Source organism: Streptomyces sp. NPDC102490 (genome assembly GCF_044765285.1).
Lineage (GTDB): Bacteria > Actinomycetota > Actinomycetes > Streptomycetales > Streptomycetaceae > Streptomyces.
Genome location: NZ_JBIWJU010000013.1, coordinates 113,565 through 170,673, shown reverse-complemented (window position 1 = coordinate 170,673; position 57,109 = coordinate 113,565). Strand labels below are relative to the sequence as shown.

General features: G+C 69.0%; 47 protein-coding genes and 4 pseudogenes (2 of these 51 only partly in view). 26 read left to right on the top strand and 25 right to left on the bottom strand.

The genetic code is table 11. The annotated features are described in order from the left end of the window. Window positions 1-427 carry the 5' portion of a DUF3093 domain-containing protein gene (locus ACIRGB_RS28705; protein WP_403871080.1) on the bottom strand. Its footprint begins 38 nt before the window's first position, so 427 of the gene's 465 nt are visible here — the first part of the coding sequence; the start codon lies at window positions 425-427; its stop codon lies beyond the left edge, outside the window. Between the two features lie 57 nt (window positions 428-484). On the opposite strand from ACIRGB_RS28705, the gene ACIRGB_RS28700 reads away from it, so the two are divergent. The 8 genes from ACIRGB_RS28700 to ACIRGB_RS28665 all read left to right on the top strand — a co-directional run bounded on the left by ACIRGB_RS28700 (window position 485) and on the right by ACIRGB_RS28665 (window position 7,939). After that, window positions 485-1,069, top strand: coding sequence for a PaaI family thioesterase (locus ACIRGB_RS28700; protein WP_189749633.1), 585 nt, complete (start codon window positions 485-487; stop codon window positions 1,067-1,069). Then, entirely contained in the window at window positions 1,066-1,617 is a 552-nt protein-coding gene (gene dut / locus ACIRGB_RS28695; protein WP_403871076.1) for a dUTP diphosphatase, read from the top strand. The genes ACIRGB_RS28700 and dut overlap by 4 nt, the downstream gene beginning before the upstream one ends. Before the next feature lies 1 nt (window position 1,618). After that, on the top strand, window positions 1,619-2,371 hold the full coding sequence (locus tag ACIRGB_RS28690) for a DUF3710 domain-containing protein (RefSeq protein WP_403871073.1): 753 nt from the start codon (window positions 1,619-1,621) through the stop codon (window positions 2,369-2,371). A gap of 182 nt (window positions 2,372-2,553) precedes the next feature. Further along, entirely contained in the window at window positions 2,554-3,246 is a 693-nt protein-coding gene (locus tag ACIRGB_RS28685) for an ABC transporter ATP-binding protein (protein WP_403871070.1), read from the top strand. 121 nt (window positions 3,247-3,367) lie between these two features. Further along, complete coding sequence (locus tag ACIRGB_RS28680; RefSeq protein ID WP_403871067.1) at window positions 3,368-5,950, top strand: ATP-binding protein; 2,583 nt, start codon at window positions 3,368-3,370, stop codon at window positions 5,948-5,950. Next, window positions 5,947-6,630 (top strand): response regulator, encoded by a 684-nt coding sequence (locus tag ACIRGB_RS28675; protein ID WP_356362815.1) that lies wholly within the window; start codon window positions 5,947-5,949, stop codon window positions 6,628-6,630. Before ACIRGB_RS28680 ends, ACIRGB_RS28675 begins: the two co-directional genes overlap by 4 nt. 94 nt (window positions 6,631-6,724) lie before the next feature. Further along, window positions 6,725-7,123, top strand: coding sequence for an OB-fold nucleic acid binding domain-containing protein (locus tag ACIRGB_RS28670; RefSeq protein WP_076976707.1), 399 nt, complete (start codon window positions 6,725-6,727; stop codon window positions 7,121-7,123). 3 nt (window positions 7,124-7,126) lie between these two features. Next, complete coding sequence (locus ACIRGB_RS28665; protein WP_403871058.1) at window positions 7,127-7,939, top strand: DUF3159 domain-containing protein; 813 nt, start codon at window positions 7,127-7,129, stop codon at window positions 7,937-7,939. A gap of 88 nt (window positions 7,940-8,027) precedes the next feature. Here ACIRGB_RS28665 and ACIRGB_RS28660 read toward each other — a convergent pair whose 3' ends face one another. Beyond that, window positions 8,028-8,708, bottom strand: a complete 681-nt coding sequence (locus ACIRGB_RS28660) for a TrkA family potassium uptake protein (protein ID WP_356362819.1) — start codon at window positions 8,706-8,708, stop codon at window positions 8,028-8,030. Further along, window positions 8,708-9,379 carry a potassium channel family protein gene (locus tag ACIRGB_RS28655; RefSeq protein ID WP_403871054.1) on the bottom strand — a complete coding sequence of 224 codons (672 nt, stop codon included), beginning with the start codon at window positions 9,377-9,379 and terminating at the stop codon, window positions 8,708-8,710. The genes ACIRGB_RS28660 and ACIRGB_RS28655 overlap by 1 nt, the downstream gene beginning before the upstream one ends. 550 nt (window positions 9,380-9,929) lie before the next feature. Here ACIRGB_RS28655 and ACIRGB_RS28650 point away from each other — a divergent pair. The 4 genes from ACIRGB_RS28650 (at window position 9,930) to ACIRGB_RS28635 (ending at window position 14,323) form a co-directional block, all read left to right on the top strand. Beyond that, a complete protein-coding gene (locus ACIRGB_RS28650) occupies window positions 9,930-12,002 on the top strand; it encodes an APC family permease (RefSeq protein WP_403871051.1) in 2,073 nt (690 codons plus the stop codon). 69 nt (window positions 12,003-12,071) lie between these two features. Then, window positions 12,072-13,448 carry a class I SAM-dependent RNA methyltransferase gene (locus ACIRGB_RS28645; RefSeq protein ID WP_403871048.1) on the top strand — a complete coding sequence of 459 codons (1,377 nt, stop codon included), beginning with the start codon at window positions 12,072-12,074 and terminating at the stop codon, window positions 13,446-13,448. 291 nt (window positions 13,449-13,739) lie between these two features. Further along, window positions 13,740-13,934 (top strand): ribbon-helix-helix protein, CopG family, encoded by a 195-nt coding sequence (locus tag ACIRGB_RS28640; protein ID WP_007445201.1) that lies wholly within the window; start codon window positions 13,740-13,742, stop codon window positions 13,932-13,934. Beyond that, entirely contained in the window at window positions 13,931-14,323 is a 393-nt protein-coding gene (locus tag ACIRGB_RS28635; protein WP_362761473.1) for a type II toxin-antitoxin system death-on-curing family toxin, read from the top strand. Before ACIRGB_RS28640 ends, ACIRGB_RS28635 begins: the two co-directional genes overlap by 4 nt. Window positions 14,324-15,047: 724 nt before the next feature. Here ACIRGB_RS28635 and ACIRGB_RS28630 read toward each other — a convergent pair. From ACIRGB_RS28630 to ACIRGB_RS28620, 3 genes are all read right to left on the bottom strand, one after another. After that, on the bottom strand, window positions 15,048-15,635 hold the full coding sequence (locus tag ACIRGB_RS28630) for a hypothetical protein (protein ID WP_403871044.1): 588 nt from the start codon (window positions 15,633-15,635) through the stop codon (window positions 15,048-15,050). A gap of 1,113 nt (window positions 15,636-16,748) precedes the next feature. Next, window positions 16,749-17,009, bottom strand: coding sequence for a hypothetical protein (locus ACIRGB_RS28625; RefSeq protein WP_403871041.1), 261 nt, complete (start codon window positions 17,007-17,009; stop codon window positions 16,749-16,751). Beyond that, a complete protein-coding gene (locus ACIRGB_RS28620) occupies window positions 17,009-23,872 on the bottom strand; it encodes a polymorphic toxin-type HINT domain-containing protein (protein ID WP_403871038.1) in 6,864 nt (2,287 codons plus the stop codon). The genes ACIRGB_RS28625 and ACIRGB_RS28620 overlap by 1 nt, the downstream gene beginning before the upstream one ends. Window positions 23,873-24,150: 278 nt before the next feature. Here ACIRGB_RS28620 and ACIRGB_RS28615 point away from each other — a divergent pair, with 278 nt between their 5' ends. Next, window positions 24,151-27,255, top strand: a complete 3,105-nt coding sequence (locus tag ACIRGB_RS28615; RefSeq protein ID WP_403871035.1) for an FG-GAP-like repeat-containing protein — start codon at window positions 24,151-24,153, stop codon at window positions 27,253-27,255. 573 nt (window positions 27,256-27,828) lie between these two features. Here ACIRGB_RS28615 and ACIRGB_RS28610 read toward each other — a convergent pair. Beyond that, window positions 27,829-28,011, bottom strand: a complete 183-nt coding sequence (locus ACIRGB_RS28610) for an HIRAN domain-containing protein (RefSeq protein ID WP_403871387.1) — start codon at window positions 28,009-28,011, stop codon at window positions 27,829-27,831. On the opposite strand from ACIRGB_RS28610, the gene ACIRGB_RS28605 reads away from it, so the two are divergent. Both ACIRGB_RS28605 and ACIRGB_RS28600 read left to right on the top strand, forming a co-directional pair. After that, window positions 27,934-28,092, top strand: coding sequence for a hypothetical protein (locus ACIRGB_RS28605; RefSeq protein WP_403871032.1), 159 nt, complete (start codon window positions 27,934-27,936; stop codon window positions 28,090-28,092). The genes ACIRGB_RS28610 and ACIRGB_RS28605 overlap by 78 nt on opposite strands. Window positions 28,093-28,156: 64 nt before the next feature. Next, window positions 28,157-28,417, top strand: a pseudogene (locus tag ACIRGB_RS28600) (IS5/IS1182 family transposase); the annotation flags it as partial. Window positions 28,418-28,735: 318 nt separating this feature from the next. Here ACIRGB_RS28600 and ACIRGB_RS28595 read toward each other — a convergent pair. Together ACIRGB_RS28595 and ACIRGB_RS28590 are read right to left on the bottom strand one after the other, a co-directional pair. Continuing rightward, window positions 28,736-29,398 carry a response regulator transcription factor gene (locus tag ACIRGB_RS28595; protein WP_003977863.1) on the bottom strand — a complete coding sequence of 221 codons (663 nt, stop codon included), beginning with the start codon at window positions 29,396-29,398 and terminating at the stop codon, window positions 28,736-28,738. A 91-nt stretch (window positions 29,399-29,489) separates the two neighbouring features. Continuing rightward, window positions 29,490-31,208 carry a histidine kinase gene (locus ACIRGB_RS28590; RefSeq protein ID WP_403871028.1) on the bottom strand — a complete coding sequence of 573 codons (1,719 nt, stop codon included), beginning with the start codon at window positions 31,206-31,208 and terminating at the stop codon, window positions 29,490-29,492. A gap of 218 nt (window positions 31,209-31,426) precedes the next feature. Here ACIRGB_RS28590 and ACIRGB_RS28585 point away from each other — a divergent pair, with 218 nt between their 5' ends. Further along, window positions 31,427-32,020, top strand: coding sequence for a hypothetical protein (locus tag ACIRGB_RS28585; RefSeq protein ID WP_403871025.1), 594 nt, complete (start codon window positions 31,427-31,429; stop codon window positions 32,018-32,020). Window positions 32,021-32,125: 105 nt separating this feature from the next. Here ACIRGB_RS28585 and ACIRGB_RS28580 read toward each other — a convergent pair. The 3 genes and pseudogenes from ACIRGB_RS28580 to ACIRGB_RS28570 form a co-directional block, all read right to left on the bottom strand. Beyond that, window positions 32,126-32,488 (bottom strand): annotated as a pseudogene (locus ACIRGB_RS28580) (DUF2461 family protein); the annotation flags it as partial. A 63-nt stretch (window positions 32,489-32,551) separates the two neighbouring features. After that, window positions 32,552-32,776, bottom strand: a pseudogene (locus ACIRGB_RS28575) (aldehyde dehydrogenase family protein); the annotation flags it as partial. 41 nt (window positions 32,777-32,817) lie between these two features. Beyond that, the gene (locus ACIRGB_RS28570) at window positions 32,818-33,450 is read right to left on the bottom strand and encodes a TetR/AcrR family transcriptional regulator (protein ID WP_403871022.1); all 633 of its coding nucleotides are present in this window, start codon (window positions 33,448-33,450) and stop codon (window positions 32,818-32,820) included. A gap of 169 nt (window positions 33,451-33,619) precedes the next feature. On the opposite strand from ACIRGB_RS28570, the gene ACIRGB_RS28565 reads away from it, so the two are divergent. Then, entirely contained in the window at window positions 33,620-34,285 is a 666-nt protein-coding gene (locus ACIRGB_RS28565) for a hemerythrin domain-containing protein (protein ID WP_403871019.1), read from the top strand. Between the two features lie 95 nt (window positions 34,286-34,380). After that, complete coding sequence (locus ACIRGB_RS28560) at window positions 34,381-35,286, top strand: hypothetical protein (RefSeq protein WP_403871016.1); 906 nt, start codon at window positions 34,381-34,383, stop codon at window positions 35,284-35,286. 452 nt (window positions 35,287-35,738) lie between these two features. Here the strand turns inward: ACIRGB_RS28560 and ACIRGB_RS28555 are convergent, their stop codons facing one another. The 3 genes from ACIRGB_RS28555 to ACIRGB_RS28545 form a co-directional block, all read right to left on the bottom strand. Then, window positions 35,739-36,422, bottom strand: a complete 684-nt coding sequence (locus ACIRGB_RS28555; RefSeq protein WP_403871013.1) for a siderophore-interacting protein — start codon at window positions 36,420-36,422, stop codon at window positions 35,739-35,741. Between the two features lie 244 nt (window positions 36,423-36,666). Continuing rightward, complete coding sequence (locus ACIRGB_RS28550; protein WP_403871384.1) at window positions 36,667-37,032, bottom strand: darcynin family protein; 366 nt, start codon at window positions 37,030-37,032, stop codon at window positions 36,667-36,669. Between the two features lie 352 nt (window positions 37,033-37,384). Further along, on the bottom strand, window positions 37,385-38,047 hold the full coding sequence (locus ACIRGB_RS28545) for a TetR/AcrR family transcriptional regulator (RefSeq protein WP_403871010.1): 663 nt from the start codon (window positions 38,045-38,047) through the stop codon (window positions 37,385-37,387). 113 nt (window positions 38,048-38,160) lie between these two features. Here ACIRGB_RS28545 and ACIRGB_RS28540 point away from each other — a divergent pair, with 113 nt between their 5' ends. The 3 genes from ACIRGB_RS28540 to ACIRGB_RS28530 all read left to right on the top strand — a co-directional run bounded on the left by ACIRGB_RS28540 (window position 38,161) and on the right by ACIRGB_RS28530 (window position 40,546). Continuing rightward, a complete protein-coding gene (locus tag ACIRGB_RS28540; protein ID WP_403871007.1) occupies window positions 38,161-38,859 on the top strand; it encodes a hypothetical protein in 699 nt (232 codons plus the stop codon). A 122-nt stretch (window positions 38,860-38,981) separates the two neighbouring features. Further along, window positions 38,982-39,959 (top strand): alpha/beta fold hydrolase, encoded by a 978-nt coding sequence (locus ACIRGB_RS28535; RefSeq protein ID WP_403871004.1) that lies wholly within the window; start codon window positions 38,982-38,984, stop codon window positions 39,957-39,959. Between the two features lie 107 nt (window positions 39,960-40,066). Next, the gene (locus ACIRGB_RS28530; protein ID WP_403871002.1) at window positions 40,067-40,546 is read left to right on the top strand and encodes an alpha/beta hydrolase; all 480 of its coding nucleotides are present in this window, start codon (window positions 40,067-40,069) and stop codon (window positions 40,544-40,546) included. Window positions 40,547-40,660: 114 nt separating this feature from the next. Here ACIRGB_RS28530 and ACIRGB_RS28525 read toward each other — a convergent pair whose 3' ends face one another. The 6 genes from ACIRGB_RS28525 to ACIRGB_RS28500 form a co-directional block, all read right to left on the bottom strand. After that, a complete protein-coding gene (locus ACIRGB_RS28525) occupies window positions 40,661-42,109 on the bottom strand; it encodes an FAD-binding oxidoreductase (RefSeq protein ID WP_403870999.1) in 1,449 nt (482 codons plus the stop codon). 76 nt (window positions 42,110-42,185) lie between these two features. Beyond that, on the bottom strand, window positions 42,186-43,478 hold the full coding sequence (locus ACIRGB_RS28520) for a peptide synthetase (protein WP_403870996.1): 1,293 nt from the start codon (window positions 43,476-43,478) through the stop codon (window positions 42,186-42,188). A 40-nt stretch (window positions 43,479-43,518) separates the two neighbouring features. Further along, complete coding sequence (locus tag ACIRGB_RS28515; protein WP_403870993.1) at window positions 43,519-44,253, bottom strand: DUF3159 domain-containing protein; 735 nt, start codon at window positions 44,251-44,253, stop codon at window positions 43,519-43,521. Between the two features lie 71 nt (window positions 44,254-44,324). Further along, complete coding sequence (locus ACIRGB_RS28510; RefSeq protein ID WP_403870990.1) at window positions 44,325-44,975, bottom strand: GPP34 family phosphoprotein; 651 nt, start codon at window positions 44,973-44,975, stop codon at window positions 44,325-44,327. A gap of 222 nt (window positions 44,976-45,197) precedes the next feature. Continuing rightward, on the bottom strand, window positions 45,198-46,808 hold the full coding sequence (locus tag ACIRGB_RS28505; protein WP_403870987.1) for an alpha/beta hydrolase: 1,611 nt from the start codon (window positions 46,806-46,808) through the stop codon (window positions 45,198-45,200). 113 nt (window positions 46,809-46,921) lie between these two features. Further along, a complete protein-coding gene (locus tag ACIRGB_RS28500; RefSeq protein ID WP_403870984.1) occupies window positions 46,922-47,569 on the bottom strand; it encodes a hypothetical protein in 648 nt (215 codons plus the stop codon). Window positions 47,570-47,699: 130 nt separating this feature from the next. Here ACIRGB_RS28500 and ACIRGB_RS28495 point away from each other — a divergent pair, with 130 nt between their 5' ends. Continuing rightward, on the top strand, window positions 47,700-48,311 hold the full coding sequence (locus ACIRGB_RS28495) for a TetR/AcrR family transcriptional regulator (RefSeq protein WP_403870981.1): 612 nt from the start codon (window positions 47,700-47,702) through the stop codon (window positions 48,309-48,311). A gap of 118 nt (window positions 48,312-48,429) precedes the next feature. Beyond that, window positions 48,430-49,164: a MerR family transcriptional regulator gene (locus ACIRGB_RS28490; RefSeq protein ID WP_403870978.1), complete on the top strand. Its 735-nt coding sequence runs from the start codon at window positions 48,430-48,432 to the stop codon at window positions 49,162-49,164. Between the two features lie 43 nt (window positions 49,165-49,207). Here ACIRGB_RS28490 and ACIRGB_RS28485 read toward each other — a convergent pair whose 3' ends face one another. Then, window positions 49,208-50,719, bottom strand: a complete 1,512-nt coding sequence (locus ACIRGB_RS28485; protein ID WP_403870975.1) for an alpha/beta hydrolase — start codon at window positions 50,717-50,719, stop codon at window positions 49,208-49,210. Between the two features lie 166 nt (window positions 50,720-50,885). Here ACIRGB_RS28485 and ACIRGB_RS28480 point away from each other — a divergent pair, with 166 nt between their 5' ends. Continuing rightward, window positions 50,886-51,656, top strand: a complete 771-nt coding sequence (locus ACIRGB_RS28480) for a MerR family transcriptional regulator (RefSeq protein WP_403870972.1) — start codon at window positions 50,886-50,888, stop codon at window positions 51,654-51,656. A gap of 22 nt (window positions 51,657-51,678) precedes the next feature. Here the strand turns inward: ACIRGB_RS28480 and ACIRGB_RS28475 are convergent, their stop codons facing one another. Further along, window positions 51,679-52,482, bottom strand: coding sequence for an SDR family NAD(P)-dependent oxidoreductase (locus ACIRGB_RS28475; protein WP_403870969.1), 804 nt, complete (start codon window positions 52,480-52,482; stop codon window positions 51,679-51,681). A gap of 298 nt (window positions 52,483-52,780) precedes the next feature. Between ACIRGB_RS28475 and ACIRGB_RS28470 the strand changes: the two genes are divergently transcribed. Beyond that, window positions 52,781-54,580 carry a cellulase family glycosylhydrolase gene (locus tag ACIRGB_RS28470; RefSeq protein WP_403870966.1) on the top strand — a complete coding sequence of 600 codons (1,800 nt, stop codon included), beginning with the start codon at window positions 52,781-52,783 and terminating at the stop codon, window positions 54,578-54,580. A gap of 72 nt (window positions 54,581-54,652) precedes the next feature. Here the strand turns inward: ACIRGB_RS28470 and ACIRGB_RS28465 are convergent. Both ACIRGB_RS28465 and ACIRGB_RS28460 read right to left on the bottom strand, forming a co-directional pair. Further along, window positions 54,653-55,656: pseudogene (locus tag ACIRGB_RS28465) on the bottom strand (NADP-dependent oxidoreductase). A 117-nt stretch (window positions 55,657-55,773) separates the two neighbouring features. Then, window positions 55,774-56,475, bottom strand: a complete 702-nt coding sequence (locus ACIRGB_RS28460) for an SDR family oxidoreductase (protein ID WP_403870963.1) — start codon at window positions 56,473-56,475, stop codon at window positions 55,774-55,776. 114 nt (window positions 56,476-56,589) lie between these two features. Between ACIRGB_RS28460 and ACIRGB_RS28455 the strand changes: the two genes are divergently transcribed. Next, window positions 56,590-57,109, top strand: the 5' portion of a protein-coding gene (locus tag ACIRGB_RS28455; protein WP_403870960.1) for a TetR/AcrR family transcriptional regulator. It continues 41 nt past the right edge of the window; only the first 520 of its 561 coding nucleotides appear in the window; the start codon lies at window positions 56,590-56,592; the stop codon falls past the right edge of the window.

Here is a 57,109-nt window from a genome sequence, read left to right as displayed (position 1 = left end):
CCAGCCGCTCCGGCTCGCGCGTCGACAGGTACAGGTACGGAGTCGGGTCCTGCGGGTCCGTGACCAGCACCCGCACGGCCCGCGGGATGTAGGCGCGCAGCAGCAGGAACGCCCGGGTGTCGGCCTTGTACGTGCGCCAGGCGCGGGCCTCCTCCGGGTCGAGGATCTCCGCCTCGCCCAGCGCCGAGAGCGGCACCTTCGCCTCGCCCGCGATCAGCGAGTCGCCCACGATCCGGATGCGGACCGCGCCGTACGAACTGGCCGCCACCGCGGCCACCGCGGTCCCGCCCGCCAGGCCGCCCAGCATCGGCAGCGTGCCGAACGGCAGCAGGATCAGCGCGAACGCCAGCCCCACCAGGAAGGAGACCAGCCACCAGGAGCGGGGCGCGGTGAGTCGTTCTTCGTACGGGGCCGTGGAGAGCTGCATGAGCCAAGCTTGGCACGGTATCGGTGTTCGGCCGACGCGCGGGTAAGGTCTGCGCCTGTGAGTGGTACATCCCCAGGTCTCCAGCCCCCCGCCGACGCCGTGAAACCCGTACGGCACCCCGACGCGCCCGCCCCCGGCGAGCTGCTCGGCGCCCACTACGGCCAGTGCTTCGGCTGCGGCGGCGACCAGCCCCACGGACTGCACCTCCAGGCGAGGGCGGGCGAAGGCGTGTCGATCACCGCCGAGTTCACCGTCCGCCCCGCCCACCAGGGCGCCCCCGGTCTGGCGCACGGCGGTGTGCTGGCCACCGCCCTGGACGAGACGCTGGGCTCGCTGAACTGGCTGCTGCGCACGATCGCGGTGACCGGACGGCTGGAGACCGACTTCCGGCGCCCGGTGCCCGTGGGCACGACGCTCTACCTGGAGGCCGAGGTCACCGCGGTGGCCGGCCGGAAGATCTACTCCACCGCCACCGGCCGGATCGGCGGACCCGACGGCCCCGTAGCCGTCCGCGCCGACGCCCTCTTCATCGAGGTCAAGGTCGAGCACTTCGTCCAGAACGGCCGCGAGGAGGAGATCCGCGCCGCCATGGACGACCCCGACCAGCTCCGCCGCGCCCGCGCCTTCGAGGTGAACCCGTGAGCCGTGCCGACCTCGAGGTGCTGATCCGCCGCGTCGACCCCGACGTACCGCTGCCCGCGTACGCGCAGCCCGGCGACGCGGGCGCCGACCTGTGCACCACCGTCGGCTGCGAGCTGGCGCCCGGCGAACGCGCCGTTCTGCCCACGGGCGTGTCTGTGGCGCTCCCCGAGGGGTACGCGGCCTTCGTGCACCCACGTTCCGGACTGGCCGCCCGCTGCGGTGTCGCCCTCGTGAATGCCCCGGGGACGATTGATGCCGGGTACCGTGGGGAGATCAAGGTGATCGTGGTGAATCTCGACCCGCGCGAGAGCGTGCGGTTCGAGCGCTTCGACCGGATTGCCCAACTGGTCGTCCAGCAGGTCGAGAGGGTCCGCTTCCGTCAGGTCGCGGAGCTTCCCGACTCGGCGCGGGCCGAGGGGGGCTTCGGGTCCACCGGCGGCCACGCCGGGTTGGACCGGGCAAGCGGCACAAGCGGTCAGGTCGCCGAGGGCGGCCCGACGGGTGGGAATCGATACGCTTCGGTCGTATCCGACCGGGAAGGACAGTGACGTGTTCGGACGTCGCAAGAAGAGGGATGCCGCCGAGGACGCGGCCGGCGAGACCGAGCAGGTCGTCGACAGCGTCGACACCGAGGCGGACGAAGAGCGCGAACGCGTGCGGCTCGAGCCCGAGCCGCGCCCCGACGGGCCCTGGGACAGCACCGAGGTCCGCGACCCGGGCGAGGGCCGGGTCGACCTGGGCGGCCTGTTCATCCCCGGGGTCGACGGCATGGAACTGAGGGTGGAGGTCGCGGGCGACGCGATCGTCGCCGCGACCGTCGTACTGCGCGACAGCGCCATCCAGCTCCAGGGCTTCGCCGCACCCAAGCGCGAGGGCATCTGGGGCGAGGTGCGCGAGGAGATCGGCTCCGGCATCACCCAGCAGGGCGGCATCATCGACGAGGTCGAGGGTCCGCTGGGCTGGGAGCTGCGGGCCCAGGTCCCGGTGCAGCTGCCGGACGGCACGAGCGGCTTCCAGGTCGTGCGGTTCGTCGGCGTGGACGGGCCCCGCTGGTTCCTGCGCGGCGTGATCTCGGGCCAGGGAGCGGTGCAGCCGCAGGCCGCCGGTCTGCTGGAGCAGATCTTCCGGGACACCGTCGTCGTCCGCGGCGAGGGCCCGATGGCCCCCCGCGACCCCATCGTCCTGAAGCTGCCGAACGACGCGCAGATGGTCCCCGAAGGTGTCCAGCAGGAGGAGGGCTCCCGCTTCGCCGGCGGCATGGGCCAGCTCCAGCGCGGCCCGGAGATCACTGAGGTTCGCTAGCGGAGACCCGGCACGGCTCTTCGCCGTACGAGCGCCACGAGGGCCGCGTCCAGGGGGACGCGGCCCTTTCGCGTACGGACCCGGGCCATCGCCTCGGACAATCGGGCCTCGGCCGTTGAATCCGCCGGCCCGCGGTGGTGATACTGGCGCCCGGTCGCGGGCACGACGGGGGAGGGCACCACATGAGCCGGGTGGTCACGGAGACCATGGTGCGCGTCGCGGACGTGCGGAAGTCGTACGGCAGGGACAGCGCCGCCGTGCACGCCCTGCGCGGCGTCTCCTTCGACGTGCCGCGCGGTGAGCTGGTCGCCCTCAAGGGGCGCTCGGGGTCCGGGAAGACCACCCTGCTCAACATCGTCGGGGGCCTCGACACACCGGACGCCGGGCGGGTGGAGGTCGACGGCCGGGACCTCGCGGAGCTGGACGAGGACGGGCTGCTCGCGCTGCGCCGGGACCGGGTCGGCTTCGTCTTCCAGTCCTTCGGGCTCATCCCGATCCTCACCGCCGCCGAGAACGTCGGCGTCCCGCTGCGGTTGCGCCGGACCGCGCCGAAGGAACGCGAGGAACGCGTCGAGCTGCTGCTCTCCCTGGTGGGCCTCGCCGACCACGCCGCCCAGCGCCCCGGCGAGCTGTCCGGCGGGCAGCAGCAGCGGGTCGCCATCGCCCGCGCCCTCGCCAACGAGCCCGCGCTGCTGATCGCCGACGAACCCACCGGTCAGCTGGACGCGGAGACCGGGCACTCCGTGATGGAGCTGCTGCGGGCCGTCGTACGCAGCGAACGGGTCACCGCCCTGGTCGCCACCCACGACGCCACCCTGCTCGACCTCGCCGACCGGGTGCTGGAGCTTCGGGACGGGGAGATCGTCGAGCCCTGACGCCCCGGCGTCAGAGTTCCGTCAAGGACGACCGGCACCCCCGCCCCCGCCCCTTTTGCCGCGCTTGCGGGTCGTAGGGTCGACGCTGCGCACTCAGCGGTGACCGGAAGACAATGAGGCCATGGGACGCGGCAAGCTTCGGATCTACCTCGGTGCGGCACCGGGCGTCGGCAAGACGTACGCGATGCTGTCCGAGGCGCACCGGCGCGTCGAACGGGGCACCGACTGCGTCGTCGCCTTCGTCGAGCACCACGGCAGGGCACGCACCGAGGTGATGCTGCGCGGCCTGGAAGAGGTGCCGCGCCGGGAGATCGAGTACCGGGGCGCGGCCTTCACCGAGCTGGACCTGGACGCGGTGCTGGCCCGCCGCCCCCGGGTGGCCCTGGTGGACGAGCTGGCCCACACCAACGTCCCCGGCGTGCGCAACGCCAAGCGCTGGCAGGACGTCGAGGAACTCCTCGCCGCCGGCATCGACGTCGTCTCCACCGTCAACATCCAGCACCTGGAGTCGCTCGGCGACGTCGTGGAGTCCATCACCGGCGTACGGCAGCGCGAGACGGTGCCGGACGAGGTGGTGCGGCGCGCGGACCAGATCGAACTGGTCGACATGTCGCCGCAGGCGCTGCGCCGGCGCATGGCCCACGGCAACATCTACCAGCCGGACAAGGTCGACGCGGCCCTATCCAACTACTTCCGCCCCGGCAACCTCACCGCCCTGCGCGAGCTGGCCCTGCTGTGGGTCGCGGACCGGGCCGACGCGTACCTCCAGCAGTACCGCAGCGAGCACCGGGTCTCGAAGATCTGGGGCTCGCGCGAACGCATCGTGGTCGGCCTGACCGGCGGCCCCGAGGGCCGGACGCTGATACGGCGGGCCGCGCGCCTCGCCGAGAAGGGCGCCGGCGGCGAGGTGCTGGCCGTCTACATAGCCCGCAGCGACGGGCTGACCTCCGCCTCCCCGAAGGAGCTGGCCGTGCAGCGCACGCTGGTGGAGGACCTCGGCGGCACCTTCCACCACGTGCTCGGCGAGGACATACCGGCCGCCCTGCTCGACTTCGCCCGCGGCGTCAACGCCACCCAGATCGTCCTCGGCTCCTCCCGCCGCAAGACCTGGCAGTACGTCTTCGGGCCCGGCGTCGGCGCCACCGTCGCCCGCGAGTCCGGCTCCGACCTGGACGTCCACATCGTCACCCACGAGGAGGTCGCCAAGGGGCGCGGGCTGCCGGTGGCCAGGGGGGCCCGGCTCGGCCGGTCCCGGAGCGTCTGGGGCTGGCTGGCGGGCCTGGGCGGTCCGGTGCTGCTGACGCTGCTGCTCAACACGGTCCACCTCGGGCTCGCCAACGACGTCCTGCTCTACCTGGCGCTGACCGTCGCGGCCGCCCTGCTCGGCGGCCTGTACCCGGCGCTCGCCTCGGCCGCGGTGGGGTCGCTGCTGCTGAACTGGTTCTTCACGCCCCCCGTCAACCGGATCACCATCGCCGACCCGAGGAACATCCTTGCGCTCGCCATATTCGTCGGCGTCGCGCTCTCCGTCGCCTCGGTCGTCGACGTCGCGGCCCGCCGCACCCACCAGGCCGCCCGGCTGCGCGCCGAGTCGGAGATCCTGTCCTTCCTCGCCGGTGACGTGCTGCGCGGCGAGACCAGCCTGGAGACGCTCCTGGAACGGGTGCGCGAGACCTTCGGCATGGAGTCGGCCGCCCTCCTGGAACGGGAGGGCGACGTGGCGCCCTGGACCTGCGCGGGGCGCGCCGGGTCGGGACCGCCGGTCGACCGCCCGGAGGACGCGGACGTCGACATGCCCGTCGGCGACCACATGGCCCTCGCGCTGACCGGCCGGGTGCTGCCCGCCGAGGACCGCCGGGTCCTCGCCGCCTTCGCCGCCCAGGCCGCCGTCGTCCTGGACCGGCGCCGGCTGCGCGAGGAGGCCGACCGGGCCCGCACCCTGGCCGAGGGCAACCGCATCCGCACGGCGCTGCTGGCCGCCGTCAGCCACGACCTGCGCACCCCGCTGGCCGGGATCAAGGCGGCGGTGACCAGCCTCAGGTCCGACGACGTGGCCTGGTCCGAGGAGGACCGGGCGGAGCTGCTCGAAGGCATCGAGGAGGGCGCCGACCGCCTCGACCACCTGGTGGGCAACCTGCTCGACATGTCCCGCCTCCAGACCGGCACCGTCACCCCGCTGATCCGCGAGATCGACGTGGACGAGGTGGCGCCGATGGCACTCGGCGGGGTGCCCGAGGGCAGCGCGGAGCTGGACATCCCCGAGACGCTGCCCATGGTCGCCGTGGACGCCGGGCTCCTGGAGCGGGCGATGGCCAACCTGGTGGAGAACGCCGTCAAGTACAGTCCGGACGACCGGACCGTCCTGGTCGCCGCCAGTGCCCTCGCCGACCGCGTCGAGGTGCGGGTCGTGGACCGCGGGCCGGGCGTGCCGGACGAGGCCAAGGACCGCATCTTCGAGCCCTTCCAGCGTTACGGCGACGCCCCGCGCGGAGCCGGGGTGGGGCTCGGCCTGGCGGTGGCCCGCGGTTTCGCCGAGGCGATGGGCGGCACCCTGAACGCCGAGGACACCCCCGGCGGCGGCCTCACCATGGTCCTCACCCTCCGCGCGGTGGGCTCCACCGGCACGTCCGGCACGTCCGGCACGTCCGGTGGACCCGGGCCGACCCATCACCTGGCGACAGCAGAAAGGCAGGCAGCCCGATGACCCGGGTGCTCGTCATCGACGACGAACCGCAGATCGTGCGGGCCCTCGTGATCAACCTCAAGGCACGGCACTACGAGGTCGACGCCGCCCACGACGGAGCCACCGCCCTCCAGCTCGCCGCCGCCCGCCACCCCGACGTGGTGGTCCTCGACCTGGGCCTGCCCGACATGGACGGCGTCGAGGTGATCAGGGGACTGCGCGGCTGGACCCGGGTGCCGATCCTGGTGCTGTCCGCCCGGCACTCCTCCGACGAGAAGGTCGAGGCGCTCGACGCGGGCGCCGACGACTACGTCACCAAGCCCTTCGGCATGGACGAGCTGCTGGCCCGGCTGCGGGCCGCCGTCCGCCGGGCCGAACCCGTCCCCGGCGGCGAGGACGAGGTCGTCGTGGACACCGCGGAGTTCACCGTCGACCTGGCCGCGAAGAAGGTCAACCGCGGCGGCAGGGACGTACGCCTGACGCCCACCGAGTGGCACCTGCTGGAGGTGCTGGTGCGCAACACGGGGCGCCTGGTCAGCCAGAAGCAGCTGCTGCGGGAGGTGTGGGGGCCGTCGTACGGGACGGAGACGAACTACCTGCGGGTCTACATGGCCCAGTTGCGCCGCAAGCTCGAGGCGGACCCGGCGCACCCGCGGCACTTCATCACCGAGCCGGGCATGGGGTACCGCTTCGAGAAGTGAGAGGCGGTGCACGGGACGTGAGGGGGGAGTGAGCCTCGCCATCCCGTCCCGGCGGGGGTGCATGGCTGTCGGCGTGCCCCGGTACGCTTCAGATATGAGTGCTGCTCCGCGTTCCGACAAGCCGGTGGGCCGGTTCCGGCGCATGTTCGACCGGCTCTCCTCGTCACAGGAGGACCTGGAGTCGGAGGAACTGCGCGAGGACGCCGACACCGCCGGCTGCACGCGCATCGGAGACTGCCAGGACCGGCAGGTCGTGTCGGTTACTGGTACCTTGCGCACGGTCACCCTGCGGCCGCGTGCGGGCGTTCCGGCCCTGGAGGCCGAGCTGTTCGACGGTTCCGCCGCCCTGGACGTGGTGTGGCTGGGCAGACGCTCCATCGTGGGCATAGAGCCGGGGCGCAAGCTCATCGCATCGGGCCGGATCTCCATGAGCCACGGCCGCCGGGTGCTCTTCAACCCGAAATACGAACTGAGACCCCTCGGACGGGAGTAGCCGGTGACGTCGCTCGACAAGCCGACCGAAGAGACCACAGAGGCCGACGACGCCCGGGCGGTGACGGAGGCCGCGCTGTTCGAGGCGTTCGGCGGCGTGCGGGGCATGATCGAGACGGTGCTGCCGGGCCTGCTCTTCGTCACCATCTTCACCCTCAACAACGACCTGCACATGTCGGCGATCGCGGCCCTGGCCGTGTCGGTGGTGCTGGTCGTCGTCCGGCTGGTGATGAAGGACACCGTCAAGCACGCGTTCAGCGGGGTGTTCGGCGTCGCCTTCGGCGTGGTCTTCGCGATGATGACCGACAACGCCAAGAACTTCTATCTGCCGGGCATGCTCTACACCCTGGGCCTGGCGCTGGCGTACATCGTCACCTCGCTGGCCGGGGTGCCGCTGATCGGCCTGATCCTCGGCCCGGTCTTCAAGGAGAACCTCTCCTGGCGCACCCGCAATCCGGGCCGCAAGAAGGCGTACACCAAGGCCAGCTACGCCTGGGGCCTCATCCTGCTCGCCAAGTCCGCGATCCTCTTCCCGCTGTACTGGTGGGCGGACACCGAGCAGCTCGGCTGGGTCCTGGTCACCCTGAAGATCCCGCCCTTCCTGCTCGCCGTCTGGCTGACCTGGGTCTTCCTGGCCAAGGCGCCGGCGCCCATCGACGTGTTCGCGGAGATGGAGGCGGCGGAGGAGGCCGAGAAGGCGGAGAAGGCCGAGCGGGAACGGAGCGAGCCGGGGGCGGCCGGCCAGACCCTGCCGGGGCCGTCCGAGGCCGACGGGGAGGCCGCGGACCTGCGCGGCGGCAAGCACCGCAAGGCCTGACGGGCGAGACGGGGCAGTACGGCGGTGGGGCGCCCGGGGATTCCGGGCGCCCCACCGCCGTAGACGGGTCCGTCCTGTCGTCCGTCGGTCAGACCAGGCCGTCGGGCCGCCGTCGGGCCGACAGCAGGTCCTCCAGCTGCTCCTCACGGGCCTGCGCGGCGACGAAGAGCAGCTCGTCGCCCGCCTCCAGGGAGTCCTCCCGGGACGGCGTCAGCACCCGGGTGCCGCGAATGATCGTCACCAGCGAGGTGTCCTCGGGCCACTGGACGTCGCCGACCTGGGTACCGGCCAGCGCCGACTCCTCCGGCAGCGTCAGCTCGACCAGGTTGGCGTCGCCGTGGCTGAAGCGCAGCAGCCGGACCAGGTCGCCGACGCTCACCGCCTCCTCGACCAGGGCGGACATCAGGCGCGGGGTGGAGACGGCCACGTCCACGCCCCAGGACTCGTTGAAGAGCCACTCGTTCTTCGGGTTGTTCACCCGGGCGACGACGCGCGGAACGCCGTACTCCGTCTTGGCCAGCAGGGAGACGACGAGGTTGACCTTGTCGTCGCCCGTCGCGGCGATGACGACGTTGCAGCGCTGGAGCGCCGCCTCGTCCAGGGAGGTGATCTCGCACGCGTCGGCGAGCAGCCACTCCGCCATCGGGACGCGCTCGACCGAGATGGCCGTCGGCGCCTTGTCGATGAGCAGGACCTCGTGGCCGTTCTCCAGCAGCTCGCCCGCGATCGAACGGCCGACCGCACCGGCTCCGGCAATGGCGACCCTCATCAGTGACCGTCCTCCTCTTCGGGGCCCTGGGCGAACGCCGCCTCGACCTTGTCGACCTCGTCGGTGCGCATCATCACGTGCACGAGGTCGCCCTCCTGGAGGACGGTCTGCGAGGACGGCAGGATCGCCTCCCCGAGCCGGGTGACGAACGCCACCCGCACGCCCGTCTCCTCCTGGAGCCGGCTGATCTTGTGACCGACCCAGGCCGGGGAGGTGTGCACCTCGGCGAGCTGGACACCGCCGGTGGGGTCGCGCCACAGCGGCTCGGCACCCGAGGGCAGCAGCCGGCGCAGCATCTGGTCGGCCGTCCAGCGGACGGTGGCCACGGTGGGGATGCCCAGGCGCTGGTAGACCTCGGCGCGGCGCGGGTCGTAGATCCGGGCGGCGACATTCTCCACGCCGAACATCTCGCGCGCCACGCGGGCGGCGATGATGTTCGAGTTGTCGCCGCTGGAGACGGCCGCGAAGGCACCGGCCTCCTCGACCCCCGCCTCGCGCAGGGTGTCCTGGTCGAACCCGATGCCGGTGACCCGGCGGCCGCCGAACGAGGAACCGAGGCGTCGGAAGGCGGTGGGGTCCCGGTCGATCACGGCGACCGTGTGACCCTGCTGCTCCAGGGTCTGGGCGAGCGCGGAGCCCACGCGCCCGCAGCCCATGATGACAATATGCATCGCCTCACACCGCGCTTCCTGCGGGCCCGCCGGACTTAGTGAATGTCGTGCTCATGTCTCTCTTTCGGCTCGCCTGGCGACACGTCGCGGCCGGAGTGCGGGCCGCAGGGGAACATCATGCCGGTGCGCACCGACGCTGACGCCGCTAGGGCCCCGGGAGGCCGGGTTCCCCCGTCCGGAGCCGACGTATCGGCGTCCGGACCCAACGTATCGGCAAGCCGCTCGGGCCCGCAGGAGCCGTCTCACCCCCTGGCCGACGACCCCCGGCGGCCGATGCTCCGGATGCTGGCGGCCGTGAGGAATCCGAGGCCGACGAGCGTGGCGGCGCCGCCGATCAGCTCTGCGCTCAGGTGCATGGGACCTCCAGGTGCGGCAACGGCCGGAAACCGGACGGTGCTTGTCGGGTAAGCAGTCATATAGACATGCGAACCCCGTCACCTGCGGAATCCGCAGCCGGAGCACACCCCGAATTCACCCGTAGAGCAGACGGCGGACGGATCGGGGGTGGCGGTTGGGCGGCCGCCCGTTCGAACGCTTACGATCCTCAGTTGTGTCCAAACTGACCGACGTGCCCAAGCGGATCCTGATCGGGCGCGCACTGCGCAGCGACCGGCTGGGCGAAACGCTCCTGCCGAAGCGCATCGCCCTGCCCGTGTTCGCTTCCGACCCGCTGTCCTCCGTGGCGTACGCGCCCGGCGAGGTGCTGCTCGTCCTGTCCATCGCGGGCGTGTCGGCATACCACTTCAGCCCGTGGATCGCGGTCGCGGTCGTGGTGCTGATGTTCACCGTGGTCGCCTCCTACCGACAGAACGTGCACGCCTACCCGAGCGGCGGCGGCGACTACGAGGTGGCCACCACCAACCTCGGCCCCAAGGCCGGCCTGACCGTCGCCAGCGCCCTGCTGGTCGACTACGTCCTGACCGTCGCCGTCTCCATCTCCTCCGGCATCGAGAACCTCGGCTCGGCGATCCCCTTCGTCGTCGAGCACAAGGTCTTGTGCGCGGTCGCCGTGATCCTGCTGCTCACCCTGATGAACCTGCGCGGGGTCAAGGAGTCGGGCAGCCTGTTCGCGATCCCGACGTACGTCTTCGTCGCGGGGGTCTTCATCATGATCGCGTGGGGCGCGTTCCGCGCTCTGGTCATGGGCGACACCATGCGTGCCCCGACGGCGGACTACCAGATCAAGCCGGAGCACGGCGGCCTGGCCGGCTTCGCCCTGGTCTTCCTCCTCCTGCGCGCCTTCTCCTCCGGCTGCGCCGCGCTCACCGGCGTCGAGGCGATCTCCAACGGCGTCCCGGCCTTCCGCAAGCCCAAGTCGAAGAACGCGGGCACCACCCTCGCGATGATGGGCCTGCTCGCCGTCACCATGTTCTGCGGCATCATCGCGCTGGCCTCCGCGACCGACGTGCGCATGTCGGAGAACCCGGCCACCGAGCTGTTCCACGACGGCGTCGCCGTCGGCTCGGACTACGTCCAGCACCCGGTGATCTCCCAGGTCGCCGAGGCGGTCTTCGGCGAGGGCAGCTTCCTGTTCATCGTGCTGGCCGCCGCCACCGCGCTGGTCCTCTTCCTCGCCGCCAACACCGCCTACAACGGCTTCCCGCTGCTCGGCTCGATCCTCGCCCAGGACCGCTACCTGCCGCGCCAGCTGCACACCCGCGGCGACCGGCTGGCCTTCTCCAACGGCATCGTGCTGCTCGCCGGCGCCGCCATGCTCCTGGTCGTCGTCTACGGCGCCGACTCGACCCGGCTGATCCAGCTCTACATCGTCGGCGTCTTCGTCTCCTTCACGCTCAGCCAGATCGGCATGGTCCGCCACTGGAACCGCCACCTGGCCACCGAGCGGGACCAGGCCAAGCGCCGCCACATGGTGCGCTCCCGCGCGATCAACACCTTCGGCGCCTTCTTCACCGGCCTCGTCCTGGTCGTGGTCCTGGCGACCAAGTTCACGCACGGCGCCTGGGTCGCGCTGCTCGGCATGTGCATCTTCTTCGCGACCATGACGGCGATCCGCAAGCACTACGACCGCGTCGCCGAGGAGATCGCCGCCCCGGAGGACCCCGAGGAGGCACAGAGCGACGACATGGTGCGCCCCTCCCGCGTCCACTCGGTGGTCCTGATCTCCAAGATCCACCGCCCCACGCTCCGCGCCCTCGCCTACGCCAAGCTCATGCGCTCCGACAGCCTGGAGGCGCTCAGCGTCAACGTCGACCCGGTCGAGACGAAGGCGCTGCGCGAGGAGTGGGAGCGCCGCGGCATCGAGGTACCGCTGAAGGTCCTGGACTCGCCGTACCGCGAGATCACCCGGCCGGTCATCGAGTACGTCAAGAGCCTGCGCAAGGAGTCCCCGCGCGACGCGGTCTCCGTCATCATCCCCGAGTACGTGGTCGGCCACTGGTACGAGCACCTGCTGCACAACCAGAGCGCGCTGCGCCTCAAGGGCCGCCTGCTGTTCACGCCCGGCGTCATGGTGACGTCCGTCCCGTACCAGCTGGAGTCCTCCGAGGCCGCCCGGCGCCGGGCCCGCAAGCGCCAGGAGTGGAGCGCGCCCGGTGCGGTCCGGCGCGGTCCTGCCCAGCACCAGGACCGTGACCGTACGAAGGACTCCTCCTCGTCCACGTAGACTGGTCGGCTGTTGTCCTTTGTCGTTCCTGTCCTTCCCGTCACCCCCGTTCTCTGGAGTCACCCCGCCATGCAGGCAGAACCGAAGAAGTCGCAGGCGGAGTCCCGGGCGGTAGCGCAGTCGGTCTCGCCGTCGGTCTCGCTCGTGGGGGAGGAGTACGAGGTCGAGGTCGGCCCCGTCGCCCACGGCGGCCACTGCATCGCCCGCACGTCCGAGGGGCAGGTGCTGTTCGTCCGGCACACGCTGCCCGGCGAGCGGGTCGTCGCCCGGGTGACGGAGGGCGAGGAGGGCGCCCGCTTCCTGCGCGCGGACGCGGTCGAGATCCTGGACCCCTCCAAGGACCGCATCGAGGCCCCCTGCCCCTTCTCGGGACCCGGCCGCTGCGGCGGCTGCGACTGGCAGCACGCGAAGCCGGGAGCGCAGCGCCGCCTGAAGGGCGAGGTCGTCGCCGAGCAGCTCCAGCGCCTGGCGGGCCTCACCCCCGAGGAGGCCGGCTGGGACGGCACGGTGATGCCGGCCGAGGGCGACAAGGTGCCCGCCGGGCAGGTCCCGTCGTGGCGTACGCGCGTGCAGTACGCGGTGGACGAGGAGGGCCGCGCGGGCCTGCGCAAGCACCGCTCGCACGAGGTCGAGCCGGTCGACCACTGCATGATCGCGGCGGAGGGCGTCAGCGAGCTGGGCATCGAGCGCCGCGACTGGCCCGGCATGGCGACGGTCGAGGCGATCGCGGCGACCGGCTCCCAGGACCGCCAGGTCATCCTCACCCCGCGCCCCGGTGCTCGCCTGCCCCTCGTCGAGCTCGACCGCCCGGTCTCGGTCATGCGCGTCGGCGAGAAGGACGGCGGCGTCCACCGCGTCCACGGCCGCCCCTTCGTCCGCGAGCGCGCCGACGGCCGCACGTACCGGGTCGGCTCCGGCGGCTTCTGGCAGGTCCACCCGAAGGCCGCCGCCACCCTGGTGACCGCGGTCATGCAGGGCCTGCTGCCCCGCAAGGGCGACATGGCCCTCGACCTCTACTGCGGCGTCGGCCTCTTCGCCGGCGCCCTGGCCGACCGCGTCGGCGACCAGGGCGCGGTCCTCGGCATCGAGTCCGGCAAGCGCGCCGTCGAGGACGCCCGCCACAATCTCGCCGCCTTCGACCGCGTCCGCATCGAGCAGGGCAAGGTCGAGTCCGTCCTGCCCCGCACCGGCATCGACGAGGTCGACCTCATCGTCCTCGACCCGCCCCGCGCGGGCGCCGGCCGCAAGACGGTCGAGCACCTGTCGTCGCTGGGCGCCCGCCGGATCGCCTACGTGGCCTGCGACCCGGCCGCGCTGGCCCGGGACCTGGGGTACTTCCGGGACGGGGGGTACCGAGTGCGGATGCTGCGGGTCTTCGATCTGTTTCCGATGACCCATCATGTGGAGTGCGTGGCGATCCTCGAACCTGCGGGCAAGGGGTCCTGACCTGCGCTTTTGTTGCCCGCGTGGGTTGCTCGACCTCTTACCCTCCGTGCAGCGGTTCGAGCGAGCGGATCGATCTCTATAACCCGCTGATTTGCGGGTTCGTGAGTGAGGTGCCTGCGTGGACGACGCCCTCAGAGGGGCTTTCGGAGATTCTTGACGCTCGGATGACGCCCGAAGCGGAAGTCTCTGCTGCCCCTTCGCAGGCGCTGCGAGCCGCCATCTTCGGCCCACACTGTCAGGGAACGGGACACTCGACCGCGCCGTGTGATACCGGTCAGGTATCATGGCCGTATGGCGATGACACTCCGACTCCCTGACGACCTTGACGCGAAGCTTACGGAGCGGGCCCGTCGGGAGGGCCGCAGTAAGCAGGAACTTGCCATCGAGGCCATCCGTGACGCCCAGGACCGGGCCGAGCTGAAGGTCGATGACGTCCTGGCCGAGCTGATGGACAGCGATGCGGAGATCCTGGACTACCTGAAGTGACTGGTGTGCGCTACCTCCAGCTCGACGAGGTCCTGGCCATCGCCCGCGCGGTCAACGGCACCGAGCACAGCGTGCGTGACATGGGTCTTCTGGTCTCGGCGATCGAGCGGCCCCGGACGAACGTGTTCGGAGCCGAGTTGTATCCCACTCTGCACGAAAAGGCTGCGGCGCTGCTGCACTCCGTGGCGCGCAACCACGCGCTGATCGATGGCAACAAGCGCACTGCATGGCTCGCCATGCGTGTCTTCCTGCGGTTCAACGGCGTGAGCGCGAGTACCGTCCCGCCGCCCGTTTCCGTGGCCGGCCCGTTCGTCGAGGATGTCGCGCAGGACAACGTCGACGTACAGGTCATCGCCAAGCGCCTGGCAGTCTGGTTCCCCGTTTCCTGACGTTTGACGTCGTGCGGTGGGGAGAGTCTGGAAAGCGGTGCTGGCTCCGTGCTTCTGCCTTTCCTGAGATCTGTTCATTCAGTGGATCGGTGCGTTTGCCGTGGCGAGACCGAGTACTGGTTCCGGTGGTGGGAAGTGGCGTCGAGAGCGGGATGGCTGACACGCACCGCGAACCAGACACCTCAGCTGGCTTTCGACCTAAGGGCCTGCTGATGGCCAAGGTATTGCTTTCCGATTTGAGGTGCGTCGGTGTCGTATGCGCATCCTGATATTCGCGGTGTTATTCCGGGATCAGTACGAAGGACGGCTGCTGACGGCCTCGGAGGTGCGAGGGCCGGGGTATGGCGCTATTCGGGCCGTGACCTGGGCCGGCCGGGTGAGGGGGACAGCAGTTGGCAAAGGCTGTCCGACCTGAAGACGGGTCGATTCCCTGGTGGGGAGGGCGGCCGGGCGGTGTACGCAAACGCGTCGTTGACCTCGACCCCGGATTGCGGACTGACCTGCTGAGTCTGGTCGAGTCGGACGGACGTGGTGATCTGGTGTCGCCGTTGTGGTGGACGGTGAAGCTGACCCGCACGCTGGCGGCCCCATCAGGGGCGCCGGACAGGTGCCGATACCGTCGGGCCTGCTGTGGCAGGAGTCTTCCGACGGCAGGCCAATGCCAAAGCGCTCTAAGTTCGGGGGAGGTACGCCTTTTGACGTGCCTCCACCGGAGCCGTTCAGCTCATGCAGATTGAGCTTCTGCGATACAGCGCTGCTGGAAGTCGATCGCTTCAATGCATCGAGCATTTCGGCGTTCTTCTTCAAGGCTCACGAGTGGCAGATCCTCTCTTTCGAGGACCCCCTCGTAGCAGTAGGACAGGACGTCGTAGAGAACTTCTCCCGTGAGTCCACCTGGAGCATCAGCACATGCCAGAAGGGCAGACAGCACGTGAGAGGTGCCAGGCTCGTACGCTTGATCGTCGATCTCGGTGTATGCGTCGAGTATTTCCTCGGGCAACGGGATCTTCTCTTGGCCTGAGCGAACTGCGGTGTGTCCCGCCTCCATGCCTGCATTGATGTAGCTACGTACGGCCTCCACCTCAATGGGACCGATCGCTTGAATGGTCCAGTCCATGACCTTCATTGCTAGGTCCAGCCGTTGAGCGGTAGGAATGTTTGCAAAGCTTTCCCGTAGAGGCTGCATATTGTAGTCCCAAAAAAGCACCCTTTGAGGTTCCTTCCAGGCTGGATTTTGAGTGCGGCGCGGAAAGCGGAATTTTCTCGTACGGCCAGCGGGATTGAGTGCAGGGCTGGCGAGTCCAGCAGCCATGCATGCTGCAGCTGTGCAGTGAGAGGTAATTTTCTAATCGCTCTTTATAGCCTGAAACGAGCTGCCCGCCGTTCGAGACGGCGGGCAGCTCGTTATGGATCGGGTGTTAAGAGCCCACCAGGATAGGACGTTCCGTTTCTCGACCCCAGTCCCGAATTCCTGGCAGACCGCTTGAATAAGCCTCCACGCTCTGAGTGGGGGCCTCGAAGCGAACGGTAAGGCTCTCAGAGATTCCGGGCACAGCAGCTGCCTGCGAAGTGGAAAGAAATCGGATCATCTTGGTATCCCGTTCCATGCGCCGGAGTCCGCCGTAATGACTTCTTCCGCCGCTGACGAGGCAATATGTGCCGAATGCGAGAGAGATGTCCTGTTCGTCAGACTCATAGTCCGATCGCTGAACCAGTAGGCTCGTCGGTCCCCTCCGAAAAGCCAGCCTCACGGACCTCGTCTTCTTCGTCGACTTCGAAACCAACCGACTGCGTCACACCTTCCATCGCTCACATTCGTCTGCGGTTGCTTACAGCTTGCTCCTCAAGCTCGATCCAGCGCTCATCGTCTGCCTGGAAGAAGCCGTCGCTATCGTTATAGCGGTTCCGAGGATAGGGAACCATCTCGCCCCAAGAATGTGATCAGCTGGGTATTCGTCCTGAAGGGAGGCTGCTTCCTCGACCGCTAGTGGTTCGTAACCCGGAACCAATGCCACATCATCCTGTGTTTGGTTCGGGTGGTACGCCACTCCATTGCACCACCCGAACCATAGCGCCACCTCCGGCGGCACGCTCCTGCCGAAGTATTGCTCGAGGGTGTCGATCGACACTCCAGGTTTCCGGTGAGCTACAACGGGTCTGCCGAGTCGTTCGGCTTGAGCCCACAGATCCTGAATTCGTTCCCCGAGCATGACGGCCTCCCCTTTCAGCGAACCCCTACTACGTACCTGTCACCGACAAGCGCGCCAACCACCCTTTAGAACTCCTGTCAGAGGTCAGCCGTGACTCGATTTGATGCGAACCGGGAAAGAGACCAGCCTCACCCACAGGCAGTGGACGAGGCTGGTCAATTGCTGACATGCGGAAATTCTGCTGCGAGCTCAGGGCCGGAGCGGGCCGCGCAGGGTCACTCTTCTTCGAGCAGGCCGATCTCTTCCGGCAGCTCCAGCATCGACCTCTTTCGAGCCGGATCGCTCTCCAGTTCGGAGACCTCGACGATGATCGCGGCCAGCGCCCGGCGGTCATGCTCCGAGAGGTCCCTGAACAGCGCGGCGACCGGTTCAACGATGTCCGAAGCGACGTCCGGATCGATGTCGTCATCATCGGCTAGGTCGATGGACACGGCCAGGCTTGAGAAGGCCCGAACCAAAACGTGTGTGAGTTCCATTAAGGGACAATCCTTACTCTGATGTTGGTGATCAGAAGGCCGCCGAGTAGCTTGCGGGCCCGCCGGGCTTCAGTCGCGTTGGGCACTTCCCACCTGCCCGAATAACCGTTTTGCTCCAGCGCCTGGGACTGGTTCAGGGCTTGTCGGTATGTCTTGTTGCGATGCGTCACGGCGAGCTTTCTGTCGATCAGTACACCGTTCGTAGCATCGAAGCCATCGAACTTGACCTGAGCCAGCTTGCTGCCCGTGGGCTTGTAGTACTGCAAGGCTGGTGCAAGGCCGGCCCGTGATCCCGTGGCACCGCTGTCATAAGCCTGCGCCTGCGGGCTCATGTGGGCGTTCTCCTGAACCCAGTGAACTTCACCGTCGCAATTGTGGACGAGGACAGGAGTTGTGCCTGCGAGCACATAGTACGTGTGCTCGTCGGTGACGGTGAGGTTGTGGACCGTAGCCTTCGTGGCTGTCCATGCCTCGACGGCTGAGACCTGCACCCACGTGCCAGTGGACGTCTGAAGCCACTGGCCCGGCTTCAACTCGCCGGCGTCGATCCACTCCCGTAGTGATGGAACCCAGAAGGGGTGGCCCGCGGTTGCGGTGACCGTAGTGGTCTTCGTGCCATGTCGGTCGGATCCATCGTGCAGGGACAGGGTCACCCTGACCAAGTGTTTGGTGCCCTTGCCAACGATCGTCGCTGTGGCGGTCTGAACGGAGGTGCGGCCGGTCTTCGGGTCGGTGGCTATGACCTTGTCACCGGTCTTGACCTTTTCGATCGGCTTGGTGGAGCCGTCGGCCATCAACACCTTCGTGCCGGGGGCGAAGCTGTTGGTCTCGCAGACTGCGTTCTGCGCTTCTTCCTGGGCGGTTTCCTTGACCTCGTTGCGTGCTTCCTTTGCCGTGTTCTTCGCTGCTCGTTTCACCTGGGACGGCTTGGGGCGCGGCTTGGGCTGAGAGCGGGGCTTGGAGCGGGGCTTGGGACGTGCGGCTGCCTTGCGGGCTGCTGCTCGTCGGGCGGCGGCCTTCTTCGCGGCGGCTCGTGCAGCTCGTGCCCTGGCCTGAGCTGCCGCTCTGCGGGCGGCTGCTCGCTTGGCCGCTGCCTGCGCGGCGGCTCGCTTGGCTGCGGCGCGCTTGGCAGCTGCTGCCTTGCGTGCGGCTTCTCGGCGGGCCTTGGCTGCGGCGCGCTTGGCGGCTTCGATGGCACGCTTGCGGGCCAGTGCGGCGGCGCGTCGGGCGGCGGCCTGGGCTGCCTTGCGGGCGGCGATGATCGCCGCGCGGCGGGCTGCTGCGCGGATGGCGGCCTGGGCCGCGATCCGGACCGCGATACCGATGACGATCGGGAAGAACTCGCCTGAGGGGTCGGAGAAGGTGGCCGGCGCGTTGTTGCTGTAGGCGTAGGGGTTCATCGTGGCGGGGTTGCCGTAGTCGACCATGGGGTCGACGGAGATGAACCGGCCTGTCACGGGGTCGTAGTCACGGGCTCCGAGGCGGGTCAACCCCGTGTCCTGGTCGACGGTGCCGCCGACGAAGCCCCGCTGTCCGGGCCAGGAGGCGGGCTGCTGTCCTCGTTCCTCGCCGAACGGCATCGACTTGCGTCGTGTGACGCCCATGGCCGGGTCGGCCATGTCCACGACCGTGTGGGACGTGCCGTGGTGGTCGGAGATCATGAGCTGGCGGACGCCGCCGGTCGCCCGGACGGTTGTCATGCCGTCGGGGTGGGCGTAGAAGCGCTCAGCCGTCTTCGTCATGTTGTCGGCGCTGACGGTGAGTTCCGCATCGCCCAGGTACAGGGTGCGGCTGCCGTCGGCTCCGGTGCGGATGAGACGTTCGCCGTCCGCGCCGTACAGGTACGACGTGGCCTTCGTTCCGCCGCCTTCGACGGGTTCGGTGACCTTGCGCAGTTCGCCTTCGACGTCCCACTCCAGGGTCTGGGTGGTGCCGCCGTGCTGGCGCTGGGTGGTGTTGCCGGCCTTGTCGTAGGCGAAGGTGTTGAGGCGTTCGCCCTGCGGGCCGACCGACTTGATCTCGGCCAGTGCGTTGGGGCCGCCGACGCCTGTCTTGCCGTAGGTGTAGGTGCGGGTGACGTTCTTGGCCGTGTCGCCGGTGGTGTCGTGTTCGACGAGCTTGGTGCGGTTGCCCGCGGCGTCGAATTCGTACGACTGCCAGTAGGCTTCCGGGCCGCCGACGGTGTCCTTGGACGGTGCGGCCGTGCAGTCGTCCGTCTTCGCCGACCAGGCGGACGTCATCTGCCGCAGTTGGTCGTAGACGAAGCACTGGGTGTCGGTCTTCCCGGCGTCGGGCGCCGCGCCGCCGGGGGTGTCGGAGATCTTGGTGATGTTGCCGGCTTCGTCGTAGCCGTACTTGGTTTCGCTGATCCGGACTGGTGCTATCGAACGGTCGAAGGTGGCTGTCTGGAGCCGGCGGGTGAACTCGTCGTAGATGTACGAGCCGTACACCTTCTTGCCGGCCGGTCCGGCGTCGGTGCGGAGGATCTCGCCGAACGCCGAGTACTGCACGTCGGTCAGGTACGGGGCTGAGCCGCCGATGGCGATGGGCAGGTCGTCGGAGTTGTAGACGAAGACGACCGTCTCGTTGACCAGGCCGCCCACGCCCGGTACTTCGACGTAGTCGAGATTTCCGGTCGGGGTGTAGGCGTACTTGTACGTGTAGGTGCCTGCCAGGCCGGTCTCCGCGTCGGGGATGACCGTCTGGCTCGACTTGACGCGATACGCGTTGTCGTACTCCGTCACCTCCTCGCGGTACTCGCGGCCGTTGTCGTAGCGGATGGCTGCGGTGGGCAGGCCCTTGGCCACGGTGTCGTAAGTCCACTCGATGCGCTTGGGACCGGTCTCGCTGGTTTCCCGCAGTGACGTCGGCCGGCCGCCGGCGTCGTAGGTAGTGACCAGGGTCCGCTCGAGCGGGTCGGTGGTGGATATGACGTTGTCGGCGTTGTCGTAGGTCATCTCCGTCCGGCCGCCGTCGGGGTCGACGACGGCTGTCTGACGGCCGCGCTTGTCGTATTCGAACGAGGTAGCGGCGCCGCCGGGAGCGGTGACCTTTACGAGGTTGTCGAGGTCGTCGTACTCGTAGACGGTGTCACGCCATTTGGTGCGTTCCGTGTTCGTGTACTCGCGCTGCCGCTCGACGCGGCCCTCGGCGTCCTCGAAGGTCGCGGTGACCGTGTCGCCCTTGGGCGGGATGGAGGTGGTGACGTCGCCGTCGCGCTGGGTGGTGGTGCGCAGCTTCTCGGTGCCGCGGTTGTAGGTGATCTCGGTGGTGGGCTGACCCAGGCCGTCGAAGAGGGTGCGGTTTTGGGAGGGGACGTCGTGGTCGCCGACCTGGAGGAGTTTTTCTTCGGGTTCGGACTCGTTGTAGTAGCCGTCGTTCTCCTTCCATTTGCGGCCGGCGCTGTCGTAGAAGGTGTCGTTGACGATCCGGCCGTTGCCGACCGCTTCGTCCTGGGTCTGCCGCTCGCGCAGCAGACCGTCGAGGATCTCGTAGGAGACGGCGTACTGGCCGTTGTCCTTGAGGGTGCGGGTGGTGACGATCGTGGGTCCGTCGCGCCGCAGGGTGTAGTCGTAGGTGGCGGACGGTGTCTGTGTCGCCGCGTTGCGGTCGGTTCCCCAGACTTTCAGGAGTCGTCCCAGCGGGTCGTACTCCATGACGGCCTTCTTGCCGTTGGCGTCCGTCTCGATCAGTGGCAGACCGCGGACGTCGTCGAACTGCGTCGTCTCGGTGTGCTCAAGCGGGTCGGTGGTGACTTGCTTCACCGGGCGCGCGACGGTGGTCGGCGTGTACTGCACCCACGTCTTGCGGTTGTCGGCGTCCCAGGTCGCGGTCTCGCGGCCGTGGATGTCGTATTCGGTGCGGTCGATGGTGACGTAACCGTCGCCGGTGGCGTTCATCTCCTGTACCTGCGTGGGCAGACCCTTGGTGGGTGCCACACCGAACCCTTGGCCGTCGTAGAGCGTGCGTGTGTCTTCGACTACCTCTCCGCCCGTGGTGCCGCAGGCGCCCAGGATTGTCTTCTGGCGGGACTCCGATTCGATCAGGTACGCGTTCGTGTTGCGGACGTAGCTGACCGTGGAGCAGCGCAACTTTCCGCCAAGTGTTTTCTCTTCGACTTGGGTTGGCAGGCCGTAGCTGTCGTACGTCGTTGTCTCTGTCGAGGTGCGCCAGGTTTCGCCCTTGACCCGTTCGCGGGTGGCGACCTTCTCGGGGCGGGTCATCCATGCCTCGAGTGGGGTGGTGCCGGCCCGTGTACGGGTAGCGGTCTTCACGGACCAGGGGGTGGTCACGGTGGCCGAGTCGATGGGACCGCCGTCCGACTCGTAGGTGATCTGTTCCAGCATCTGCCCCTGGTACTGCGGCAGGTCCGGGTGGCTGGTTCCCTGGCTGTCCCGGACGCCGGAGGTGCGGGTACCGGAGGGGAGCTTGTCGCCGTGCAGGCCCCGGAAGTAGCGGTGCTCAGTGAGCTGTTTGACGTCGTCGCCGGAGCCGAGCCGGGTGAGGACCCGCTCGTAGCCGCGGTACTGCGACCAGGTGCGGTGCTTGTTCTCGGTGAACTCGCTGTCGTCATAAGCCCAGGCCGGGCTGCCCGCGTACTCGTAGGACGTGACCTTCGTGGGGCTGTCGGTGACGAGGTCCTGTTCACGGACCTCGGCGACGACGTACTTGTGGAACCAGTCCTTGACCGGCTGCAGCGCGCCCTTGGGTGTCCAGTACTGCGGGTAACAGCGCATGGTGTTGGTTTCGGGCGAGGCCGGCATTTTCCTGGGTTCCAGGGCCTGGCACTCGCGGGGCGAGTAGGTCACCGCGGTGCGGCCACCGGTCTCGTTGTCGACGGCGTAGACGCGGTAGCGGGAGAAGGGCGGCAGCCCTTCCACTCCGTCGACCCGGTTGTCCATCTGTGTGCCGAGGAAGGTGACCTTCGGCATGTCGGCGGTGCTGCCGGCTCCGTGGCCGGAGCGGGTGATGGAGTTCAACCACAGGGCAGGCGATGTCCCGTCGCCCGTGGACGGGAACGAGTGGACCAGCGTGAAGGTGTCGACCGGCTTCAGCGCGGCGCCTGACAGCACACTGGTGCTGATCTTCGTGAGGCGCTTGGTGGTCCAGAACGTCGGTGAGTACTTGTCGGTGCACTTGGCGCCGGACGCACACGCCTGGTCCAGCGGCACGTCCGGCCAGTACTTGGCGTTGGCCGTGGTCCGTTTCGATTCCGCGCAGTCGAACGCCGTGTTCGGTATGCACCGCTCATTGACGTTGAACGAGACGCGCCCGGCGGGCAGCACACCGAACAGCTTGTCGGCGCGCAATCCGTAGTCGATGCGCGAGAGATGGGCGGCGCGGACGTAGGACGCCTGTTGGTCGGCCTTCATGTTCTGGCCGTAGTAGTTGGTGTCCTTGGCCCACCACAGGGTCATGGCATCGCCCAGGGGGTCGACGACGTAGTCCAGATTCCAGCGGTAGACCTGGGTGCAGTCGGAGTCCGTGAACGCTGTGGCGTGGCATGGTTCGCCAGGGTGGTTACCGAAGACAGGTACGGTGAGAGCTGAGTTGGTGACCGTGCCGGCGGGGGCGCCGGGCAGCTTGTTCAGACCGAAGTGGTACTGCGTGCCGTCGGTGGTGGTCAGGATCCAGTACTCGCCGTCCTTGCCGTCATGTGCTGCACCCGTCTTGCGCTGCAGGCGCGAGCCGTCGTCGTCTGCGGGGCGCCACTCGTCGGTGCCGTCCTTCTTGACGAGTTCGGTCGTGTTCCCGCCGAGGGACATCACCACGTGGTCGGAGCCCCAGCACAGGTCGCCGCCGTCGGCGGTGTTGTTGGGCTTCTTTCCGTCGACCGCAGCCTTGTCGTCGGAGCAGGAGCGGAAGCGACGTTCGATGAAGCCGGGGTCGTAGTCCCAGCCTTCAGCGATCCAGGACGACTGGGCGTTGGTGGACGCGGTACGGCCGTCCACGGACTGGGAGGAGTAGGACAGCGCGATCTCCGGCTGCGGTCCGCCGGGCACTTCGGGAGCCTCGACCGGATACGTCCAGGAGAATCCGCCGGATGAGGAGCCGGCCATCCACGAACCGGAAGGTGACAGCGAGGTGGCCTCGTGACTACCACCGGGGCCGGAGGCCGCAGCCGTCGCTGCGAGCACGGTTGGTGCATTGGCCGACGCGAGATCGACGGTGGCGCTTACCGTCTTCGCGGCCGGGTCGTTGGCGCCGGGAAGTTCCGTGACCGCCCGGCAGGCAGCCCTGCCGGGCGACGTGAGCGCACACGCCGGGAGTCGGACCAGGCGGAGTCGAGAGGCCCAGTCACCGCCGTAGGTGTCCTTGAAGGAGGAGTAGTCGAGTTCTAGCTCGACCGAGCCAGCGGCGGCCGGGGCGAGAGCCGTGTCGGCGGGCGTCGCGGTGAGCAGCACACCTTGGAGGCCCACCTTGCGGGCCTCGGACGGTTCTTTGACCTCGACCTCAACCGCACTGCCAGAGGCGGCAGACGGGCGCTGAGGGGTACGAGCTTCGGGGGCCAGCCCCTTCCGGATCTTCCCGGTGTCAACCGGCTTCACCTTGACCAGCGGCTTCTGTACTGCTGCCCCCGTATCAGGCAGCGTGTCACCACCGGAGAGAAGCGGCTCCCGCTTCGACTGCTTGCCGTCCGCGTTGGTCACCAACGTGGTGAACGTCTGGGTGGCTACCTTTGCCGCCGTAGGTCGCCAACTGGTAGCGGTCTCGTCACGGGCACTTGGACGCTTCTTCGTGAAGTCGCGGCCGGGGACCGATGGGTCGCGCTTCACATCGGAGATGCGAGTGCTGCCGTCGGCAGCACTCGCATCAGCCGGTATCAAACCGATGAACAGTGCGAGCCCTACGAATATGGACACGGATCTATGCCAGTGCGCCACATGGCGCAACTGTCTTATGAGTTGGTCCACCAGGGACCTCCCCCCTCACCCCGGGCCGGCCGGCATCTGAGCGTGGCCGAGCGATAACGATCAGACAGTAGATTGAGTCGATCATGTCGGCAAGCAAAGGGGAGGCAATCAGACAACCATGATGCTGTGTGCGTCTGGAAAAGATGCTTTCAAGGTCATGTACTGTTCGGGCGATACCACCCACCTCAATAAAGGCTGATATAGCAGCGATCCGGGGGGATTTGCGCATGCACGACATACCACGAAGACGACGCCGCGGCGCGGGCTTCCTGCGGTGTGCGCTGGCGGCCTCGCTCGCCGCCGCCACGCTCGGAGTGACACCGCTGGCAGTGTCGGCGGCGCCGGCGGCAGACGCTGCGACGACCGTCACGGACGCCGAGGAACAGGCTCTCCGGCAAGCAGCCAGTACCGGTGAACCCGTTGAAATCGAGACCGCCCGTACCGAAGCCAGCGAGACGCATGCCCTGCCCAACGGCAACCTTCGCCACACCCAGCACACTCTTCCCGTCCGAGTGAAGCGAAACGGCACGTGGTCCCCGGTGGACACCACGCTCGCGGAGGTCGCCGACCGTGTGGCTCCGAGAGCAGCCGCCGGCAACGTGACCTTCTCCGCCGGGGGTGACAACCGCCTGGTGACACTCGTTGACCAGGGGCGCACACTCTCGCTGACCTGGCCGCAACCCCTGCCGAAACCAGCACTGGACGGGCCGGTCGCGACGTACCACGACGTCCTCCCGGATGTGGACCTGTCCGTACAGGCCGGCGTGGACGGGTTCAGTCAGGCGCTCATCGTGAAGACCCCTGAAGCCGCGAGCCACCCTGAACTGGAACGGATCGACTTCGGACTGCGCACCGAGGGCCTTGAGCTGCGCCAGGACGCGGGCACCGGCTCGCTCCGGGCCGTCAACCCGGCCGGTCAGACACTCTTCGCATCCTCAACCGCACGGATGTGGGACTCTTCCGGCACTGCGCCATCAGATGCTCCCGCCCAGCAGCCAGCTGCCGCCCGTGCGGCCGAGGGCACCAGCGGCACAGGAACCGACCCACTCGGCTCCGGCGCGAAAAGCAGCCAGGTCGACGTCCAGGTCGCAGACGGCCGCCTCAGCCTGACCCCCGACCAAGGGCTGCTGGGCGCCCCGGACACCACGTATCCCGTCTACATCGATCCGCGGATGACCGGTACCCGGGAAGCGTGGACCATCGCCTACAAGCCGCACCCGAACGACAGCTACTGGAACGGCACCGGCTGGAGCGGCGGAACCACCAGCGAGGCGCGTGTCGGTTACGAATCATCCACGAAGGGCACGGCCCGCTCCTTCTTCCGCATCAGTTCCAAGTTCCTCGCGGGCGGTGTGAAGGTCGAAGACGCGCAGTTCCAGATCACCGAGACCCACTCGTGGTCCTGCACAGCCAAGCCAGTGGAGCTGTACCTCACCGGCGGGATCAACTCCTCCACCACGTGGAACAACCAGCCGGGTTGGTCCACGCGCCAGGACAAGCGGGACTACGCCCACGGCAACGAGTCCTACGGTTGCCCCGACAAGGCCGTCGACTTCGTAGCCACGGACGCCGCGGTCAAGGCGGCAGCCGGGGAATGGACCAACATCACTTTCGGCCTGCGTGCGCCGCAGAGCGCGGAGGACAACAGAGATGTCTACAGCTGGAAGAAGTTCAAGCCGGACGCCAAGCTGATCGTTGAGTTCAACCGTCCTCCGAAGGCACCCTGGTCGCTCGACACCATTCCCAGCACCAAAGTGAGCAGCACCGCATGCGGCAATGGCTCGACCTACGTGACTGTCGGCAACACCGACGTGACACTGACGGCTCAGGTGTGGGACCCGGACGGAGGCGACGTGAACGTCCAGTTCCTCCTGTGGGCCACCGGCAAGAGCGACGTGGCGCCCGGCGTCCTCTTCGACAAACGGGTGAAGGTCGCTGTCAGCAAGAGCAACACCAAGGGCGCACAAGCGCGGATTACCGTGCCGAAGAGCCTTCTGAGCCAATACAAGGGCGCCAGCAACGGTCAGTTCTCATGGAAGGCCCAGGCCGAAGACGTCGCCAGCCCATCTCTGGCCTCCGACTGGACTCCAACGGTGGGAGCGGCCGGCTGCCGCTTCGGCTTCGACCCCGTGGCTCCGGCAGTGACACCAAAGGTCGCCTCAGCTGACAGTCTGTACCCCGAGGCGCTGGCAGGAGAGGCAGTTGAAGGGGCGCTGGCACGTACCGAGGGGGAGTTCGAGTTCGGCGCCAACGGCGTGACCGACACCATGGAATACCGGTGGGGTCTCGACCGCACCCCACCGAACAACTCGGTCAAACCTGCGGCCAAGGGCGGCACAGCCAAGCAGAAGATCACTCCCATGACTCCAGGGCCCCACACGCTCTATGTGCGGGCCTATGACGCGGGAGGCAACGCCGGCCCTATCTATCCCTACCGCTTTTACGTCAAGAGCCCCGAAGTCGCCGACAAGCCCAGCGACCTGAACGGCGACGGACTGCCCGACATGCTCGCCATCGATGACACCAGCAACCTGCTCATCTATGGAGGCACCGGGGACGGTGCAGTGGCCACTAAGGTGCCACTGTCCGAGGAGGGCGAGTGGGACGCCGCCCTTCTGACGCACCGTGGTGACTGGACCTACGACCCCTACGAGGATCTGATCGCCCGCCACGCCGACGGCACATTGTGGCTCTACCCCAACAACGGACTAGGAGAATTCACCGATACCACGCGCCAACCGCTGACCGTATTGGCAGACCCGGAAACCGGCGTCCCGACCGATACGACAGGAATCAGGCAAATTGTCTCTGTTGGTGACATCAGTGACGATGGCTATCCTGATGTCGTGGCAGTAATCGGCGACCAACTCTGGTTCCTGCCGGGGTGGTTCGGGAATAAACTGCAGTCCGGGTACCTTATCGGCACCGGTGGCTGGTCCCGTATGCAGATCACTTCGTCCGGGGACATCGACGGTGACGGATTCACTGACCTCATCGCCCGGGACACCTCCAGTGGTGAACTCTGGATATACCACGGTCGCAGCAGTGGTGACGCTGACGGAGACGGTACTCCCGACACCACCGGCACCGAACCGGCATCCCTGGGAACCATGGCGAACCGCACGGCATACGCCACCGGTTGGACAACGGCCGCCCGGCCGTTGATCACCGCGACAGGAGACTCGAACAGCGACGGTATCCCCGACCTGTGGACCACGACCTCCAACTCCGCAGCCGGGCTCCACTTCGTACCTGGCCGCAGGACTGGGCAGGTCGGCCCACCCGCAGTCGTCGGGACCGGCGGGTGGAGTGTAATGAAGTTCATCTCCTGAAATTCCCACGTGAGGCGACCAGTCTGACCATGCTGGTTGCCTCACGTCGCCGTCTGCGTGGTACACGATGGTCGTAAAACGGTAGGTGCGCGGATAGTGCTGACCGCACACTGCAGGCCCGCCGATTGCCGCATCCTCAGCGCCTTGTGCCCGCAAGTCTTCAGGCACGCACTGCCTCTCTATGACATGCCTCTCGTGCGCACTGGGCACGGCGACGTGTCTCCACCGACCCGACGCCGAGGGAGGCGCCGCGCGGGTAGTCATGACGCGACAGATCGCTGATGCCGAACTCTCGTAGGGCCGTGACGCTCGTTTGACGCTCTGGGCTTCCGGCGGCTCTCATCCGGAACCCCAAAACTTCTCTGACCTGCTGCTTTCCTGCCTGCGTCCAGGCCGACATCTTTCCGATGACGCATCATGTGGAGTGCGTGGCGATCCTCGAACCGGCCGCGAAGGGCTCCTGACCTGCGGTTTATGCGTGCGCATGATGCGCGGTGTGGGCGTTGCGGGCGATATCTTGTCAGAGGGCGTCAAGGCTGCGAGTGATGAGGCAACGCCGAGGGCTGATGACGCTCAAAGCGGAGTCGTCGGGTCCTGCAGATCAGATGTCGCGGCCCTGGTCGAGAGCGAGGGCGAGCGGGCGATCTCTCGGGCGATCCAGCCGAGGAAGACGCCCTGGTGCTGGACCTGGATGGCGTTCGGGTCGGCCTCGTCCTCAGGGTCGCGAACGAGGTGGAGGGGAGCGCCAGTCGGCAGCTGCGCGAGGGTTACGTCGTTGCCGCCCGGCTCTGCGGGCCGATGATCAGCGTGAACGGCAGGCGGGGCGGCCGGCTGTGACCGCTAGAGCGTGTCTCTTTGAGCGGGTGGTCAGTCCAGACCGCTCACAAACGCCTGATCAGGAGTGCGGCGACGCGGAATCCGCGCTGTCATCCCCCAGCCGTCCGACCAGATCGGCCACCGTCTGCGGCGCGGTCGCGCCGGCGGTCGCCCACCGGCTTTCGACGCCGAGGCTTATCGGCAACGCAACGCACTCGAACGATGCATCAACCCGCTCAAACAATGGCGCGGCCTGGCCATGCGAACGGACAAGCTCGCCATCGCCTACCAGGCCGCACTCCACCTCGCCGCCATCTTGATCTGGGCCCGGCGACAGACCGCTCAGCGATCGACCACCCAACGTGCGTCCTTCGGCCAGGCCCCCGTCCCTACGATCTGCTTCCCGATCCTGAACGTGCTCGCCGGGATCGCCTTCCTCTTCGAGCAGCACCACCATCGCGCGCTCGGTATTCGTCACGAAGGCCAGCGATCGTCCAGACGAACTGGTCAGCCATGTCTCACGCTGCCCGCGGTACGGCGTCCGTCGCGGTCGACGTAATGGACCGGGACCGGTCGGCAATGGCGTACCGCATTGACGATGGTGAGCAGGACCTCGGAATCCGGATAGATCCGTTCCACGTACGGTTTGCCGGAGCGCTGAGGTTCACTCTGCGCACGGCTCCAGGCCCGCGTCGCGGGCCAGGAGCGCCGCTTGGACCCGGTTGTCGCAGTCGAGCTTGGTGAGGACGCGGCTGACGTAGGTTTTTACCGTCGCCTCGCTCATATGCAGGCGGGCGCCGGCGGCCGCGTTGGACAGTCCTTCGCCGAGCAGGGCCAGCACCTCGCGTTCGCGACCGGTCAGCCCGGCCAGGCGGCGGCGCGCCTCCTCGCCACGCACGGTGGCGGCGGGGGAGGCGAGGGTGTCCACCACGTGGCGGGTGGCGGCCGGGGACAGGTAAGCGTTGCCGGCCGCCGCCGCGCGGACTGCGTGGATCAGCTCCTGCGGGGCGGTGTCCTTCAGCAGGAAGCCCGCACTGCCGTGGCCGAGCGCCCGCAGGACGTTGTCGCGTTCCCCGAACGTCGTCAGGATCAGCACCCGTACCCCCGGCGCGGCACGGCCCAGTTCGGCCAGCGCGGTCAGCCCGTCCATCACGGGCATCTGGATGTCCAGCAGGGCCACGTCGACCGCGGTGCTCCGGGCGGTGTCCACCGCCTCCCGGCCGTCCCGTGCCTCGGCGACGACCTCGATGTCCCCGGCGGAGGTGAGGATCATTCTGATGCCTGCTCTGATGAGCGGCTCGTCGTCGGCGATGAGAACCCGGATCATGAGATCTCCTGCGCGGGATCGGTGTGACAGGCGGACCACAGCCCAGCTCATCATGCCCGATCCGGCCGGGAGCGTGGTCACAGACCTCCGGTCACGGGCTCCATGCGTAGGACACCTTGGAGGCGAGCTTCCCGTCGCGGAAGCAGAATCGGTAGACGATGTCCTTCTCGTCGTCCACGAAGTGTTCGCAGGCCGCGTCATCGGGCAGCGCAGGCCCCTGCTTCTCCACACCGTCGGTGAGCAACGAGCCGCCCTCCGGCAACTTCCCGCGCAGGTCCGCCTCGGCCTCGCCGACTCGAGCCGACTCGTACACGCTCGCCGGTATGGCCCCCTTCTCCAACTCGTCGATCCCTTTGAACACCCCCCACACCAGAAGGGCGCCGACGCCCACGACGAGGACCACGGCGGTGGCGGCGCAGCCCAGGGCGGCGTTCTTCTTGCTGCTCATGATGGCGGTGAACTCCTTGTGCGGTACGGCGCGTTCGAGGACGCCACCACCATTTCCCGCCGAGGCCCCGCCGGTCTGCCCTCGGAAGTCGTCGTCCGCAGCCACCGAAGTCGCGCCGCCCGGAGGGGACTGCCGCTCGCCACCGGCGTACGGCAGCACACCGGCGAGGCGGAAGCCCCCGCCGGGGGTGAGGCCGGTGTGCACCATGCCGCCGACCAGACGGGCCCGCTCCCGCAGGCCCGTCAGCCCCTGTTGGCCGCCGATCGCGGGGGGTGAGGCCGGAACCCCGGCCGGTACCGGGCCATTCGCCACCTCGACTACGAGGCTGTCCGGTTCGTAACGCAGCGCGACCGTGATCGGGGCGCCGGGTGCGTGCTTGTGTGCATTGGTCAGTCCCTCCTGAACGATGCGGTACGCCGCCCGGTCGGCAGCGGGGGTGAGGGTCCGCTGGGTGCCGGAGCGGTGCAGTTCCACTGTCGCGCCCGCCGCCCGCGACGACGCGACCAGCTCGTCGATGGAGGCCGCCGCACGGTCCGAGGAGGGCCCGGCTCCCTCCGGACCCGGCCCGGACATCTCCGCGTCGTTGCGCAGGATGCCCACGGCTTCGCGCAGCTCCCGCATCGCCGATCTGGATGCCTCCCGCAGGACGCCCACACCTTCCCGCTGGCGGCCGTTGAGCTCCGGGTCCACCTCCAGTGCCCCGGTGTGCACGGCGATCAGGGCTAGTTGGTGGCCAAGGCTGTCGTGCATGTCCTGGGCGATGCGCTGCCGCTCCAGCAGCCGGGCCTGGCGCGCCACCATCGCCCGTTCGCGCACCAGTTGGGCGTTGTGCCGCCGCAGGGCGTCCAGCAGGGCGTGCCGCTGGGCACGGTACCGGGCGGCGAAACCGGGCACCACCGCCAGCACCAGGAACGGACCCCCGGTCAGTGCGACGGTCACCAGCGCCGACAGTCCGAGGTCTTCATCTGGTGCGGTGGCCACGCCGGCGACAAGGTGGAGGACGAAACCGGCCGTGAACGCGGCCAGTGCCCGCGCCGGGCGCTCGATGCGGCTGCCGGCGGACCAGCCGGCGCAGACCAGCAGGACGAACGTACCGGGAAAGGTGGCGGCCAGGGCTGACGCGGCCAGCAGTACCGACGCCGGCAGGGCGCGACGCGCCAGGGACAGTACGGCGACGACCAGGGCCAGTGCGCCGCCCTGCACCAGGGAGCCGGTCTCCGCCGTGCGGAGGATGCCTGCGATCCCGGAGAGCACGGGGGTGAGCACGGCCTCGCCGACGATCCGCCGCCGGGGCCAGGGGGAGGCGGCGGCGAGACGGAAGCGGAACGACGGTGCGGTACGAGGAGTTTCTGCAGCATCCACGTGCAGACGATAGACGGCTGCCCTCTGACGCCCGCATCCCTCCTTCGGTGCGGTCGCGCGCGACGAAGGGGGGCCTCGGTTCCTGGGATTCCTGCCCTCTTTGGTCGTTCCGGGTGACGACTTATGGAGACTGCCGCAGGCCGGGCGGTCCGGTGACGATGGCTCGGCCGGACGCACTCAGCGGCGGCACAGGGAACGACGGCTTCGGGAGCGGAACAGTGGACAGTGCGGGACAGTGGACCGGCAGACGTTTCACCGTCCGGCAGGAGAACCGTCTCAAGGCCGGCCGTTACACCGTGAGCGAGCTGATGCCGGACGGCTCGGAGGGCGAGGTCCTGGCCTGCGCCGAGGTGAAGCGATTCTCGCTCAAGGAGAAGATCACCTTCCACACCGGCCTGTCCGGGACCCGCGTGCTGTTCACCATCGAGGAGCGCGGCCTTCGCGGCGCCGGTGATGGCTACGACGTGTGGGACGCGGAAGGCAACCTTGTCGGCGGTTTCGAGGAGAAGGACTTCGCCTCCCTGGTGCGTTCGACCTGGGTGCTGGACCAGCCCGGATCCCCGGCCGCCGTCGGCCGGGAGCGTAACCGGTTCGTGGCTGTGCTCCGCCGCGCCTGGGACTTCCTGCCGCTGGACCTGCCGTTCCTGTGGCCGTACCACTTCGACTTCGAGACGGGGGGCAAGCAGGTGATGAAGGTGGACAGGAAGTGGGGTCTGCGGGACCGTTACGTGGTCGACATCCTCACCCCCGGACTGGACCCCCGCCTGGCCGTCGCCCAGGCCGTGGCCCTGGACACGTTCCAGGACCGTTGACCCGAAGAGACTGGCGCCGGCGGCGGGCAGGTGGGCTGTGTCGCCGGTGGGAGAGCTCCAGGCCCTGACCGGAGACCTCCGGACCGGCCCTCGCTCGTTCAGGTCTCAGAGGGGCTTCTGGGGCTGCGGGCCGGGCCCGACTTCGACACAGCCGAGGGGGCGGGCGGCGATCAGCGAACGGTGGCGAAGCAGGTCTGTACGGGAGTGGTCTGCCGGACAGCCACGCGGCGGGCGTTTCATCAGGTCCCCGGAGGTGTCGTCACCCCTATTTCGCAAGTCCTCGACGGTGGCGGACAGTTCGCGGCCGCTCCCCTCGGAGGCCACGGCTTTGCGGAACATGTCCACCTGGCCGGGATCGGGGTACCACCAGGCGCCCTGGACCCGCAGGCCGTCCAGGGCGAACCGGAGACCGATCTCGATCTTGCGGCCGAGTCGGATCACCGCGCCCTGGTGCCGCCACCACCAGGAGTTGGTGCGGTAGTGCCAGACGGAGAAGTCCTCATACCGGGCGTCGGTGTCGGCGCCCTCGTTGACGGTCTGGGCTTCGGTGTACTTGAGCAGCCCCTCGGCGCCGTGACGGCGACCGAGGCCCGAGTCGCCCATGTCGCCGATGGGGGCGTCGATGCTGCCCCAGGCGGCAGCGGACGCCTCGTTGACGTTGACGTTGACGTTGACGTTGAGGGTGCCGGCGTGCAGTCGTCCCGCGACCTTTCGGGCCTCGGCGCCGTTGCGGCCCCAGACGCTCCCGTTGAGGCCCTAGCCCACCTGTGCGGCAGCTCGACGGGCCCCCGTCCCGCCTATGCCGGGCCGGGGTCTTCGAGCATGCTCACCGCCTGGCGGGCGAGCAGGCGTTCCGCGTCGTCATAGCTCCAGCCGCAGTCGGCGACAAGCGATCGCCAAGCCGACAGCCCGAAGCAGAGCCACAGGCGGTCCGCCGCACCGTCCACGTCGAGATGAGGAGCCACCATACCGAGGGCGACCAGGTGCTGCGCGATGTCGCGCAGCGCTTGGCGGTACTGCGCGACGACGTACTCCCACACCTGCCGCGCTTTGTCATCGCTGGCCATGGAGGAGTGGAGCAGGTCTATGGATGCGGCAAAGCGTTCGGTGTTGCCGCGGATTCCATGCGCCAGGCAGGTCATCGCGGAGGCGAGGTCCTTGCTTCGGCGTACCTCGTCATGCAGCCCGGTGGTCTTCGAATCCGCCACGTCCACGGCCAGAAGAGCGTGCAGCAGCTGAGTCTTGGTGCCCACGCTCGCATAGAGCGTCTTGGTCGCGACCCCGGCCGAGCGAGCGATCTGCCCCATCGTCACCTGCGCATAGCCATGCATGGTGAAAAGGTCGCGCGCGGTCTCCAGGATGTCCTGTCGGGTCTGCGCCGCGCTCTGCTCACGCCGTGCTGACTGATACCTCCGAGTCCGATCGGGCATGTCGGCAGCCTACCCGACGACAGAGTGGATAACTTCATTGCAGAGCATGTAACTTGAAATGGAGACCGGACGGACAACCGAAGTCTCTTCCCCTCGTCCCGCCGGAGCGGTTCAGGGTCTTGGGGCCTGCCCGGAAGACCGTGCACTCCTACGCGAAGGTTCCGCACACATGACCATGCAAGCCGAGTCCGACGCGCAAGCCATCGTGGAAACGCGGCTCGCCCATGAGACACACAGACTGGCTACCGGACTGCTCGTCGACGCCGTCGGCCGATCCTCCGTGCCGCGTCAAGCACTCGCGCAGCTACGGGACTTCATCGTGGCGAACCTGCGTCACCACCACGAGACCGAAGACGCGTGGCTGTGGCCGCTCATCCTGGCAGCGGCGCCGGACACGAAGGGCGCACTCGACGAACTCAGCGAAGAACACGACCACCTGGACAGGGCACTCGACCGCCTCGCTTCCGTCAACCTGACCGGTACGGAAGGCCCCGGCGACGAGAGCCTGAGCGGCGACAGCCGGCACGCGCTGCGCGAGGCGGCCGTCGCGGTGCGCGACAGCGTGCGTGACCACCTGGCTCACGAGGAACCACTGTTGTTCCCCGCCCTGCAGCGCATCACACCCGCGCAGTGGGAGGAGTTCGCCCAGCGAGTCATCGCCAGCACACCCCCGGTGGCCGGGCAACTGATGATCGGATTCCTCGATGAAGCCGGCACGCCGGCCGAGGTGGAGTCGGTGCTCGTGAACATGCCGCCCCCGGTGAAGTCGTTGCTGCCCGCCCTGCGCAGCCAAGCCGCCGCCGACCTGCGAGTCCTGCGAGGCGACGGCTCGTGAGCTCCACTCGGCTCCCGTGGCCGGACACGGCGTACGAGGCATTCAAGGGTGACCTGACCGTCGCCGCCGCCTACCTCACCCCGGCCGGAGGCGCGGTGGTCACCAGCGTCTCACCGGTGGGGCTCGCGGACCGGGCGGCCAACGAGGTCAGCTTCACCACCTCGCTGGGCTTCCCGAAGAAGCTGGAACACATCCTGCGCAACCCACGCGTCTGTCTCGCCTATCACACGCGCGAGCACGGGTTCGCCACCCACAGCCACTACGTCCTCGCCCAGGGCCGAGCAGAGGTGGACCTTCAGCCCTCGGTGCAGCGACTGGCGGGGCTGATGGAAGCCTCCGAGCCGTTCCTCGGGCGGACCAGGCGGGGAGGCGTATGGGACTGGCTGCTTCGCGAGTACCACCAAAACCGGGTCTTCGTCGATGTCCACCCGGACCGCATCGCCGTCTGGCCCGATCTCTCGGCGAGTGGACGTGCAACCGTGACGGGCGCCTCCTGGCCGGGGCATCCCGCCGAACAGGAACCGCCGAGGAACGGCACGACCCCGCGGACACCCGTCGCCAAGCTCGCCCGGCAGATCGCCGCGCTTCCTCATCGCCTGCTGGCTTACCAGGGTGCTGATGGCCACCCCGTCATCCTCCCGGTGACGGTCACCGGACACGACGAGACCGGCCTGCGCCTCGCGGCATCGTCCGAACTGCTGCCACCGGGCGGACGCCGAGCGGGATTCCTCGCCCACAGCTTCCAACCGCAGTGCGTCGGTGTGAGCATGCGCACCGTCACCGGCTGGTTGACCGTCGAGGACGGACGGGCGCTCTACGCACCCCACACATCGACGGGCATGACGGCGCCGCCGAACAGGATGGTCATGACCGTGGCCAACGGCCTGCTGGCCAAACAGGGCCTGCGCCGTGCACAGCGCGACGGCACAAACGCGCGCCTGCGCGACCTCGCCGCCCGGGACCGGGCGCAAGAATCCGAGAGGCAATCCGACGACATGTGAAGACACCCCGGCCCAGAGGGCCCGAACCGCGGCGATGAGTGTCCTGTCGCGCACGGGCGGGATGAACCCGACACCCTGGACTTCGCACCGCAGCCGTTGTTCTTCGTGGCTCTGGCTCCGCCCCCGGGCGGCATGCAATAGGCGGGCGAGCCTCTCAGGCCCGGAGCGGCCTCATCATCGATTTTTCGATCACGTTGCCTCTGCGACCACGGGACTCTTGCACGCACTGGGCGCACCGACGTGACGCCACCGGCGTGAGACTCCGTACCGGTGGAGGCACCCCCCCACGGGGGCCACGACGGACCGAGTTCTGGTGCCGACCGACGCAGGGCAACGCCGGTCCGCTCGCGGTGAAGAATCCCGTCGGTCACCTGGCGGTGACTAGGAAGTAGTCGCGTGATCGGCTGGATGCGTGCTGGTCGAGGGGCGGGCGGAGGAGTACGTCCTGGCCGTTACTCCATGCCCTTCTTGCCCGGTGTCCAGAACGGCTTGGTCAGGATCGCGCGCCGGTCCCAGCCTGCTTCCCGGAGCACCTGCCGCACTGCTTGCACGTCCCGTGCCTCTCCGGCGACATATGCGATGCCGCCGGGTGCGGGGGCGAGTCGTCGTACCGCGTCCGGCAGGGACGTCTCGTCTCGGAGTATCCAGTCCAGTCGGTCGCCGCCCGGCAGGGGCAGCCGGTCCGTGGCCGTCGCCGTCTCGATGCACCCGGAGACCGGGGCGTCCCCGGGCAGTGCCGCGAGCATCGCACCGAACGCGACCGAGGCCGTCTCGTCGCCGACGAAGAGGTGGTGGGCGGCGTCGGGGCGCAGCGTGAAGGTCCCTTCGGGGCGCCGCAGCCGCACCTGCTCGCCCGGTGCGACGGTGTGGCCCCACCGGGCGCCCGGTCCACCCGCGGGGTGGTCCAGTACGCACAACTCGACGGCGCCGGACGGGTCGTAGTGCCAGATCGAGTACGTACGGAGGGTGAGTCCGCCCACCAGGACACGCACCTGCTGGCCCGGCTGGACCTCCAGGCCGGCCAGTTGTCCGCTCTCGATGCGCAGCCGACGTATCCGGGCGGTGAGCTGATCGGCCTCGGTGACGGTGCCGCGTACGGTCAGAAGATCGAGGACAGGATTCAGGACAGCGGGCATGAAGGCTCCTCAACGGGGCGGGGTGTCGTACTCGGCGGGAGGCGAAACGCGATATTACTCGTCTGTGAGAGGTCGCGATAGTACGCGTTTGGGTGGCATCCCCGTAATCGGCGAGTACGGCCAGACAGGTGCCGGCCGAGACGGTCGGGAGGCGGCAGGCGTGCCTCCAGTGCGGGGTTCGCCTCGGTACCGAATCACGGTTCGCCGGACGGTCGCCTGTCGCGCCGCACCGGCGGGCGGGCACTCAGGCGTTGACGGTCGCCAGGATGCCGGGGTCGTAGTTCTTGGCGTACGCGTTCTCGACGCCCACAAGGATTTCGACGACCTCGAAGTAGTGGTCCCAGAACGGCGTCTCGCGCAATGCCTCGACGACCAACTGGAAGGACTGGTGGTCGCGTGCCTCCCAGGCCCAGATGTCGGTGACGCGGGCCGTGTAGAACTCGGTGTCGAAGTAGCGCCAACGTACGTCCTTCGCCTTGTCCTTGACGGCGGGCGGAACGCTTTCCTGGAAGGCGGCGACGGGCTCCGGTACGGACAGGTCCAACCAGGCTCGATTGGTCTTGAGGAGGATGAACGCCGTTACGGCGGGCTCGAAGTCGGACATGGGGATTCTCCTCGCGGGGTGCTGGATGGGGGTCACGATGAGCCTCGACCAGGCGGGGAAGGGTCGGATTCCGGAATGGTCAATTTGGCTGCGATTTGGTTCTCCAGCGGCACCACGGGGACGGTCCTGCTCGTCATTGCCCTCTAAACGGCGAAACAGGCCCAACTCCTAGCAGGCCGGTCACGGTCCTGTGGCGGCGCGGTCCCTCCGACCCTGTCAGCCGCCCAGGTTGACGATGAGAGCGCGCCGCCCCCACTCGGGGCGACGCACGCTCGCCGTGTGGTGGCGCTGTCGGCCGCTGTGCGCCTCTCGCTCGCCGCACAATCCGCGCCCGCTGCGCATCAGTAGACGAAACTGCTTAGCGGTGGCTTCGTGACCTCTCGGTGGCTCCGGGAGTTTCAGTCGCTCCCTCGGCGGCTTTCCCGGGAGGCGGGAAGGCGTCGTGGAGGCGTTGCAGGGTTGTGGTCACGATGGCGCGGACGTCTGCCTCGCGCAATGGGGCGGAGAACAGGGCCGAACTGAACGAGAAGCCCTCGACCAGGGTGAACAGCAGGAGCGCCTCACGGTGGAGGGCCTCCTCGTCGACCGAGCGGTCGGCCAGCGCATCGCGCAGCAGCGAGCGGATCACCTCTGCGCCCGCATGGGACGTGGCGGCGATGTCGGCCGCGAGTTCCGCGTCCGTGCGGGCCAGGACGCGGTATTCGACGAGAGCGATGTTCTCCCGGCGTTCCTGCTCCGTGGTCGGAGCGGCGAACGCGATCACATCCACGAGCCGTGCGACCGGATCGGCGGACATCGTCTCGGCGCGGCGCGCGGCGCGCTGCATGAGGACGCCCAGGGTGAAGCGCATGACCTCGCGGAGGGTGTCGCCGAAGTAGTGCCGGATGCTCCCGATGGCCAGGCCGGTGCGGGCGGAGATCCGGGCGAGGGTCACCGAGCGGATGCCGTGCGCGGCGATCTCCTCGATCACGGCCTCGGCGACCTGCTCCCGGCGGACATCCGGGTTGGCTCTTTTGGGCATGATCCCCATCCTAGTCGCTTCTGGCATGCCCGTGCTACTTTCTTAGCACGGGGATGCTAGAAAGGGGTCGTGGCGGTGCCTTGCGTGGCCACGAACCCCGGGACAGGGGAGACATGAACGACCGGCACGATCCCTGGACCGGTGCGGCGCGGGACGGTCCTTACGGCTTCGACGGGCTCAAGGGCCTCGACGGTGGTGCGGGGGCGTGGTCGGAGCCCGCCCCGGAGCCGGGCGCGCCCTTGCCGCCGTTCCGCCCCTCCCTCTCGTTGCAGCGCACACGGTTCGCGATGAGCCTTCCCGACGCGTCGACGGCAACGGTCGATGTCGACCACCTGTCGGGCCGGGCCTCGCTCTACTGGGACGACCGGCACGTGCAGACCGCCGACATGCCGGTCCGGTTCCCGCTCGGACCGCACCGCATCGAGGTCGCCGCGAGCAGGTACGGCATGCGGCGGATCCACCTGATCAGCGCGGACGGCAGCCGGCGGCGTCTCGATCCCGCGCCGGGGACGCCCGAGCACGGGCGCGCCCAGCTCTCCCGCCGGCACCCCGGAGTCGGACGCGTCCTCGCCGCCTGCGCCGTCATCGTGCTGATGACGAATCTGCTGCTCCTCGTCCCGCAGCTGCTCGACCTGGTCACCCACCAGCCACTCTGGGCCGATCGTTTCACCCCGTTCGCCTCGCTCGTCGACCTGCCGGCCTGGGCGAACACCGTTCTCACCGTCGCGGCCGGCCTCGCGGGGATCGAACGAGCGCTCACCTTCCGCCAGCACCGGCTCCTGGACGCCGAGACCGACGGAATCGAGAGCTGAGACCGCGTACCGACCGGGCACGTTGCCCGCGCCGTCGGCCACCTCGGCGCACCGACCGAGAACAGTCCGTCAACCGCCGCCGCGCCCTTGCGCACGACCGCGGCTCGACACAGGAGAAACGCATGCGCCCAGACCCTCGATCCGCACGCCGCAGGACCGTGCTCGGCGCGGCCGCCGCGGCTTCACTCCTTCTGCTCGCCGGATGCACGCCCGCCGCTTCTCCACCGGGCTCCGGCGCGGACGCGGACCTCGACGCCTACCTCGGGCAAGAGCTCGACTGGGTCACGTGCGAGGACACCGCGACGAACACCAAGGACGCCGAGCTGTTCGCGAACCCGGCGCTCCAGTGCGCCTCGGTCGAGGTCCCGCTCGACTACGACGAGCCGGAGGGGAAGAAGGCGCACATCGCACTCACCCGCCTCCCCGCCGCGGGCGACGCCGAGGGCTCCCTGCTGCTCAACCCGGGCGGACCCGGAGGGTCCGGCACCAGCTTCGTCGCGGCCACCCTGCCGCAGTGGCGGGCGAGTTCCGTCGCCGAACGCTTCGACATCGTCGGCTTCGATCCGCGGGGGGTCGGGTTGTCGACTCCGGCCCTCGACTGTTACACCGACGAGGAGTACGACGCGGGCGACGTGCCGCGGTTCGGCGCGGTGTACGACATCACGAGCGCCGAGGAGGCGGGCGAGCTCGCGGAGCGCTGCGCAGCCGGCTCCGGCGGCATCGCGAACCTCGTGAACGCCGGGTCCGCCGACGTCGTGCGCGACATGGACATCATGCGACAGGCACTCGGTGACGACCGGCTGACCTACCTCGGCTACAGCTACGGCTCCGAACTCGGAGCCATGTACGCCGCGGCCCACCCCCGAAAGGTCCGCGCGATCGTGCTGGACGGAGCCGTCTCGCCGGATCTGACGGCGAGCGAGTTCCGCCTCTCCTCCTTCACCGGACTCCAGGCACGCTTCGACGACCTCGCCGCACTCTGCGCACAATCGCCCGACTGCGTTCTCGGCCCGACCCGGCGGCCGCGAACGACCGCCTGCACGAGATCGTCCAGCCGCTCGTCGAGACACCGGCACCGACCACCGGCGGCCGGGACCTGAGCGTCTGGGACGTCTACCTCGGCATCAGCGGCGGACTGTACTCCGAAGCGAAGTGGCCCGACGTCATCTCCGCCCTGACCGCGCTCCAAGCGGGCAACACCGCCGAGATGCTCGCCCTGCGCGACGCCTTCTACGCCCGCACGGCGGACGGCGCCTACGGCAACGACTTAGACACGAACATCGCTGTGCGCTGCATGGACTCACCCCGTCCGACGCCGGAGGAACAGACCGCGCTCGCACGGAAGATCGGGGAGGCCGCCCCGATGTTCGCCCTCGACGCGTTCACGGCAGGCACGTACCACAGCGAATGCGAGGCGTGGCCGGCGCCGCCGACACGCGACGAGCCCTGGCTCTCCGCTGTCGAAGGCGTCCCCGAGACGCTCGTCGTGTCGGTCACCGGTGATCCGGTGACGCCGCACGAGGGCGGCATCGCGATGGCGAAAGCCCTCGGCGGAAGCCTGCTCACCGTGGACGGCAAGCAGCACGGCGCCTACCTCCTCGGCGGCAGCAAGTGCGTCGACGACGCGGTCAGCAGCTACCTCCTCGACCTCGAAACCCCGCCCGCCGACGCCCGTTGCAGGCTGTGACGCGCTCGACTCCGGCGTAGCGGTCCCGGCGGAAGGAAGACATCCACGATGGGCGCCGGCTCGGGGGACTGTCCGCCCGATCACGCCTCCGACTGGCCGGAGCAGCGATGCCGCCTACGCCTCACGCGGCGGGGAACCGGCGTCGGCGGTCCCGACGGGGAGCGGTGTGGCGGCGAAGACGAAGTCCGGGTCGACGGCGGATTTCACGGCGAGCAAGCGTTCGGTGTTCGGCCCGTAGGAGTCCGCGATCTGGTCGGGAGTCTCCGGACCCAGGAAGTTCACGTAGCCGCCCGGCAACGAGAAGGGCTCGAGCGCCGCGTGAAGCTCCTCCAGCCAGCGCAGGTGCGGTGTCCCGCCGTCGCCACTGCCCGCGTTGCCGGTGCCGTCGCCGCCCTCCCACAGGGAGATCAGCTCGATCATCAGGTGCGGTTCGCGTCGGCCGAAAGCCGTGGAGGCGAGCGGCGGACGGGTGGCGGCGCCATGGAACTGGTGCCACACGATCGCGGAGAACGGTGAGGTGAACTCCTGGGCAGCCCGGTCCAGGACGGTCGCGATGGGGCCGGAGACACTCCGGACGGTCCGCGTGCGGATCGCGCCCATCCGCCCGGGTGGGAACATGCCGTCGGTCGCGGCCAGCGTCGCGGAACGGGCGACCGGTCCCACCTCGGCGAGCACGGGCGTGCCGAGTCCGGCCAGGGCACGCACCGGACCGTTCTCGGCGTTCCCCACCTCGAGATCCCCCGACCAGGTCGGCGCGACGTACACCGTCGGTTCGCCGTCCGGGCCGGGAAGGAACCCGACGTCCACCGTCAGCTCGTCCGGACAGTCCTGAAGCATCCCACCGAGGTCGGTGAGGACCCGGGCGCTCTGGGCGATCGGGTACAGGATGGTCCCCGACACCGTCGTCGGCACGGGGTGCAGCCGGATCCGTGCCGAGGTCACGACACCGAAGTTGCCGCCCCCACCGCGCAGCGCCCAGAAGAGGTCCGGATGATTTTCCGCGTCGGCGGTCACCCGCGAACCGTCGGCCAGCACGACTTCGGCGCCGAGCAGGTTGTCGGCTGCGAGCCCGAACTGCCCGATCAACGGGCCGTACCCGCCGCCGAGCGTGAGGCCGACCATCCCGACGGCGCCCGCGGTTCCGGTGACGGCGGTCAGGCCCACCCGCTCGGCAGCGGACACGACGTCGGACGAGAGCGCTCCGCCACCCACCGTCGCGACACGGTGGTCGGTGTCGACCTGGACTTCCCGCATGTGCGTCAGGTCGAGAACCAGTCCACCGGGGCGGAACGCCCGGCCCCAGAAGTCATGGCCTCCGCCCCGCACGGAGAGCGGTACTCCGTGATGGCGGGACGCGCGTACTCCCGCCTGCACGTCGGCGGTGGTCGCGCACCTCACGACGACGGAGGGGCGGACGTCGACCGCTGCGTTGAACAACGCCACCGCGCGTATGTACTCCGGTCCGCTGGTGAGCACGCGGTCCGCGGGGATATGGGACCGCAGCTCAGCCAGCAGGGCCGTGCTGACCGCGTCGCCTGCGTGGACGTCGGTGAAGGACTGCATGGTCACTCCTGTGTGTCGCTCATCGGGTGCGGCCGTCGAGGGCGCGGCGGGACGCAGAGATCGGGTGGTCGGCGAGTCATCGGAGAGGGCGTTCGACGTCCTGAACGGATCGGGAGGACGGGGAGCCGGACTCGGCGCAACTCTGGGCCAGCACGGTTGCCAGGTCGGGCAGCAGACCGGCCACCGGGTCGTGGGTCAGCTCCGTCAGGCGCAGGCGCCCTCCGAGCGTGGCAACACCCAGGACGTGCTCACCGCGCAGTTGCGTGGTCTGCGCCGGCCCCCACAGAGCCGTGAGACGGGTGCGGCCGTGTGCCGGCGCCTCCACCAGCCCGAGATTGGTGATCTGGATGTCGGCGGCGGTGACGGCGGTCATCAACGCCTCGGCCTCTTCAGGGGTGGCCGGCGGATGCCCATGCAGGGCCTCCGAGCCGGCCTTGAGCACCCCCGGTGCGCGCTGGTGTTCCAGAGCCCGGTGATGGTGCCGGGCCAGTTCCCAGAAGTCCCCGGCCCGGGACGCCTCGCTCGCCGTGCGCGCCCCCGCGAACCGGTTCGCGACAGCGTCGGGCAGACCTGCGGCACGGCGCAGGTCGATCGGGCTCAGCACCCTCACCCGGGTGCGGCCCGCGTGGTGGAAGACCGTGCTGGCGGCGGCACACAGCGCTGCGTGCACGGACACGCCCTCCGCGCGGCAACGGCTCACGAGCCGTGCGGTCAGACCGCGTTGCAGGGCCAGGGCCGACACGTGCGGTGCCCGACCCGAGAACCGCGCCAGCTCACCGGACGCGTCCGTCAGCTCGTCCCGGGGTGGTCCCACGGTGGGCGCCGCAGCGTCGAGAGCGCCCAGCAGAGCCTCCTGGGAGGGCGGCACCTCCCCCTCCGACGTCGGCTCGCCGCCCCCGCCGCCCTCCTCGTCGCCGTCGAGGGCGGCGACCAGGTCCGCCACCACCCGCATGCCGCCGATCCCGTCGGTGATCTGGTGCGCGAAGGTCAGCACGATGACGCTGCCGGTCTCCGCGGGAATGAGTACGGTCCGCAGCAGCGGGCCGGGCTCCGGAGCGATGGGGCGCGTCTGCTCTCCGGCGACAACCGCCTGCCAGGGAGTCCCCTCGGCGGCGGTTTCCACCCCGACCGGCCTCTCTGCCCAGCGGTACCGGGCCCGGGGAGCCCGGCGGTCGACCGAGACGCGCAGCAACGGGTGCCGTGCCTGCACCTCCCGCAGTGCCCGCGCCAGAGTCTGCTCGGAGACCTTCCGGTCGATCTCGGCGACCAGGGAGAACTGGACGGGGTTCCGGTGCATGTAGAGGTCGATGGACCGTTCGAAGGCGCCGAGTTCCCTCACCGTCTCCGCGTGCGCATGGCTGATCGACATCCGGGGGCCTTTCCTCTGCTGATGGGCTGTGACGGCGTTGCTACCTGGACGCGCCCTGGTGAGGCGGGAGTTCGGCCTCCTGCCGGGCGATCGCCTCGGCCGGCTGGCTGTCCACCAGGCGCTTCGACGTTCTGCGGAAGGCCCAGGCGACGACCAGCGCGGCCACCACGGTCAGGGGGGTGCCCATGACGATCTTCGCGAAGGCGAGCCAGCCGGTGGCGTCGTGCACGTAGAGCCACTGCTTCACCACGAACCGCGATCCGAGGACGAGTGCCGCGGCGAGGGTGGCGATGTCGTGCGCCCGCAGAACCTGACGGTCCTCGCGCCAGGCGTACGCGCCCCCGTGCAGCAGGTTCCACGCCACGCCGGTCAGAGGGCGGCGGACGAGGACCGAACCGAAGGTGGCGAGGAAGCCGGCGAAGGCCACCCAGATGCCCAGCAGGAAGAAGTCCTTGGCGGAACCGGTGAGCGCGACGATGCCTGCCGCGACCAGAACGCCGCTCAGGCTGCCGGAGGCCGCGAGGAGACGTTCGCCGCGCACCAGCCGGGCCACGGTGAGCACCGCACCGGTGGCGACGGCCGCGATCACGGCCGCCTTCGTGGACAGCAGGGCGAGAGCGATCACGAACACCACGACCGGGACGGTCGAGTAGACGAACCCCGCCGTGCCTCCCAGAGACTCGATCAAGGGCGGCCGCGGGGCGGGCGGCGGCGTACGTCCGGGGCTCCTGCCGCTGGTGGGGGAAGGGTCGTGCCGGCCTTCGGGTCGGGACATCGATCACTCCTGGTCTCGCGCTGCGGCTTCAGCGTTTCCTGGGGCTTGGCTCGTCGCGGTGGCACTGCGGTTCAGGCGCTCCAACCGCCTCCCACGGCCCGGCTCGCGAGATAGGAATCGCGCAGCGCCTTGCGCAGTCCGGGGACGAAGGCGTCGAACCGCGCCGCGTGCGCCTTGAGGTCGGACTTGTAGGCGCGGCGGTCTTCCTTGCTCCACACCGGGGCAAGTTCCAGCTCCACGGCGAAGACGGCCATGGCCAGTTCGTCCGTCAGCTCCTCGGCGGGAGCGCCGTTGAGGACCGTCGAGCGCACCCGCTCCTGGAGAGCCTGCACCAGGTCGGGGTGGACCACGGACACCCGTTCGGTGGGGACGACGCCCAGCTTCTTCTCGCGTGTGAGGGCGATTTCCCCGGAGGCGAGCAGCTGGTCGCGAACCGGGGTTTCGGCGGTGTGGGCCTTGTCGTGCAGGAAGGTGAGCCAGCCTTTGGGCTTGTCCTCGGGCAGGTCGTACCAGACGGCGGTGGTGAACGGGTCCTCGGGCGGTTCTCCGGGGAGCCGCCGGACCTTTCCCCCGGTGGCCTCCAGCAGACCGTCGCGGGCCAACTCGGTCATCGCTCCGGCCCGTAGCAGTTGGCCGCGCCCCTGGATGTTGTCGAGCTGGAATTTCTCCTTCTTGACGGTGTAGCAGAGCAGATACAGTTTCTGAGCGAGAGTTGTGCGCACGGTGGATTCCCTGTAGGTCAGCCGTTGCAAGACGGGGGACTTTTAGCCGCCACCCTCTATCCCGCAGTTTTCCCAAACCGCCTTCACGGAATAGAAGTCAGTGAGCGAATTCTCTGCTGCCTTGCCTTCCTGGGGGACTACTACCTCCGGCTCGGGCCGTGAAACTGATGACGTTACGGCACACTTCGGTACGCCCCGGAGAACCGATATTCCCGGCTGGACTCACTGGTTCGCGGGGACAAGGGGGCGGGTGGTGGCGGGCGCGTCCGTCTTGCACACGGTGCCGTCGGCGGGGCGGGTGCCGTCGACGAGGGCGGCGTCAACTGCGCTGTTGACACACGAGTTGGTGCCGTAGGAGCCGTGTCCGACGCCTTCCCGCGTGAGCAGGACCGCAGAGTCCAGGGTTCGGGTCATGTGCTCGGCCCAGTGGCGGGGGGTGACGGGGTCCAGTCGGCCTGCGACCACCAGTGCCGGCGGCGCCCCGGCGCCCGTGAGCGGCTTGGTGACGCGGTCCTTGTTCGGCGCGGGCCACCGAGCGCAGTTCAGGGCGGAGTAGGCGGCCCGGGTCCCGATCCGCTCGGCCTCGTCAACCGCCTTGGCGGCCGCGGTTTTGTGCGCCGCGACGCCGGCCGGGGTCTGCCAGTCGGCGCAGCGCACCGCCGTGTGGGCTTCGAACATCGCGGTGGGGACGGGGAAGGGGGAGACCGTCACGCTGCTCCACAGGGCGTGCAGGGGTGCCCCGTTGCCGTCTTGAGCGGTCAGCAGTGCCGAGGTCAGCAACGGCCAGGTGTTCTGGTCGCCGGCCAGGGCCCGGGTGGCCTCCAGGACCATGGCGCCGTCGAGTTCGCCGCCCGGGGTGGCGCCCTTGGCGGGAGCGATCTTCAGTGGCTTCGCTTCCAGCGTGTCGACGAGTGTGTCGAACGCCGCCTGCGGGTCTCCCGCTCCGAAGGGGCACACCGCGGTCCCTTCGGAGCGGCAGGTCTTGAACCAGGCGTTGAGCGTCCGTTCGCTGGCGACGGCGACGTCGTTGAGGAAAGTGAGGGAGTTGCCGAACCACAGGTTGGTGTCGATGGGCGCGTCGAGCACCATCTGGCGGACGCGGTGGGGGAACAGGGTGGCGTACATCGGGCCGACCACGGTGCCGTAGGACAAGCCGTAGTACGTGATCTTGTCCTCGCCGAGCGCGGAGCGTACCTGATCGATGTCGCGGGCCACGTTGTCGCTGGACAGGCTGGCCAGGAACGCCTTGCTCTGCTGTGTGGCGCAGCCGTCGGTGAACGCGGCGGCGTCGGCCAGCAGTCGCGGCAGGGGTTTGCCCCCGGGGACGGCCGGGTCGAAGGCGGTGCCGGCGGCGTCGGCGCGCTGCTTGTCGGTCAGGCAGCGCACGGCCTGCGATCCGCCGACGCCGCGCGGGTCCATCGCGATGATGTCGAATCTGGCGAGCACCGTGGGCGAGAAGGCGCCAGGAGTACCCGCCGTTTTGGGCAGGTTGCGCAGTGTTTCGGTGGCGGGGACCCCCGGCCCGCCCGGGTTGAAGACCAGGCTGCCGATGCGGTGCTCGGGATCGGTGGCCCGGTGCCGCATGACCGCGAGCGGGATCTGCGCGCCGTCGGGCTTGGTGTACTCCTGCGGCACCTTGAGCGTGGCGCATTCGAGGTTCTTCCCGCACGCGCTCCACGTGAGCGGGTCCGGGGACGGGACGGAGGCCGACGTGGCCCCCGTGGACGTGCTGCGCGGTTCCGAGGTGCCGGACGAACACCCGGTGAGGACCATGAGGGCTGTGGCGAACGCCGCCCCGCACCGGATGGCGGTCCTCGGCCTGGACTGGAACATGCTGATCTTCCTTTCGCCGTACGTGTGTCATTCCATGCGGCCGGGCCGGGCCGGTCGCGCGAGAAGTCGGCCGAGGAGGGCTGCCGTTGTCGCGCCTTCCGCACTGCGAGGGGTCAGTGACCGGCCGTGTCGAGCAGAGGGGAGTACCGCAGGCGGAGCGCGCGCTCCATGCTGGCCAGCACGGCCCCGGCCCCCAGGGCGAGGTTCAGCCAGAGCGGCAGGTGTATCGGTGAGGCGAACGGTCCGACCCGCTGCGTGACGGCAGGAATGCGGGAGACGGGTTCGGCGAGCTGCAACAGGTTCAGGCCCACACCGGTGACCAGCAGCAGCACCGCTCCGATGCCGATCGCCTGGCTCAGTCCTGGATGGCGGGCACCGAAGCGCGCCCGCCGACCCTCCGCCGAGGCCGGGTCGGGCGTGAGCTGACGCGGCTGTCCGCCCGAGGGGCGGTAGTGGCAGCGCCTGATGCCGTAGGTGCTCATCGCCACCTCGATGACACCCCCGTCGACGGGGAAGACCGCGGGCAGTTTCGACTCGGCCACCTGCCTGCCGTCCAGGAACAGATGCGCCCGGATCCTGCTGCTGTCCCATCGCGCCCAGTGCCGTACGTCGACGGCGTGCAGGCGGGTGTGCCCATCGGCGCCGGGGAGCCGTAGCCAGAACAGGGAGCGAAGGGGGAGCTGCCACCACCGGAACCGCTGGAGTTCCCTGCCGTCTCCGGGCTTGAGGCGCCTCGACGCCGCCCACTGCTTCCACGCCATGCTCCGCCCCCTCCTTCACGCATCGGCCGCACCGTGACTAGTACAGCGTGTTAGAGAAACGCTAGCACACTGTACTAGTACGGCGTGCTAGTACAGTGAGCAGGCTGGGAGAAGCGAAGGAGAGCGGAGCATGGAAACACGCGAGAAGATCCTCCAGGCCGCCGCGGAGATGATCGCCGAGGACATGGCGGCGAAGCTGAGTGTGCGCGCGGTCGCGGCGCGTGCGGGAGTGAGCACCGGCTCGCTGAGGTTCCACTTCCCCACCCAGCGCGCCCTGCAGGACAGCCTGCTCGCGCGGATCTACGAACACGTCCTGCCCGGCGACCCGATCCGGGACCGGACACTGCCGCCCCGCGAACGGCTGCTGAACTGCCTGCGGCAGGTTCTCGCACCGCTCCGCACCAGCGAAGACGCGCGCACCGCATGGGGCACGATCTACCGGGCCTTCATCGAACCCGAGCCGACCGAACAGGTACGCGCCGCATACCTCGCCCACGAGCGGGAGGCGGAGCGCCGTATCGAACACTGGCTGACCGTGCTCGCCGAAGAAGGCGTACTGCCCGCGGGAGACCACACCCGCAACGTCAGGTTCCTTCTCACCGTCCTCAACGGACTCTCGGTCGAACGCGCCCTGCCCACCCGCGAATCCGTCCTCATCGCCGAGACCGAGACCCTCAACGCCGCCGTCGACCACGTCCTCTCCACCGGTCCCGCACCATCCGCCGGGTCGAATCGGCCATGACCGGGCCCACCACCCCTCGTACGCCCTCCCTCGCACCGGTCTGCCGTTGCGGCATGGTTTTCAATGGCCCACGGCGCGACCGCGTCGACGACACCGGACGGTGAGGGAGACATCGATCATGGCGTGGAGCACCCGCGAGATCGCGGAGCTGGCCGGCACCAGCCTCAGGGCCGTACGGCACTACCACGAGATCGGCCTGCTCGAGGAGCCGGAGCGCCGCTCCAACGGATACAAGCAGTACGGCGTCAGCCATCTCGTCCGACTCCTCCGGATCAAGCGCCTCACCGCTCTGGGCCTGTCCCTCTCCCAGATCGCGGACCTGCGGGACGGCCCGGACTCCACCCCGGACCCGCGTGATCTGCGGGCTCTCGACGCTGAACTGGCCGCCACCATCGAACGACTGCAACACGCCCGCGCCGAGGTCGGCGCCCTCATGCGCACGACGGCCGCGAGCGATCTCCCCCTCCGCCTCGCCTCCCTGGACGAGACAGGAGAGTTCCCCGACCCCGACCGCTCCTTCGTCACCGTCCTCGGTACGGTGCTCGGCCCCAACGGCATGGACGCCTACGCGGACTTGCTCCATGAGGAGCCGCAGCCGGTGGCACGGGAATTCGACGAGTTTCCGGCCGATGCGGACGAGTCGGCGCGCCAGAGTCTCGCCGAGCGACTCGTGCCTCACGTCCGAGGTCTGCGGGCCAGGCATCCCGGGCTGAACGACCTCGCCTCGGATGCCCCACGCGGCCGGCAGCACACCGCTCGCACTATCGGCAAAGCCATCACCGATCTCTACAATCCGGCCCAGGTCGACGTGATGCGGCGCCTCCACGACCTGCTGTCCGACTCGGCGCCGTAGGCACCGGTGCCGGTGGCGGGACATGCGCGGTCGGCCGATACGGTCAGTCCGCGCGGCAGGACGTGTCCCTCGCCGGCATCTCCCCATCGACGAGGTAGCGCGTGGTGGTGTTCAACGCGCAGGAGTTGTCGCCCAGGACGTAGACGCCGTGCCCGCTGTCGTCGACGCTGACCAGCCGGGCGCGGTCGCCGAACTTCTCGCGCAGCATCTTCCCGCCCCGGTGTGGGGTCGACGCGTCCCGCCGGTTCTGGAGGAGCAGCACGTTGCGCGGGCCCTCGGCGTCGATCTCCACCGGCGGTTCGGCGGGGGCGTACGGCCAGAAGGCGCACGGGGTGATGTTGGCGGTGGCGGCGCCGAACAGCGGGTAGCGCTCGCGGTCCTCGGCGACGCCCCGCCGGTAGGTGCGGACGTCCTCGGGCCACTCGACGTCGTTGCAGGTGACGGCGAGGAACACGGTCAGGGCGTTGTCGTTCGGCGACGGTGCCCCGGGCGGCGTTTCCTGCCGGGCGGCCGACAGGCCGCGGAGCGCCGTCTCGTCGCCTTCGAGGATCGCCTGCCAGGTCTGGGCCAATTGGGGGTACTGCGTCTGCTTGAACAGGTGGCCGAACGTCAGGAGCCGGAAGAGGCTGCCGTCGATCCCCGCGACCGGAGCCTTGTCGAGTTCGCCGGCGATGGTGAGGTAGGACGTCCGGACCTGTTCGGGGGTGCGGCCCAGGCCGTAGCTGTCGTGCCGGCGGGCGGCCCACTTCGCGAAGTCGGGCAGGGTCTGTTCCGTGCCGAGCGCGTAGCGGCGTATGCCGTCTCGGTCGAGGTGGGTGTCTCCGATGTTGCTGTCGAGCACGATCCGGTCGGCGCGCTCGGGGAACATCGACGCGTACGCGGCCCCGAGTGCCGTGCCGTAGGAGTAGCCCAGGTAGCTGGTCTTCTCCTCGCCGAGAGCGGCCCGGATCCGGTCCAGGTCGCGGGCGGTGTTCGCGGTGGTGAGGTGGCGCAGCCGGCCGTCGTGGTCGTTGGCCGCGCACTGCTCGGCCGTCTGCTCGGCGATCTTCGCCTGCGCGGTGACCGCGGCGTCGTCGACCGCGTAGGGCGGGATGTTGGAGTAGTAGGGGCTGTCCTGCGTGAATCCACAGCTGAACCGGCCGGAGTGGCCGATTCCCCGGGTGTCCATGCCGATCAGGTCGTAGCGGTCGGTGACGCTGCTGGGCAGGCCGCGGGCGACCAGCAGCGCGGACAGCGCGAGCCCGGACCCGCCGGGGCCGCCCGGGTTGAGCATGAGGACGCCACGTCGCTTGTCCGGGTCGGCGGCGGCCAGCCGGGAGACGGTGAGGTCGATCTGCTCGCCCTCGGGGTGGGTGTAGTCCAGCGGCACGGACACGGTGGCGCACCGCAACTCGGTCGGAGCGGCTTCGGCCGCGACGTCATCGGGGCACCGGCCCCACTCCACCCGGGGCGACTTCGGCTCCTGGGCGGCGGCGGGAACGGTGGCCAGCGAGCCACCCAGCCCGAGCACCGCCAAGAGGGCCAGGCTCTTGCCGGCACTGAGGTGTCGTTTCATGTCCAGTCTCCGCATACCGGTTCGTGGTCGTGGTCGCGGCCATCCCACTCCCTGCCCCTGGGGCACGGTCAACAACGCCCGGTGCGGACCCGGCCGATGGTTGACCCTGCCCTAGGGGCACGGTTTTGAATGGACGCCGGAAGCGATGCTGGGGAAAGGGCTCCTGGTGGCGTGGAGTACGCGTCAACTGGCGGAACTCGCCGGCACGACGACCAAAGCCGTACGGCATTACCACGAGATCGGCCTGCTGGAAGAGCCGGAACGGGCGCCCAACGGCTACAAGCGGTACGGCGTCGGCCATCTGGTCCGCCTGCTGCGCATCCGCAGACTGACCGACCTCGGCGTGGCCCTCGCGGACGTCCCCTCGGTCGAGAGCGGGGACGAGGAGGCGCGCCAGATCCTCCGGGACCTGGACGCCGAACTCGCTGCGGACATCGAGCGCCGGCAGCGGATGCGGCGGGACCTGTCGGCAGTCCTGGAGAACCGGGCCGCGCTCGACATGCCCCCGGGCTTCAGGACGCTCGCCGACGACCTGCCCGAGGCCCAGCGGTCCCTGCTGCTGGCCTACTCCAGCGTCCTCACACCCGCCGCGATGGCCGCGCTCCAGGAACAGCTTCTGGGACCCCGGGGGGATCTCGACGCGGAATTCGCGGCGCTCGACGAGGATGCTTCCGACGCGGCGCGGCAACGGCTGGCGGAGCGGATGGCACCCGATGTCCGCCAACAGCACAGGGACCACCCCGGCCTGGCCGACCTGGAGTTGTCCTCGCACTGGGAAACGGCGGTCGCCGAGTCGGTCGTCGCGCACGCGCTGGTCGAGTTCTACAACCGCGCCCACCTCGACGTGCTGCAACGCGTCCACGCGATCCTCTTCGAGGACGACACCAGGCAGAGCGAGAACCAAGCAGCTCCTCGCCCTCACGAGGGCGGGCGGTAGCGATCGGCGCCTGTCCGGTCGGTCACAAGCCCGTGAGCCTGGTTGCCAATCGGCGTCCCAGCGCGCGAGTCGTTCGTTCAGGCAGGCGTTGGACCAAGCGGGCGAACAGGGCGTTGCGGCGGCCGTCGACCACCAACGCCTTGCGCGAGGCCAGTGCGCGGAAAGCGGTGGTGACGACCTGCTCCGGCTGCCGCAGCCCGCCCCATCTCGCCATGGCGGGCAGAATCTCCTCGGACTTCTGCCCCGTGACGGTCACTCCCGGGGAGACCGCCAGCACCCGGACGCCCGCGGCGGCGACCTCGGCACCGACCGCCAGGGTGAATGACTGCGCCATCGCCTTGCTCCCGCCGTAGGCGGCCAGGTAGGGCGTGGGCAGGAACGCGGAAGCGCTCGTGACGTTCACGATCGTTCCACGACCACGTGAGACCATGCGCGGCAGGAATCGGATCGTGTTCTCCACCACGGCTTGCCCGTTCAGGTTCACCATCGCTGCGACGACCGCCGGGTCGGCTTTCGCCGCCGCCCCGCCGACACCGCCGCCTGCGTTGTTCACGAGGAAACCGACCTCCAGCCCGTGCTCGACGGTCCACTCGAACAATGCGCGGGGCGCCCCGGGCTCGGACAGGTCCAGCGTCTTCGTCAGCACGCGCACTCCGTGTGCGGAGCGCAGGGACGAGGCGAGTGCCTCCAGTTTGTCGCCGGATCGGGCGACGAGGATGAGGTCCGCACCACGCTGGGCGAGCCTGGCGGCGAACTCGGCGCCTATCCCGCCCGATGCCCCCGTAACCAGCGCCGTGGTACCGCGTAGACGTGACAGGTCCTGCATGCTTCTCCTCGGGCTGGAGTTCGACAGCTGGATTCGTTCACGCTAGCCACGTAAGTGGTCCGCACCCTCGACTTGGTCGGCAAGTGAGAAACATGCCCGACTGGATCTCTCACAACGCGGACGATCCCGCCTCAGGGCTCGGCATCAGAAACAAGTCCTGCAGAGAGCTTCCGTCCGGTTGCCCGGCGTGGCTACGCTCACTGAGCTGTGGGAGCGCTCCCACAAGCGCAGCGTCCTGCGCAATGTCGAAGGTCATCCAGCCAGGTAGAGGCGCATACATGCATGGAGGGAGAGTGCGATGAGCATGCGAAGAGCCCTGCGGGCTTTGGGCGTTGTCGGAGTGCTTACGGCGGGTTCGCTGGCCGGGTTCGGCGGCCCGGCGTCGGCGGCCGCCTCGCCGGCGGCCGGTCAGTCCGCCGTGGACGGCAGGGCATCGGCGGTCGCCGCGGCGCCGGCCCTGCACGTGTCGGGCAACCGCCTGGTCACCGGGTCGAATTCCACGTTCCGCCCACTGGGCGTCAATCGGTCCGGCGGGGAATTCGGCTGTGTCCAGGGCAAGGAGATATTCGACGGGCCGACGGACCAGGCGGCCGTCGACGCGATGAAGGAATGGAAGATCAACACGGTCCGGATCCCGCTGAACGAGGAGTGCTGGCTGGGCACCGGGAACTTACCTCCGACAGCGCCCAGCGCGACGGCGTACCAGCAGGCGGTCAAGACCTACGCGGACCTCCTGGTGGCCAACGGCATCAACGTGATCCTCGACCTGCACTGGACCTGGGGCGAGTACACCGGCCCCGGCGGAGGCTGCCCGGACGTCGCGGCCACCTGTCAGAAGCCGATGCCGGACGCGCGTTACACCCCCACGTTCTGGTCCGAGGTGGCCACGATGTTCAAGGGGAACGACGCGGTCGTCTTCGACCTGTTCAACGAGCCGTACCCGGACGCGGCCAACAACTGGTCCGACGCCACGGCCGCATGGACCTGTCTGCGTGACGGCGGCACCTGCGCCGGGATCACCTACCCGGTCGCCGGCATGCAGACCCTCGTCAACGCGGTACGCGCCACCGGCGCCACCAACGTGATCATGTCGGGCGGTCTGGAGTGGACGAACAATCTGAGTCGGTGGCTGGAATTCAAGCCGACCGACCCCACCGGCAATCTGATGGCCTCATGGCACTCCTACAACTTCAACGGCTGCGTGACCACGTCGTGCTGGGACAGCGACATCGGAGCGGTCGCCGCCCAGGTGCCGGTCCAGGCCGGCGAGATCGGTCAGAACACCTGCGCCCATGACTACATCGACCAGGTGATGGCCTGGGCGGACGCCAACAAGGTCGGGTACACGGCGTGGACCTGGAACCCTTGGGGTTGCAGCGGTGGCAGTGTGCTCATCGAGGACTGGAACGGCACACCGACCAGCACCTACGGTGAAGGGTTCAAGGCGCACCTGCTCAGCCAGGCCCCTGGTGATCCCGGCGGTGACACCGCTGCGCCCACCGCTCCGGGGACTCCCACCGCCTCCGAGGTGACGGCCACCTCCGCGACCCTGAGCTGGGCGGTCTCCACGGACGACGTGGGTGTCACCGGCTACGACGTCGTCCGTGTCACCGGCGGCACCGAGACGCGGGTGGCCGACTCGACGTCCAACCGGGCTACGGTCACCGGGCTGTCCGGCAACACCGCCTACACCTTCGCCGTGTACGCCAAGGACGCGGCCGGCAACCGCTCCACCCGCTCGGCCACCGTCACCGTCACCACCACCGGCACCCCGGCGGGCACCTGCTCCGTGGGCTACCGCTTGGTGGGGGAGTGGGGAAGCGGCTTCCAGGGCGAGATCACCCTCCGCAACACCGGCGCCACCGCTGTCAGTAACTGGAAGCTCGGCTTCACCTTCACCAACGGCCAGACCATCACCACCATGTGGGGCGGCACCCCCACCCAGACAGGGGGCTCCGTGAGCGTCATCCCCGCCTCCTACACCGACACCATCGCCGCCGGCGGTTCCGTCACTCTCGGTTTCATCGCCAGCAGGGGCGCCACGAACACCGCCCCGACCCCCTTCACCCTCAACGGCAGAACCTGCACCACAGCCTGACCACAGCTGCTGCCCGGCAACCGACGACAGGCCGTGTCGGAGGTGGCCGGCGCCTGGGACTCGTTCCCGCCCTCAGGTCATGGCGACGACGACCTTGCCGGCCTTCGCGCGGCCCTTTTCGACGTACTCCATGGCCTGGAGGGTTTCGTCGAACGGGAAGACGCGGTCGATGACGGGGCGAATCTTTCCGGTGTCGATGAGGGGGTGAGTTCGCGCAGCTGGTCACCGCCGGCCTTCATGAACAGGAACGAGTACGTCACGCCGTGGCGCTTCGCCTCGCGCCGGGTTGTGAAGCTGAGGGCGGTCATGGCGAGGCGGAGGATCGGGTTCGCGCCCAGTTCGCGGGCGAAGTCCGGGTCGGGCGGGCCCGCGACGCCGATGGCTGTGCCGCCGGGCTTGAGGACGCGCAGGGACTTGACGAGGTTCTCGCCGCCGAGGCTGTCGAGGACGACGTCGTAGCCGTCGAGGACCTCTTCGAAGTCCTGGGTGCGGTAGTCGACGACGACGTCCGCGCCGAGGTCCTTGGCCACGTCGACCTTGGCGGTGCTCACGGTGGTGGCGACGTGCGCGCCCAGCGCCTTGGCCAGCTGGACGGCGACGGAGCCCAGGCCGCCGGCGCCCGCGTGGACGAGGACCTTCTGGCCCGGCTGTACACGTGTCCGCTCGACCAGTGCCTGCCATGCGGTCAGGGCGACCAGGGGGAGGGAGGCGGCCTCGGTCATGGTGAGGGTGGCCGGTTTGGGTGCCAGGTCGTCCTGGTGGACGGCGATGAGGTCGGCGAAGGTACCGATGCGGTCCTTGTCGGGCCGGGCGTAGACCTCGTCGCCCACCGCGAAGCGGGTGACGGACGGGCCGATCCGGACGACCGTCCCCGCGAGGTCGTTGCCCAGAACGAGCGGGAGACGGTAGGGCATCAACGCCTTGAAGTCTCCGTTGCGGATCCTGAGGTCCAGCGGGTTGACGCTCGCCGCGCGGACCTTGACCAGGACGTCGTCGGCACGTACCTGGGGGTCGGGTACTTCGGCGGCGCGCATCCCGGCTCGGCCGCCGTATTTCTCGACCACGAACGCCTTCATCGTCGTCTCCGTTCTTTTTTCCCGTCCGTGAAAGGCCGGTCTTCCGTTCGCTCCGAGGTCGTCCCGGTATGAGATTTTTTGAGTTGTTCTTCGGCTGTGCGCGGGCGCACCGCGTCCTCAGCCGCGTTCAGCCGTCAGGCCACCGGCAGCGGCGGACAGGTTCTGCTTGACGTACCGGCTGGTCTCGTCGGCGAGGATCTCGGGCAGGCCGGTCTCGATACCGTGGAGGGCCTGGGCTGCGACGTCGTCGGCGGCGACTTTCTGGTCGGCGGGCACGGCGGCGGCCATGTCGGTGTCCATATAGCCGACGTGCAGCGCCGAGACGGCGATGCCGCGGGGTGCCAGCTCGTCGCGGGTGGCACCGGTCAGCGCCCAGGCGGCGGCCTTGGACGCGGCATAGGAGCCGAGTCCTGCCGGGTGGAACCAGGACAGGGCGGACAGGACGTTGAGTACGGCGCCGCCGCCGTTGCCCTCGATGACGGGGGCGAAGGCGCGGGTCGCGGCGAGCGGGCCGAAGAAGTTGGTCTCCATCTCCCGGCGCACCTCGGACACGTCGCCTTCGATCAGCGTCGCACCGGTGGAGATGCCCGCGTTGTTGATCAGCAGTGTCGTGTCGGACGCCACGCGCGCGGCCTGTCGTATCGACGCCTCGTCCGTGACGTCCAGCCGCAGCGGGATCACGCCCGGCACGTCGACCGTCTCGGGGCGGCGGGCCGCGCCGTACACCTTGGCGCCGCGCTCGACGAGCTGGGCGGCCAGATGCCGCCCGAAGCCCCGGTTGGCGCCGGTGACGACCGCGACCGCGTTCTTCAGTTCCATGCTCACTCCTGGCCATGGCGGGTGCCGTCGGCCACCCACGCAGATTAGATTATGCTCGCAATCTAAACACGGCTCTATGATAGATGCCAGTCGACATCCAAGTGAGAGGTGGTCATGGGCCGCGTATCGCAGGCGCAGGCGGAGGAGAACCGCAGGCGGGTGGTGGACACCGCGTCCCGGCTGTTCCGCGAGCAGGGCACGCAGGTCAGCGTCGCCGACCTGATGAAGGAGGCCGGTCTGACCCACGGCGCCTTCTACAAGCAGTTCGCCTCCAAGGAGGCGCTCGTCGACGAGGCCACCGCCCACGCCTTCGCCGAGCTCGCCCGCCGCTACGGCACCGGGCTCGAGCGGCACGACGGGCAGCGCGCCGCCGCCCAGCGGGCGCTGATCGACGCCTACCTCTCCGTCGAACACCGTGACGACCCGGCGGACGGCTGCCCGGTCGCCGCACTCGCCACCGACATGGCGCGCGAGGGCGGGGGGCGCGAGGCCCGTCGCGTCTACACCGAGGGGGTGGCCGACTTCGCCGATTTCCTGGCCGGTGACGACCAGGACGGCATCGTCCGGCTCTGCACCCTGTTCGGTGCGCTGGTCCTGTCCCGGGCCACCAAGGACTCCCCGCTCTCCGAGCAGA

Excerpts from the sequence above, each read along its gene's own strand:
- ACIRGB_RS28470 (WP_403870966.1), top strand. The coding sequence starts at position 52,781 with ATGAGCATGCGAAGAGCCCTGCGGGCTTTGGGCGTTGTCGGAGTGCTT.
- ACIRGB_RS28615 (WP_403871035.1), top strand. The coding sequence starts at position 24,151 with ATGCACGACATACCACGAAGACGACGCCGCGGCGCGGGCTTCCTGCGG.
- ACIRGB_RS28485 (WP_403870975.1), bottom strand. The coding sequence starts at position 50,719 with ATGAAACGACACCTCAGTGCCGGCAAGAGCCTGGCCCTCTTGGCGGTG.
- ACIRGB_RS28640 (WP_007445201.1), top strand. The coding sequence starts at position 13,740 with ATGGCGATGACACTCCGACTCCCTGACGACCTTGACGCGAAGCTTACG.
- ACIRGB_RS28555 (WP_403871013.1), bottom strand. The coding sequence starts at position 36,422 with ATGCCCGCTGTCCTGAATCCTGTCCTCGATCTTCTGACCGTACGCGGC.
- ACIRGB_RS28530 (WP_403871002.1), top strand. The coding sequence starts at position 40,067 with ATGCTCGCCCTGCGCGACGCCTTCTACGCCCGCACGGCGGACGGCGCC.
- ACIRGB_RS28535 (WP_403871004.1), top strand. The coding sequence starts at position 38,982 with ATGCGCCCAGACCCTCGATCCGCACGCCGCAGGACCGTGCTCGGCGCG.
- ACIRGB_RS28505 (WP_403870987.1), bottom strand. The coding sequence starts at position 46,808 with ATGTTCCAGTCCAGGCCGAGGACCGCCATCCGGTGCGGGGCGGCGTTC.
- ACIRGB_RS28670 (WP_076976707.1), top strand. The coding sequence starts at position 6,725 with ATGAGTGCTGCTCCGCGTTCCGACAAGCCGGTGGGCCGGTTCCGGCGC.
- ACIRGB_RS28490 (WP_403870978.1), top strand. The coding sequence starts at position 48,430 with ATGGCGTGGAGCACCCGCGAGATCGCGGAGCTGGCCGGCACCAGCCTC.
- ACIRGB_RS28460 (WP_403870963.1), bottom strand. The coding sequence starts at position 56,475 with ATGGAACTGAAGAACGCGGTCGCGGTCGTCACCGGCGCCAACCGGGGC.
- ACIRGB_RS28630 (WP_403871044.1), bottom strand. The coding sequence starts at position 15,635 with ATGGCTGCTGGACTCGCCAGCCCTGCACTCAATCCCGCTGGCCGTACG.
- ACIRGB_RS28545 (WP_403871010.1), bottom strand. The coding sequence starts at position 38,047 with ATGCCCAAAAGAGCCAACCCGGATGTCCGCCGGGAGCAGGTCGCCGAG.
- ACIRGB_RS28660 (WP_356362819.1), bottom strand. The coding sequence starts at position 8,708 with ATGAGGGTCGCCATTGCCGGAGCCGGTGCGGTCGGCCGTTCGATCGCG.
- ACIRGB_RS28655 (WP_403871054.1), bottom strand. The coding sequence starts at position 9,379 with ATGCATATTGTCATCATGGGCTGCGGGCGCGTGGGCTCCGCGCTCGCC.
- ACIRGB_RS28680 (WP_403871067.1), top strand. The coding sequence starts at position 3,368 with ATGGGACGCGGCAAGCTTCGGATCTACCTCGGTGCGGCACCGGGCGTC.
- ACIRGB_RS28495 (WP_403870981.1), top strand. The coding sequence starts at position 47,700 with ATGGAAACACGCGAGAAGATCCTCCAGGCCGCCGCGGAGATGATCGCC.
- ACIRGB_RS28675 (WP_356362815.1), top strand. The coding sequence starts at position 5,947 with ATGACCCGGGTGCTCGTCATCGACGACGAACCGCAGATCGTGCGGGCC.
- ACIRGB_RS28685 (WP_403871070.1), top strand. The coding sequence starts at position 2,554 with ATGAGCCGGGTGGTCACGGAGACCATGGTGCGCGTCGCGGACGTGCGG.
- ACIRGB_RS28570 (WP_403871022.1), bottom strand. The coding sequence starts at position 33,450 with ATGCCCGATCGGACTCGGAGGTATCAGTCAGCACGGCGTGAGCAGAGC.
- ACIRGB_RS28625 (WP_403871041.1), bottom strand. The coding sequence starts at position 17,009 with ATGGAACTCACACACGTTTTGGTTCGGGCCTTCTCAAGCCTGGCCGTG.
- ACIRGB_RS28520 (WP_403870996.1), bottom strand. The coding sequence starts at position 43,478 with ATGTCGATCAGCCATGCGCACGCGGAGACGGTGAGGGAACTCGGCGCC.
- ACIRGB_RS28525 (WP_403870999.1), bottom strand. The coding sequence starts at position 42,109 with ATGCAGTCCTTCACCGACGTCCACGCAGGCGACGCGGTCAGCACGGCC.
- ACIRGB_RS28475 (WP_403870969.1), bottom strand. The coding sequence starts at position 52,482 with ATGCAGGACCTGTCACGTCTACGCGGTACCACGGCGCTGGTTACGGGG.
- ACIRGB_RS28565 (WP_403871019.1), top strand. The coding sequence starts at position 33,620 with ATGACCATGCAAGCCGAGTCCGACGCGCAAGCCATCGTGGAAACGCGG.
- ACIRGB_RS28540 (WP_403871007.1), top strand. The coding sequence starts at position 38,161 with ATGAACGACCGGCACGATCCCTGGACCGGTGCGGCGCGGGACGGTCCT.
- ACIRGB_RS28500 (WP_403870984.1), bottom strand. The coding sequence starts at position 47,569 with ATGGCGTGGAAGCAGTGGGCGGCGTCGAGGCGCCTCAAGCCCGGAGAC.
- ACIRGB_RS28515 (WP_403870993.1), bottom strand. The coding sequence starts at position 44,253 with ATGTCCCGACCCGAAGGCCGGCACGACCCTTCCCCCACCAGCGGCAGG.
- ACIRGB_RS28645 (WP_403871048.1), top strand. The coding sequence starts at position 12,072 with ATGCAGGCAGAACCGAAGAAGTCGCAGGCGGAGTCCCGGGCGGTAGCG.
- ACIRGB_RS28595 (WP_003977863.1), bottom strand. The coding sequence starts at position 29,398 with ATGATCCGGGTTCTCATCGCCGACGACGAGCCGCTCATCAGAGCAGGC.